The organism is Gordonia sp. C13, assembly GCF_023218005.1.
GTDB classification, from domain to species: Bacteria; Actinomycetota; Actinomycetes; order Mycobacteriales; family Mycobacteriaceae; genus Gordonia; species Gordonia namibiensis.
In genome coordinates, this window is sequence record NZ_JALPSY010000019.1 from 1 (window position 1) to 57671 (window position 57671).

Annotated in this window: 48 protein-coding genes and 2 pseudogenes (1 of these 50 running past the window's edge); 25 read left to right on the plus strand and 25 right to left on the minus strand. The window is 67.4% G+C overall.

All coding sequences use genetic code 11. From position 1 onward, the window contains the following. On the minus strand, positions 1 to 1064 hold a 1064-nt coding region (locus M1L58_RS15080), incomplete at its 3' end, for an alpha/beta hydrolase (protein ID WP_248659492.1). Between the two features lie 224 nt (positions 1065 to 1288). Here M1L58_RS15080 and M1L58_RS15085 point away from each other — a divergent pair. Further along, entirely contained in the window at positions 1289 to 1858 is a 570-nt protein-coding gene (locus tag M1L58_RS15085) for a type 1 glutamine amidotransferase domain-containing protein (protein ID WP_006868644.1), read from the plus strand. A 3-nt stretch (positions 1859 to 1861) separates the two neighbouring features. Here M1L58_RS15085 and M1L58_RS15090 read toward each other — a convergent pair whose 3' ends face one another. Next, positions 1862 to 2479 (minus strand): maleylpyruvate isomerase family mycothiol-dependent enzyme, encoded by a 618-nt coding sequence (locus M1L58_RS15090; protein WP_248659493.1) that lies wholly within the window; start codon positions 2477 to 2479, stop codon positions 1862 to 1864. Positions 2480 to 2613: 134 nt separating this feature from the next. On the opposite strand from M1L58_RS15090, the gene M1L58_RS15095 reads away from it, so the two are divergent. Continuing rightward, entirely contained in the window at positions 2614 to 3936 is a 1323-nt protein-coding gene (locus tag M1L58_RS15095) for an aspartate aminotransferase family protein (protein ID WP_248659494.1), read from the plus strand. Positions 3937 to 3961: 25 nt separating this feature from the next. Here the strand turns inward: M1L58_RS15095 and M1L58_RS15100 are convergent, their stop codons facing one another. After that, the gene (locus tag M1L58_RS15100) at positions 3962 to 5986 is read right to left on the minus strand and encodes an OPT family oligopeptide transporter (protein WP_248659495.1); all 2025 of its coding nucleotides are present in this window, start codon (positions 5984 to 5986) and stop codon (positions 3962 to 3964) included. Between the two features lie 207 nt (positions 5987 to 6193). Here M1L58_RS15100 and M1L58_RS15105 point away from each other — a divergent pair, with 207 nt between their 5' ends. Next, positions 6194 to 6835 carry a TetR/AcrR family transcriptional regulator gene (locus M1L58_RS15105; protein ID WP_248659496.1) on the plus strand — a complete coding sequence of 214 codons (642 nt, stop codon included), beginning with the start codon at positions 6194 to 6196 and terminating at the stop codon, positions 6833 to 6835. Positions 6836 to 7071: 236 nt separating this feature from the next. Here the strand turns inward: M1L58_RS15105 and M1L58_RS15110 are convergent, their stop codons facing one another. Continuing rightward, positions 7072 to 8679 (minus strand): GMC oxidoreductase, encoded by a 1608-nt coding sequence (locus tag M1L58_RS15110; RefSeq protein ID WP_248659497.1) that lies wholly within the window; start codon positions 8677 to 8679, stop codon positions 7072 to 7074. Between the two features lie 835 nt (positions 8680 to 9514). Further along, positions 9515 to 9931, minus strand: coding sequence for a DUF5313 domain-containing protein (locus tag M1L58_RS15115; RefSeq protein WP_154884697.1), 417 nt, complete (start codon positions 9929 to 9931; stop codon positions 9515 to 9517). A 166-nt stretch (positions 9932 to 10097) separates the two neighbouring features. Between M1L58_RS15115 and M1L58_RS15120 the strand changes: the two genes are divergently transcribed. Beyond that, complete coding sequence (locus tag M1L58_RS15120; RefSeq protein ID WP_248659498.1) at positions 10098 to 10610, plus strand: MarR family winged helix-turn-helix transcriptional regulator; 513 nt, start codon at positions 10098 to 10100, stop codon at positions 10608 to 10610. A 260-nt stretch (positions 10611 to 10870) separates the two neighbouring features. Continuing rightward, positions 10871 to 12562, plus strand: coding sequence for an MDR family MFS transporter (locus tag M1L58_RS15125; RefSeq protein ID WP_248659499.1), 1692 nt, complete (start codon positions 10871 to 10873; stop codon positions 12560 to 12562). Here the strand turns inward: M1L58_RS15125 and M1L58_RS15130 are convergent. Together M1L58_RS15130 and M1L58_RS15135 are read right to left on the minus strand one after the other, a co-directional pair. Beyond that, positions 12557 to 13945, minus strand: coding sequence for a DJ-1/PfpI family protein (locus tag M1L58_RS15130; RefSeq protein WP_248659500.1), 1389 nt, complete (start codon positions 13943 to 13945; stop codon positions 12557 to 12559). The two genes, M1L58_RS15125 and M1L58_RS15130, sit on opposite strands and share 6 nt — an antisense overlap. After that, on the minus strand, positions 13942 to 14571 hold the full coding sequence (locus tag M1L58_RS15135; protein ID WP_248659501.1) for a TetR/AcrR family transcriptional regulator: 630 nt from the start codon (positions 14569 to 14571) through the stop codon (positions 13942 to 13944). Before M1L58_RS15135 ends, M1L58_RS15130 begins: the two co-directional genes overlap by 4 nt. A 121-nt stretch (positions 14572 to 14692) precedes the next feature. Between M1L58_RS15135 and M1L58_RS15140 the strand changes: the two genes are divergently transcribed. From M1L58_RS15140 to M1L58_RS15150, 3 genes are all read left to right on the plus strand, one after another. Then, positions 14693 to 15877 (plus strand): CaiB/BaiF CoA transferase family protein, encoded by a 1185-nt coding sequence (locus M1L58_RS15140; protein ID WP_248659502.1) that lies wholly within the window; start codon positions 14693 to 14695, stop codon positions 15875 to 15877. Between the two features lie 101 nt (positions 15878 to 15978). Then, positions 15979 to 17511 carry a catalase gene (locus M1L58_RS15145; RefSeq protein WP_248659503.1) on the plus strand — a complete coding sequence of 511 codons (1533 nt, stop codon included), beginning with the start codon at positions 15979 to 15981 and terminating at the stop codon, positions 17509 to 17511. Positions 17512 to 17919: 408 nt separating this feature from the next. Then, positions 17920 to 19215: a competence/damage-inducible protein A gene (locus M1L58_RS15150; protein WP_248659504.1), complete on the plus strand. Its 1296-nt coding sequence runs from the start codon at positions 17920 to 17922 to the stop codon at positions 19213 to 19215. A 184-nt stretch (positions 19216 to 19399) separates the two neighbouring features. On the opposite strand, the gene M1L58_RS15155 is transcribed toward M1L58_RS15150, so the two are convergent. Then, positions 19400 to 21046 (minus strand): acyl-CoA synthetase, encoded by a 1647-nt coding sequence (locus tag M1L58_RS15155; protein WP_248659505.1) that lies wholly within the window; start codon positions 21044 to 21046, stop codon positions 19400 to 19402. A 238-nt stretch (positions 21047 to 21284) separates the two neighbouring features. On the opposite strand from M1L58_RS15155, the pseudogene M1L58_RS15160 reads away from it, so the two are divergent. Further along, a pseudogene (locus M1L58_RS15160) lies at positions 21285 to 21689 on the plus strand (SHOCT domain-containing protein); the annotation flags it as partial. Between the two features lie 27 nt (positions 21690 to 21716). Here M1L58_RS15160 and M1L58_RS15165 read toward each other — a convergent pair. Beyond that, a complete protein-coding gene (locus M1L58_RS15165) occupies positions 21717 to 23039 on the minus strand; it encodes an aspartate aminotransferase family protein (protein WP_248659506.1) in 1323 nt (440 codons plus the stop codon). Between the two features lie 281 nt (positions 23040 to 23320). Between M1L58_RS15165 and M1L58_RS15170 the strand changes: the two genes are divergently transcribed. Genes M1L58_RS15170 through M1L58_RS15180 form a run of 3 tightly spaced genes read left to right on the plus strand, consistent with a single transcriptional unit; the run spans position 23321 to position 25934 of the window. Then, the gene (locus M1L58_RS15170; protein WP_248659507.1) at positions 23321 to 24340 is read left to right on the plus strand and encodes a phosphotransferase enzyme family protein; all 1020 of its coding nucleotides are present in this window, start codon (positions 23321 to 23323) and stop codon (positions 24338 to 24340) included. Between the two features lie 50 nt (positions 24341 to 24390). Then, positions 24391 to 25167: a 3-oxoacyl-ACP reductase FabG gene (gene fabG, locus M1L58_RS15175; protein WP_248659558.1), complete on the plus strand. Its 777-nt coding sequence runs from the start codon at positions 24391 to 24393 to the stop codon at positions 25165 to 25167. Positions 25168 to 25187: 20 nt separating this feature from the next. Next, positions 25188 to 25934 (plus strand): GntR family transcriptional regulator, encoded by a 747-nt coding sequence (locus M1L58_RS15180; RefSeq protein WP_248659508.1) that lies wholly within the window; start codon positions 25188 to 25190, stop codon positions 25932 to 25934. Between the two features lie 72 nt (positions 25935 to 26006). Here the strand turns inward: M1L58_RS15180 and ribB are convergent. Continuing rightward, positions 26007 to 27217: pseudogene (gene ribB, locus M1L58_RS15185) on the minus strand (3,4-dihydroxy-2-butanone-4-phosphate synthase); the annotation flags it as partial. 302 nt (positions 27218 to 27519) lie between these two features. Between ribB and M1L58_RS15190 the strand changes: the two are divergent. Beyond that, positions 27520 to 28482, plus strand: coding sequence for a DUF808 domain-containing protein (locus M1L58_RS15190; RefSeq protein ID WP_248659509.1), 963 nt, complete (start codon positions 27520 to 27522; stop codon positions 28480 to 28482). A 230-nt stretch (positions 28483 to 28712) separates the two neighbouring features. Continuing rightward, a complete protein-coding gene (locus M1L58_RS15195; RefSeq protein ID WP_248659510.1) occupies positions 28713 to 29495 on the plus strand; it encodes a sulfite exporter TauE/SafE family protein in 783 nt (260 codons plus the stop codon). 107 nt (positions 29496 to 29602) lie between these two features. Here M1L58_RS15195 and M1L58_RS15200 read toward each other — a convergent pair whose 3' ends face one another. The 5 genes from M1L58_RS15200 to M1L58_RS15220 are packed head-to-tail and all read right to left on the minus strand — an operon-like array spanning position 29603 to position 35002. Then, positions 29603 to 30709 carry an ABC transporter ATP-binding protein gene (locus M1L58_RS15200; protein WP_248659511.1) on the minus strand — a complete coding sequence of 369 codons (1107 nt, stop codon included), beginning with the start codon at positions 30707 to 30709 and terminating at the stop codon, positions 29603 to 29605. 54 nt (positions 30710 to 30763) lie between these two features. Continuing rightward, positions 30764 to 31651 carry a carbohydrate ABC transporter permease gene (locus M1L58_RS15205; protein ID WP_248659512.1) on the minus strand — a complete coding sequence of 296 codons (888 nt, stop codon included), beginning with the start codon at positions 31649 to 31651 and terminating at the stop codon, positions 30764 to 30766. Next, positions 31651 to 32610, minus strand: coding sequence for a carbohydrate ABC transporter permease (locus M1L58_RS15210; protein ID WP_248659513.1), 960 nt, complete (start codon positions 32608 to 32610; stop codon positions 31651 to 31653). The genes M1L58_RS15205 and M1L58_RS15210 overlap by 1 nt, the downstream gene beginning before the upstream one ends. Before the next feature lie 2 nt (positions 32611 to 32612). Continuing rightward, positions 32613 to 33962, minus strand: coding sequence for an ABC transporter substrate-binding protein (locus tag M1L58_RS15215; protein ID WP_248659514.1), 1350 nt, complete (start codon positions 33960 to 33962; stop codon positions 32613 to 32615). Continuing rightward, positions 33959 to 35002 (minus strand): sugar-binding transcriptional regulator, encoded by a 1044-nt coding sequence (locus M1L58_RS15220; protein ID WP_248659515.1) that lies wholly within the window; start codon positions 35000 to 35002, stop codon positions 33959 to 33961. The genes M1L58_RS15215 and M1L58_RS15220 overlap by 4 nt, the downstream gene beginning before the upstream one ends. Before the next feature lie 123 nt (positions 35003 to 35125). On the opposite strand from M1L58_RS15220, the gene M1L58_RS15225 reads away from it, so the two are divergent. The 4 genes from M1L58_RS15225 (at position 35126) to M1L58_RS15240 (ending at position 40119) form a co-directional block, all read left to right on the plus strand. Continuing rightward, positions 35126 to 36166 (plus strand): NAD(P)-dependent alcohol dehydrogenase, encoded by a 1041-nt coding sequence (locus M1L58_RS15225; protein ID WP_248659559.1) that lies wholly within the window; start codon positions 35126 to 35128, stop codon positions 36164 to 36166. Continuing rightward, positions 36163 to 37638 carry a mannitol dehydrogenase family protein gene (locus M1L58_RS15230; protein WP_248659516.1) on the plus strand — a complete coding sequence of 492 codons (1476 nt, stop codon included), beginning with the start codon at positions 36163 to 36165 and terminating at the stop codon, positions 37636 to 37638. Before M1L58_RS15225 ends, M1L58_RS15230 begins: the two co-directional genes overlap by 4 nt. Continuing rightward, positions 37635 to 39029: a xylulokinase gene (locus M1L58_RS15235; protein WP_248659517.1), complete on the plus strand. Its 1395-nt coding sequence runs from the start codon at positions 37635 to 37637 to the stop codon at positions 39027 to 39029. The genes M1L58_RS15230 and M1L58_RS15235 overlap by 4 nt, the downstream gene beginning before the upstream one ends. A 307-nt stretch (positions 39030 to 39336) precedes the next feature. Further along, entirely contained in the window at positions 39337 to 40119 is a 783-nt protein-coding gene (locus tag M1L58_RS15240) for a class I SAM-dependent methyltransferase (RefSeq protein ID WP_248659518.1), read from the plus strand. A gap of 55 nt (positions 40120 to 40174) precedes the next feature. On the opposite strand, the gene M1L58_RS15245 is transcribed toward M1L58_RS15240, so the two are convergent. Then, on the minus strand, positions 40175 to 41005 hold the full coding sequence (locus tag M1L58_RS15245; RefSeq protein ID WP_248659519.1) for an aldo/keto reductase: 831 nt from the start codon (positions 41003 to 41005) through the stop codon (positions 40175 to 40177). A 626-nt stretch (positions 41006 to 41631) separates the two neighbouring features. Between M1L58_RS15245 and M1L58_RS15250 the strand changes: the two genes are divergently transcribed. Beyond that, positions 41632 to 41835, plus strand: coding sequence for a cold-shock protein (locus tag M1L58_RS15250; RefSeq protein ID WP_005193773.1), 204 nt, complete (start codon positions 41632 to 41634; stop codon positions 41833 to 41835). 101 nt (positions 41836 to 41936) lie between these two features. On the opposite strand, the gene M1L58_RS15255 is transcribed toward M1L58_RS15250, so the two are convergent. Next, a complete protein-coding gene (locus M1L58_RS15255) occupies positions 41937 to 42578 on the minus strand; it encodes a trypsin-like serine protease (protein WP_248659520.1) in 642 nt (213 codons plus the stop codon). Positions 42579 to 42785: 207 nt separating this feature from the next. Here M1L58_RS15255 and M1L58_RS15260 point away from each other — a divergent pair, with 207 nt between their 5' ends. The 4 genes from M1L58_RS15260 to M1L58_RS15275 all read left to right on the plus strand — a co-directional run bounded on the left by M1L58_RS15260 (position 42786) and on the right by M1L58_RS15275 (position 48337). Further along, on the plus strand, positions 42786 to 45089 hold the full coding sequence (locus tag M1L58_RS15260; RefSeq protein ID WP_248659560.1) for a glycerol-3-phosphate 1-O-acyltransferase: 2304 nt from the start codon (positions 42786 to 42788) through the stop codon (positions 45087 to 45089). Then, complete coding sequence (locus tag M1L58_RS15265; RefSeq protein WP_248659521.1) at positions 45086 to 46573, plus strand: HAD-IB family hydrolase; 1488 nt, start codon at positions 45086 to 45088, stop codon at positions 46571 to 46573. Before M1L58_RS15260 ends, M1L58_RS15265 begins: the two co-directional genes overlap by 4 nt. A gap of 2 nt (positions 46574 to 46575) precedes the next feature. Further along, positions 46576 to 48030, plus strand: coding sequence for a wax ester/triacylglycerol synthase domain-containing protein (locus M1L58_RS15270; protein ID WP_248659522.1), 1455 nt, complete (start codon positions 46576 to 46578; stop codon positions 48028 to 48030). Between the two features lie 106 nt (positions 48031 to 48136). Continuing rightward, positions 48137 to 48337, plus strand: a complete 201-nt coding sequence (locus M1L58_RS15275) for a hypothetical protein (RefSeq protein WP_374112732.1) — start codon at positions 48137 to 48139, stop codon at positions 48335 to 48337. A 9-nt stretch (positions 48338 to 48346) separates the two neighbouring features. On the opposite strand, the gene M1L58_RS15280 is transcribed toward M1L58_RS15275, so the two are convergent. The 4 genes from M1L58_RS15280 to dnaB all read right to left on the minus strand — a co-directional run bounded on the left by M1L58_RS15280 (position 48347) and on the right by dnaB (position 54167). Beyond that, complete coding sequence (locus tag M1L58_RS15280) at positions 48347 to 49675, minus strand: DoxX family protein (protein WP_248659523.1); 1329 nt, start codon at positions 49673 to 49675, stop codon at positions 48347 to 48349. A 131-nt stretch (positions 49676 to 49806) separates the two neighbouring features. After that, positions 49807 to 51117: an MFS transporter gene (locus tag M1L58_RS15285; protein ID WP_248659524.1), complete on the minus strand. Its 1311-nt coding sequence runs from the start codon at positions 51115 to 51117 to the stop codon at positions 49807 to 49809. A 200-nt stretch (positions 51118 to 51317) separates the two neighbouring features. Next, the gene (locus tag M1L58_RS15290; protein WP_248659525.1) at positions 51318 to 51770 is read right to left on the minus strand and encodes a hypothetical protein; all 453 of its coding nucleotides are present in this window, start codon (positions 51768 to 51770) and stop codon (positions 51318 to 51320) included. A gap of 147 nt (positions 51771 to 51917) precedes the next feature. After that, on the minus strand, positions 51918 to 54167 hold the full coding sequence (gene dnaB, locus M1L58_RS15295) for a replicative DNA helicase (RefSeq protein WP_040537047.1): 2250 nt from the start codon (positions 54165 to 54167) through the stop codon (positions 51918 to 51920). A 575-nt stretch (positions 54168 to 54742) separates the two neighbouring features. Here dnaB and M1L58_RS15300 point away from each other — a divergent pair. After that, the gene (locus M1L58_RS15300) at positions 54743 to 55408 is read left to right on the plus strand and encodes a hypothetical protein (RefSeq protein ID WP_154885419.1); all 666 of its coding nucleotides are present in this window, start codon (positions 54743 to 54745) and stop codon (positions 55406 to 55408) included. Positions 55409 to 55554: 146 nt separating this feature from the next. Here the strand turns inward: M1L58_RS15300 and rplI are convergent, their stop codons facing one another. The 4 genes from rplI to rpsF all read right to left on the minus strand — a co-directional run bounded on the left by rplI (position 55555) and on the right by rpsF (position 57304). Next, positions 55555 to 56010, minus strand: a complete 456-nt coding sequence (gene rplI / locus M1L58_RS15305) for a 50S ribosomal protein L9 (RefSeq protein ID WP_006868587.1) — start codon at positions 56008 to 56010, stop codon at positions 55555 to 55557. A 19-nt stretch (positions 56011 to 56029) separates the two neighbouring features. Next, positions 56030 to 56287, minus strand: a complete 258-nt coding sequence (rpsR, locus tag M1L58_RS15310; protein ID WP_005194109.1) for a 30S ribosomal protein S18 — start codon at positions 56285 to 56287, stop codon at positions 56030 to 56032. Positions 56288 to 56384: 97 nt separating this feature from the next. Then, the gene (locus tag M1L58_RS15315; protein ID WP_006868586.1) at positions 56385 to 56906 is read right to left on the minus strand and encodes a single-stranded DNA-binding protein; all 522 of its coding nucleotides are present in this window, start codon (positions 56904 to 56906) and stop codon (positions 56385 to 56387) included. 116 nt (positions 56907 to 57022) lie between these two features. After that, positions 57023 to 57304, minus strand: a complete 282-nt coding sequence (rpsF, locus tag M1L58_RS15320; RefSeq protein WP_004020660.1) for a 30S ribosomal protein S6 — start codon at positions 57302 to 57304, stop codon at positions 57023 to 57025. Between the two features lie 237 nt (positions 57305 to 57541). Between rpsF and M1L58_RS15325 the strand changes: the two genes are divergently transcribed. Further along, positions 57542 to 57671 carry the 5' end (the start) of a hypothetical protein gene (locus M1L58_RS15325; RefSeq protein WP_248659526.1) on the plus strand. It continues 1328 nt past the right edge of the window, so the window shows 130 of its 1458 coding nt (coding positions 1-130); its start codon is at positions 57542 to 57544; its stop codon lies beyond the right edge, outside the window.

Here is a 57671-nt window from a genome sequence, read left to right on the forward strand (position 1 = left end):
TCCAGGCTCGACAGGAACTCGTCGATCCGCGGCCACGTCTGTTCGACGGCGGCCGATCCGGCGATGAGCCCGAGATGGCTGGTCTCCACGGTGGTGAACTCGACCCGCGGTGACCCGGTGAACAGGTCGACGCCGTGGTGGGCGGCCTCCCAGCTGACGATGGCGTCGCGGTGGCTGCCGAACAGCTGCACCGGCACCGCGACCTTCGACAACTCGACCGTGACGTCGTCGAAGGTCAGCACGCCGCGGGCCAGGTCGCCGTGCATGATGAACTTCTCCCACATCTCCTCGGACGCCTTGCCGGGGTAACCGGGCATCGTGTCCTGGAAGCGGTCGATGGCCTTCATCCTCGTCAACGCCTCGGTGTCGTCGGCGTTGCGGATGATGTAGCCGGGTTTCTTGAGCTCGCGCTGCCAGGCGGTACCGCGGTAGGCGGTACGCACGAGAAGGGCCGGGATACCGCCCAGAGCCCGCAGCACGAGGGACACCGGTTTGGGCCCGAGGGGCCGCATCAGCGTCTTCACCAGCGGGTACGGCGGGACGCGGTCATAGTCCAGCGGGGTACCGACCGCGGTGATGGACCGCACCGGCAGAGCCGGGTCGGCGGCGACGGTCAGGAACGAGATGGTGCCGCCGAGACTCCAGCTGAGCAGGTCCACACCGCCGCCGCCCGATGACCCCTCGTCGAAGTCCGCCAGGGTCGCAGCGATCGCGCCGGGGACGATGTCGGCGAAGAAGTCGGCGAACCCGAGGTGCCGGTCGTCGCGGGTCATGTCCCCGAAGTCGAGCACGTAGGGCACCCGGCCCGTGGACCGCAGGTACTCCACCACGCTGAGTCCGGATGCGAGGTCGTAGCAGTCCGTGGACACCGCCAGCGGCGGGACGAGCAGCACCGGCCGCTGCGACGTCCGGCGGGCCGACGTCAGCTGCTCGACGCTGCCGTAGCGCCGCAACTGCCGATGTGGCGCGTCTTCGAGCACGGTGTTCGGGGTTTCGTGGGGTTCGCCGACCTCCCCACCGCGAGCCAGATGCAGCAGCTTCGCGACGCCGTCGAGACCGGCCATGACAGGTTCCCCTTTCACCTCATCCGCCCCCGCGGAGCCGTGATCGCTGGCCATTCAACACGGTGAGCCGACGCGCGTCACGGTTGGGGCCGAGCGTGGGTGGGTATGTCCGATACAGGCGACGCGGCCTACGCCGTGTGCCTGCGACCAAGACGCGGTCGGATCGATCAGCCCGCACGACGGAGCACCCCCGACCCCGCCTGTGCATACGAGGAGGAGACACCATGGCCGAAGAACTCAACAACGTCACCGTCGCATTCCTGGTGGCCACCGAGGGCGCCGAGCAGGTGGAGCTCACCGAACCCTGGAAGTCCATCGAGGCCTGCGGTGGGAAGCCGGTGCTCGTCTCCACCGACGCCGGCACGGTCCAGGCGTTCGATCACCTCGACAAGGCCGACACCTTTCCCGTCGACAGGACTCTCGAGGACGCCCGCATCGCCGACTTCGACGCCCTGGTCCTCCCGGGCGGCGTCGCCAACCCCGACTTCCTGCGCGCCTCCGCGCCGGCCGTGCGTTTCGTGCGCGGCTTCTTCGAGGCAGGCAAGCCCGTCGCCGCGATCTGTCACGCTCCGTGGACCCTCATCGAGGCCGATGTCGTACGCGGCCGCACCCTCACCTCGTTCCCGAGCATCAAGACCGACGTCATCAACGCCGGCGGCAACTGGGTCGACGAGGAGGTCGTCACGTGTCGAGGCGGCGACAGCGTGCTGATCACCAGCCGTAAGCCCGACGACCTGCCGGCGTTCAACGCCGCGATCGTGGCCGAGTTCGCCCACAGCCGCGTCCCCGGCTGAGGGTCACACCACCGAGATCGGCCCCTGTTCGCGTCCGGTGAGGATCAGCAACGCCTGCTCGCCCTGGCCGGTCAGCTCGGCGGCCTCCACCGCCGTGGCCAGGGCCGAGGCGAGCACGTTCCCTGGCAGCGTCGACGACGATCCGCTGGCGCGGGCGATGTCGAGGCCGTGAACGGCCAGTTCGAAGGTTCTCGTCGGTAGATAGTGGGACAACAGGATTGCGCCCCACGGGGTCGCCACCCGCCGATCCCCGATCCCGGTGATCGCCGCGACCGCGCGGTCCCGGCGTTCGGTCGCCGCCCGTAGCGGGTCGTCGCCGAGGTCGACCCCGGCGGCGACGCCGCGCGCGGTCACCTCCGGTGAGGACGCCAGCCCCTGGATACGGGCGTGATAACCTGCCACCGAATCGATGTCGACGACGTCCGGTTCGGGTTCGGCGAGATAGTCGGCGACCGTAGTCAGGGAGCGGCTCGTGTGTCCGACGAGGGAGCGCACCGACCAGTCCCCCAGTCCCGGCTCCTCCCACTGCTGCGGGCCCACCTGCGCGACCAGGGCCAGATAGTGTTCGGCGCCCGCGAGGTAGTCCTCGATCGCCGCACCCAACGGTTGCTCGACTGCCATGGTGTCTCCTGGTTCTTCGGAGGAAACCGACTGCACAGCACACGATATTCGGCGACTCGCCGTCGCGGTGTGCGAGGTCACCATGGCCCGGTCTGGGTGCGCGCGGCGCCGCTGTCGCTCGTACGGTGTCTGTCATGACCACGCAGCCCGCCGGCATCACCGGCACCACCGGCGTCGACACCCGTAATCTCGTCCGCTACGGCGGCCAGTTCGCGCCGGAGCTGATCGTCCGGGCGTCGGGCAGCTGGGTTCACACCGCAGACGGACGACCCCTTCTCGACTTCACCTCAGGACAGATGTCGGCGATCCTCGGGCATTCACACCCCGACATCGTCTCGACCGTCACCCGGCAGATCGGCGAGCTCGATCACCTGTTCAGCGGGATGATCTCGCCTCCGGTGCTGGACCTCTCGTCCCGCCTGTCGGACACGCTGCCCGACGCACTCGACAAGGTGCTCCTGCTGAGCACCGGCGCCGAGTCCAACGAGGCCGCCATCCGCATGGCGAAGCTCGTCACCGGCAAGCACGAGATCGTGTCCTTCGCGCGATCCTGGCACGGCATGACGCATGCCGCGGCGGCTTCGACCTACAGCGCGGGCCGCACCGGCTACGGACCGGTCGCACCCGGCAACTTCGCGTTGCCGACGCCCAATCCCTACCGTCCCGACTTCACCAACGCCGACGGCACCCTCGACTGGCAGCGGCAGCTCGACTTCGGCTTCGAGCTCATCGACGCCCAGTCGACCGGATCCCTCGCGGCGTGCATCGTCGAACCGATCCTGTCCTCGGGCGGTGTGATCGAGCCGCCGGCCGGTTATTTCGCCGCGCTGAAACGCAAGTGCGAGGAACGCGGGATGCTGCTCATCGTCGACGAGGCGCAGACCGGCCTGTGCCGCACCGGTTCCTGGTACGCCTTCGAACGCGACGGCATCGTGCCCGACATCCTCACCCTGTCGAAGACGCTCGGTGCGGGACTCCCGCTCGCCGCGGTCATCACCTCCACCGAGATCGAGCAGGCCGCCCACGAACGCGGCTACCTCTTCTTCACCACCCACGTGTCCGACCCGCTGGTGGCGGCGGTCGGCGTGACCGTGCTCGATGTACTGCAACGCGACGGTCTGGACACCCGCGCAGCGCAGGCCGGTTCGGTCCTGCGCGCCGGACTGCTCGAACTACAGGACCGCCACGACTGCGTGGGCGACGTGCGCGGCCGCGGGCTCATGCAGGGCATCGAGCTCGTCACCGACCGCGCGACGAAGCAGGGCGCCGACCGGCTCGGATCGGCCGTGACCGCACGGTGTTTCGAGCTCGGACTCCACATGAACGTCGTCCAGCTGCCGGGCATGGGCGGGATCTTCCGCATCGCACCCCCGCTGACCGCCTCCGACGAGGAGATTCGCACCGGTCTCGACATCCTCGACACCGCGATCGGCGAATGCGCCTCGGCGGCAGTCTGATCCGCCGAGGCTGACTCCTCGGGCCTCAGCCCTTCGGGTCGGTCTTGGGGGCGTCGTCGGCGCCGGCGACAGCCGTGTCGGGGACGGTGCCGCTGGCGGCGGCGAGCTTGGCGATGCGGTCGTAGAGCAGGGCGATCACGCCGGCGAACACGATGACCCCGAGAATCTGCGCCCAGGTCTCGAAGCCGTCGCCGACGATGGCCAGTACGGAGTCGTCGCCGGTCGCGGCGACGATGCCCGCGAAGACCACACCGAAGAGTGCCTCACCGACGATCAGGCCGGTCGCGAGCAGCACACCCATGCGCTTCTTGTGTTCGACTGCGCCGCCGCTGCGTTCGGCCCAGCGGTTGTAGAAGTGCCCGAGGAAGGCGCCCACCGGGATGATGAGGGTGACCGACATCGGCAGGTACATGCCCATGCCCACCGCGAGCGGCGGCAGCCGGAATTTGCCCGCACGACCCAGCAGTTCGTCGATGAGGATGACGACCGCGCCGATGAGGGCGCCGAGTCCGATGAGGCCCCAGTTGAGATCGGCGCCGAGCACACCCTTGGCGAGGGTGGACAGCAGGCCCGCCTGCGGTGCGGCCAGTGCGTCGGGGCCGGCACCGGGGGCGCCGACGAAGCCGAACACGTCGTACATGAGGCCGAGGATCGGCGGAATGATGGCCGAACCGAAAAGCACACCGATCACCAACGCCACCTGCTGTTTCCACGGGGTCGCGCCGACCAGCTGACCGGTCTTGAGGTCCTGCAGGTTGTCGTTGGAGATCGTCGCGACGCCGAAGACCACCGCGGCCGTGAACAGTGTGTAGGCGATCAGGGCGTCGGTCTGGGAGGAGTCGGCGCCGCCGAAGGTCGCCTTGATGAGGATCGCGGCGATGAGGACCACCAGGATGCCGACGCCGGAGATCGGGGAGTTCGACGAGCCGATGAGGCCGGCCATGTAGCCGCAGACCGCCGCCACTGCGAGACCGATGACGAAGACGAACACGATGCTCACCGCGATGATCCCGGCGGCGCTGCCCTCGAGGACGGTGTCGTGCACGAAGTCCCACAACAGCAGACCGATCGGGATGAGCAGCACCAGAATGCTGCCGCCGACGATGTTGAAGGGGATGTCGCGCTCGGTGATGTCCACGGTCTGGCCCTCGCGCCGTGACCGCGACGAGGCGAGTGAACCCTTGATCCCGCGGACGATCGGGCCCATGACCTTGATCAGGGTCCAGATCGCGGCGATCGCGATGGCGCCCGCACCGATGAGGCGGACGTCGTTGGCGAAGACCCCCGAGACCACGTCGCTGAGCGACTCCCCGGCCTCACCCTGGTTCTGGCTCTGGATCGGCAGCAGCACACCGTAGGAGATGAGCAGGCCGACGAGCATCGCCACACCGACGGTGACGCCGACGAGGTGCCCGATGCCGATGAGCGACATCGACAGTCCGGCGGTGAACAGGGTGCCGCCCGCGCCGATCTTGATGGTTGTGGCGATCGAGTCGCTCAGGACCTTCAGCTTCGTCAGCAGGGCGAATCCCGCCGAGGCGATCGAACCGATGACGATGGTGCGCAACCCGGCCTTGTTCTCCGTGGCACCGCCGGCCGAGTCACCGACCTTCAGGACCTCGGCTGCCGCAACGCCTTCGGGGTAGGGCAGGTCCGATCCCGTGACCAGCGCCCGGCGCAGCGGGATCGAGTACATGACGCCGAGGATGCCGCCGATCGCGCAGACGGCGACCGTGATCCAGTACGGGAATCCCGTCCACCACCCGATCATCACCAGACCGGGGATCACGAAGATGATCGCCGACAATGTGCCGGCCGCGGACGCGATCGTCTGAACGATGTTGTTCTCCACCACCGAGTGGTTGGCGAAGTACCGCAGGATGCTCATCGAGATCACCGCCGCCGGGATGGCGGTGGCGAAGGTGAGACCGACCTTGAGCCCGAGATAGACGTTGGCCGCGGTGAAGACGAGAGTGATGACCCCGCCGAGGATGACTCCTCGGAGCGTCAGTTCTCGCAGACTTGTCGTGGCCGTGGGCGTCGTCGCCATCAGGTCCCCTCACACAGGTCGTGAACGGCCCTCCGCATCAGAACGCGGACCGGATTCATTTGAGTACAGTCGATCCACCTTAGGACCGGGTGGCCTGACCGACGCAAACCCGGTCCCTCCGCGAAGGTCGGCGCGCGCGTCGAATGCGGCGGTGACAGGTCGCGATCCCGGCGCCGGACGACGACCACGGTAGGGCATCATCTACCCATGACCGATGGGAAGACCGAGCAGTCTGCCCGTACCCGCCTGGCGCTGATCGGCGCGGCGGAGGAGTTGATCGCGCTACACGGCGTGTCCGCGGTCTCCAGCAGGCAGATCAGCAAAGCTGCCGGTCAAGGCAACAACTACGCGGTCGGACATCACTTCGGTTCCAAGGACGACCTGATCCGGGCCACCCTCGACAAACACAACGCCACCATCGATCGACTGCGTCAGAAGGCACTCGACGCGATCGCGTCGGACCCGGAGGTCCGCGACTGGATCCGTTGCCTGGTGTGCCCCGAGATCGAGTATCTCGGCGGGCTCGGTTCGCCAACCTACTTCGCCCGGTTTTTCGCGAACGTGTCCAGCGACCCGGCGACCACCATCCTGTTGTACGAGAAGATGGGCGAGTCCGAGCCGCTGCTGGCAATCCTCGAGGGCTTGTACGGCGCACTGCCGGAGTTTCCCGCTCCCGTCCTCGAGATGCGCAACAACATGACGCGCCACATCATCGTGAACACGCTGGCCGACATCGAGCGCGCCGCCGAGTCCCGTGATCACCCGGTCACGCCCTGGCAGCAGCAGTGCGAGATCGTCGTCGACGCCCTCACCGGGATGTGGCTCGCCCCGACCACCGCCGCCCCCTGAGGCCGCAGTGTGAACCGCTGCTGAGAACCACCCCCGAAATACGCCCTGCGCAGCGACGTCGCGGACATGGTGTCATCGGACGGGCGCTGGAGGGCGGACTCCAGGGGCGGATCTCAGGCGCCACCCCGCCGCTCCCTGAGGTGCGAGCGAAGCGAGCCACCCGACGCTCCCTGAGGTGCGAGCGAAGCGAGCCACCCGACGCTCCCTGAGGTGCGAGCGAAGCGAGCCACGAAGGGTCAGACCGTGACCCCCACGTCTTTGGCGACGATGCGGTCGAGCGCGCGTTCGGCGACCGCGGCGATGGTCATCGACGGGTTGCACGCCGCGGTCGTGCCCGGCATGAGCGCACCGTCGAGAACGTAGAGTCCGGGCTGTCCCTTGACCCGCCCCTCGAGGTCGCAGACCGTACCCATGTTGGCGCCGCCGAGTGCATGCCAGGTCGACGGGAAGAAGGCGTTGGTGTCGGTGAGGATCGCGTCGGGTCCGGCGATCTTCCGGACCGCGCCGTCGATGTGTTTGGTCTGGATCTCCGAGTCGCCCTCGTGCGGCCACTTGATGATCGCGTCGCCGGCCGTCGAGTCGTAGGAGATGACGCCGCGTCCCGGGCTGACACCGAAGCCGACCAGCATCGTGGTTCTGGCGGAGACCGGCATCGGGGGGATCGATGCCTGGACGACGGTGAACGCACTCTTCGGGTCGCTCCAGTTGGGACTGCCGTACACGACCGGACCGCCCTGCACCGTGCCGAAGTCGGTGCTCGGGCTCGTCCACGTGTAGATGCGGTCGGCGTTGGTCCCCCAGCCTCGACCGAGGTCGTCGGGCAGGTCGGTGATCGTGCCCGCCTCGCGGGCGCGCACGAGCAATTTGGTGGTGTTCACACTGCCCGCCGCCATGATGAGCGTCTGGGTGATGATCTCCTTGTGTTCCAGCACCTTTCCGGTCTCGTCGGTGCGTTCGACGTCGAGGTACCACTTGCCGTCCTCGCGCCTGCCGACCTGCCGGACGGTGTGCAGTGTCCGCACGGTCACGAGCCCGGTCGCCTCGGCCTGCTTGATGTAGGTGACGTCGACGCTGTGCTTGCCGCCGTTGTTCACACCGATGGCACCGTCACCGTTGGTGTACGACGGCTTCATCTCACCGCGGAGTTCCGCCTCAGCGTATCCCCAGTCGATGGGCATCGGAATCTTCTGCAACGGGAGCCCCACGGCCCGAACCCGTTTCGCGAACTGTCGCGGCGCCAGGTACTGCGGCGACCGCACGACCGAGTCGGGCGCGACCGCGACCTTGAGCATCTTCGCGACCCGCGGATAGTGCACGCGGTTCATCAGCTCCCAGTCGAGAGCGTTGGGGAATTGCTCGTTGAAGACCGCCTCGCTCGGTTGCAGTGTCATTCCCTGATAGACCAGCGATCCGCCGCCGAGCCCCGCGGGACACAGCGCCGTCATGTTCGCTCCCGCAACCGATTCGAACAATCCCACATAAGGTTCGACGCTCAGCGGCTTGCCGAACAGATTCGGGGTGGACTCGTGCCACAGCATGCGCTTGTCGGGGTTCAGCGCCCGCGGGAAGGTCTCCGAGTTCGGCCCGGTCGGCCACCGCTTGCCCCGCTCGAGCATCAGGACCGGCACACCGGCCTGCGCGAGACGGAGGGCGGAGACGCCTCCGCCGAAACCCGAGCCGACGACCACCACCCGATGTTCTTCTCGAGTGCGCCGGACTCGGCGGGCCGGCGCCGCCGACGCCGCAGTTCCGTTCGCGGACACAGCAACCGCGCTCGCAGCGCCGGCCGCGGTGACCGCCGCGGCCTTGAGGAAGGTACGTCTGGTCGGTAACGCCCCGGTCATGGATCTCCTGTCGTCGGTGCACGAGAAGATCCCGCACACGCATGCACTGAGGGAACTCACGGCACTCTCGACCGCGAGAGGGAGAAGTCGACGCCTGCGAATTGCAGCCGCCCGAAGCAGAATTCGGCATGAACACAGCCCTGTCAAGGGCTACAACGGATTTCGGTCCTCGTCCTGACCAGCGGCCTGTGCGGCTTGACAGATCCTCAGTCATATGACTGAATCAATGGCAGGCGGGTCTGCACCACAGACCCACACAAGACGATCGACCGGGGCCGGTCTTTCCGAGCAGGGCCGCGGATCCGGCCCGCTCTTCTGATGCGTCGCCTCGGTCACGGCGTACTGAGGGGTGCACGCCGTGGCCGGGTGACGCGCGTCGATTCTGTTGCCCGTGTTCACAGTTGGGATGACCCGCCCACTGGGCGTCGACGCTGCAGTGCAGATCGAGTGGCGGCCTTCGGCACTCAACCTGCACTCTGCAGAACTGGGTAGATCACCCCGCCGGTGAGCAACCGGGCACCGACTCGAGCTTCCTCGCGTCAGGTCAACACGAGGTGGCGGGGGCCGGCTCGTACACCTGGCCGGAGCGAACACTCCCCGACGGCAACTATCAGCTCTTCTGGGGATGCACCGCCCCGGATTCCACATCTGGACGCAGCACCTGGGGCACCGCACCGTTCCTACCCACCGACGAGTTTCCGAACGAAGCCCCGACGGCGACACCGGCGACTGCGGGCGCGGGACCATCGGCCCCCGAATGCACCGGTAGCCTCTGCCTCCCGGGGATCATCGACTGAGGTCGCCGGTCACCCCACCGGCGGCGTGAGAGCCGGAATCAGCGACGACGATTCTCGCCGCGGTACTTGCGGTGGTACTCGTCGTAGAGGTCGGAGTTCTTCTCGCGCTCGAGCCGGTTGACCAGGTCGGGGTTGAGCCCGTGCTGGGCCAGCCGGTGCCGGCGGTAGACGCGGTTCAGCGCGATCGAGAAGAAGAGATAGGCGATGAGGATCGGCGCGGTCATGGTGAACCGGACGCCCCAGTCCGCCGGGACGAAGAGCATCGGGAGCAGGATGATGATGCACGGGATCGCCCAGCGCACGACCATGCGCGCCGAGGCCCCCGGCCCTGCGAGGTCGTTCTCGACCCACGCGGTCATCGACTTCGGCAGGGGCGCCCAGTAGCAGTACTTGACGTACTCGGCGGCGTTCGGGGTGGTGCGTTCAGTCGTGCTCACTCTTCGATCGTGCACCATCGGGGAGGCCGTCTCCAAAGAGGTTGACGCAGGCCACACTCCACGCGACCGGCCCGTCCGCGGGTAGATCGCGGCAAATCAGACATGGCTGCGTGTGCCCGAGCACGTTGCGGTCGGTAGTCTGACCGCGACTCGGCACAGCGATTCGGCGAAAGGACTCCGCGACATGAGCTCGGATCCGACCCCCGGCGCAACCCCGGCCCCGATCGATCCCGACGCCATCGGGGGCCTCGAAGCCGAGCTGACCGACTTCTGGCGCCGCGGCCGCATCCGGACGCGTCTGCGTGCTCGCGAGATCGACTCCCGCCTCGATCCGTCGTGCTATCCACTCATCTCGGTGCTTGCCCGCCACAACTCGATGCCGATGTCCGACCTGGTCAGCGCCGTCGGCATGGAGAAGTCGACGGTCACGCGGCAGATCGACGCGGTCGTGCGCCTCGGGCTGGCCGAGCGGCACCCCGACCCTCGTGACGCGCGGGCCCGCGTCGTCACGTTGACCGATCACGGGCGCGAACGGGTCGACGCCGTCCTCGCCTCGGCGGTCGCCGAGTGGCGCGCCCGCCTGGCCCAGTGGGACCCCGAGGACATCCGAACCCTCACGCGCCTGCTCCATCGCCTCGGCGAGGCGACCAACGATCCGACCGTCGACCCGGAGTCCTCCGCCGACCCTGAGTCCTGACGTCGACCACGGGTCGGGCAGGCACCAAAGTCCCGGGCACCCGGGGAATAACTCGGTTAGTTGCGCGTTACACCTTTCACGCCCTATAGTTGCAGCATTCAACTAAACGGGCGGCGGCGCATGCCGGACCCCCGTTTCCACCAGCCCTTTCCCGGCACCTGTGTCCACGAGGTCGACGAGCCCTTTTCGTCGACGATCTGTGGTCGCCGCCATCCGGCTCCGTCCACACGGCGCACGCTCGACCCCGGAGGTACCCCCGTATGACAACGTCCCCACCACACGTGGAACCCGTCGACGCACCGATGACCCACAAGCAGCGCATCAACGCGCTGATCGGTCTGCTGCTCGGCATGTTCGTCGCCCTGACGTCGGCCACGATCGTGTCGAACGCGCTGCCGACGATCATCACCCAGCTTCACGGCACCCAGGATCAGTACACCTGGGTCGTCACGGCGACCCTGCTCGCCTCGACAGCCGCCACCCCGATCTGGGGCAAGCTGTCCGACGTCTTCAGCAAGAAGCTCCTCGTCCAGCTGTCGCTGGGCGTGTTCACGATCGGCTCGATGCTCGCCGGTCTGTCGACGTCGGTCTCGATGCTGATCGGCTTCCGCGTGATCCAGGGCCTCGGCCTCGGCGGCATGCAGTCGCTGGTCATGATCGTCATCGCGTCGATGTTCAGCCCGCGTGAGCGCGGCCGCTACCAGGGAGCCATCGCCGGCGTCATGTCGATCGCGACCGTCGCCGGACCGCTGATGGGCGGCGTCATCGTCGACACGAGCTGGCTCGGTTGGCGCTGGACGTTCTACGTGTGCGTCCCGCTGGCCGTCATCGCGATGATCGTCGTGCAGCGCACCCTGAACCTCCCGGTCGTCCGGCGCAAGGTCTACATCGACTACGCCGGCGCCCTGCTGATCTCGGGCGGCGTCAGCGTCATCCTCATCTGGGTCACCCTCGCCGGCAAGAACTTCGACTGGGTCTCGGCCGCGTCGTTCGGTCTGGTCGCCCTCGGGCTCGCACTGCTCGCCGTCGCGATCTGGGCCGAGTCCAGGGCCAAGGACCCGATCATCCCGCTGCACCTGTTCAAGGAACGTACGACCACCCTCGCGACCATCGCCAGCATCGCGGTCGGCGTGGCCCTGTTCGGTGGCGCGGTGTTCTTGGGCCAGTACTTCCAGATCGCTCGCGGTTACTCGCCCACCGCAGCCGGCCTGCTGACCCTCCCGATGGTCTTCGGCTCGGTGGTCTCGGCGACCCTCTCCGGACGCCTCATCGCCAAGTACGGCCGCTGGAAGAACTACCTGCTCGCCGGTTCGATCGTGATGGCGATCGGCTTCGGGCTCCTGGCGACGATCGACGCCCACACCAACATGGCGGTCCTCAGCGGTTACCTGTTCGCCCTGGGACTCGGCATGGGTATGACCATGCAGAACCTGGTGCTCGCGGTGCAGAACACCGTGGAGCCGAAGAACCTCGGCGCGGCCACCTCGACCGTGACCTTCTTCCGCTCACTCGGTGGCGCGGCCGGCGTCTCCGTGCTCGGAGCGGTGCTGTCGAACCACGTCACCGACCTCATCGGTCAGGGCCTGCGTGCGATCGGCATCACCCAGCCCGGCTCCGGCGGTGCGGGCCTGTCGAACCTCAACGAACTGCCCGCACCCATCGCGGCGATCGTTCGCGGCGCGTACGGGGACGGCACGGCCCGGATCTTCCTGGTCTCGATGGCGATGGCGATCGTCGGCACGGTCGCAGTGCTGTTCATCAAGGAGGTCGCCCTCAACACCCTGACCGGTGAAGAGCAGCGACTCGCAGCCGAGGCGACCGCGGCGACGACCGACGAGGAGTTCGCACAGGTCATCGCCGGCGAGACGGTCGTCGACTCCGGTGTCGACGCCGACCTCGACCGGCGGGCGCTCGCCGACCCGGCCGTGGAGCCCGTCGACCGCAGGTCATGACTCCCGCCCGCGACGTCGCACAGCGCCGATCGTGACGCGGGACAACTGAACGAGACCGATCGCGGCCGCCACCAAGGCGGCCGCGATCGCCGTCTGGGCCCAGGGCCACGACGACACCCCATCTCGACCGGACCCCGGATCGTCTACTGGATACTGCAGACTCTTGGCCACCCAGGTCGCCGTCGCGCGGTCGTAGTGGACCGCGATGTCGTCGATGACCGGCTCGAAGGCGAAACGGTCGCCGGAGTGCAGGTACGTCGGGTCGGGCCCGGACGGAGCGGCTTCGGCGATCCGCGTGCGGGCGGCCTCGTCGCCGGGCACGAGCAGCCGGTCCACCTGCCCGGCCTCATCCGCCGCCGCCTCTGGCACGACGGTGACACCGTGTTGCGAGACGACGGGCTGCCCGTCGACGGTCGACGTGGTCATCGTCGCGAGCCAGGACAGCTCGGTGTACGGCCGATAGGTGGAAGCCAACTCGATCTCGCCCACCCCGTCGGTCACCAACACAGTGTTGTGTGGGCGATCCCATCGATAGGCGGCGCTGAGGGCGAACGGGAGATCAGCGGGACCCAGCCCCGTCGTGTCGATCTCCACCGGTGCGCCCGAACCGTATCCCTTCCAGTGGATCTCGTCGGCGATCCGACGTAACTGGTCCCCGGCACCGAGGCGTTCGACCACGCGCATCGCACCGTCGATCCCGGAGAGCACCCCCGCCGTGGTCATGATTCGCCCGTCCTCGACGAACCGCACGCCGTCGACCCAGTCGACTTGCCGATGGTCGCGGCGCACACCGATCAGCTTGAGCCAGTGTGTGGTCGCCCGTCGCCCGTCGAGCATTCCGGCCGCTGCGAGGTATTCCGCCCCCACGCAGACACTCATGACGAGCGATTCCGGTTTCCGTTCGAAGATTTCTGTCACCCAGCGGATCTCGTCGTCGATGTTCCCGTGCAGCTGTGGGACGACGACGACGTCGGGTCCGCCGCCGGTCATCGTGTCGATCTCGGCGAACGTGTGCTTGGGCAGCACGGTCAACCCGCCGCCGAGTGTGATGGGCTCTGACTTCTGGGCGACCAGGAAGACGTTCACCGCACCGGACCGGGCGAAGACCTCATAGGGCGCAAGCGAATCGGCGACGTTGGTTCCCTCCGCGGCCAGCAGGATCGCGACAGTCGGGCGGTCGGGACGGAACTTCGGCGCCCGCTCGGACGCCATCGACACAGTCGCAGGCAGGCCCGAAGCCTCCGGATACACCTGCGATGCAGCATGTTTCGCCGAAGGTAGGCCCACCGCCACCAACACGCCGGTCGCCACCAGGATCGTGACCGCGGTCCAGGCCGCCACACCCACCGAGCGCCGGACCACCCCTCGTGGTCCGGCGCTCACGACACACCACCGACTGCGTGATCGAGTGCCGACGGAACCGGCGTCCCGGGCGGGGTGACGGTCCCGGCCATCGTCGCGAGGATCAGCCGCGGCGCCTCGACGGCGTCGAGCTGGCCGTCGTGTACCGCGGTCGACGCACCGTGGGTCACGTTGTGCAGCAAGGCGACCAGCCACGCGGCGGAGATGTCGTCGCGGAACACGCCCGATCTCTGGCCCCGCTCGAACAGTGTTTCCGCTGCGGCCATCGGTGCGGCGTGGACCGACGTCAGCGCATCCTGCGGCAGCGATCGCTGAGCCGCGACCACGAGCGCGCCGTGACGGTGGGTCACCGACCACGTGGCGACGACGAGCCGGGCCAGCGCATCGAACGGTTCGCCCTCCTCGAGCCGTGCCTCGGTGATCGCCGCGGTGGTCTCGTTCAGCGCACGGTCGACGACGGCCGACAGCAGCGCGACGCGGTTCTGGAAATGCCCGTACAGGGTCACGCGTCCGACGCCGGCCTCCCTGGCGATGACGGCGACCGAGGCATCGGGATCGCGGGCGAGTACGCGGACCGCGGCGTCGAGGATCGCCTCGACGTTCCTGCGGGCGTCCGCACGCTGACTACGTGTCGGGGTCTCGGCCATGACGGCTCCTTCACCGAGTATCTCGTACAGCTGTGTTCAAGTTAACACAACTCGAACACCGATGTTCGGGTTATCTTCGGTCGCGTTGACGAACCCGACGACCGCAAGGGATCCTGGGCCGGTGATATCGGACCAGTCGCCCCCGTCGGACTCGGCCCTGCTGCCGCTGGAGGGGATCACCGTCGTCGCCCTCGAGCAGGCCGTCGCCGCCCCCCTGGCCACCCGGCATCTGGCCGACCTGGGTGCGCGGGTCATCAAGGTCGAGCGCGTGGGCGAAGGGGACTTCGCCCGGCAGTACGACTCGGCCGTACGTGGCGGCGCGGGTACGCATTTCGTCTGGCTGAACCGCGGCAAGGAATCGGTCGAACTCGACCTCAAGAGCGAATCCGGCCGCGACGCGATCAAGACCTTGATTGCGGGGGCCGACGTCTTCCTGCAGAACCTGGCTCCCGGCGCCGCCGCCCGCCTCGGACTCGGCGCCGACGTCCTCCGCGCCGATCATCCGGAGCTGATCGTCGTCGACATGTCCGGATACGGTGACGCCGGCCCGTTCCGGGACCGCAAGGCCTACGACATGCTGGTTCAGGCCGAGACCGGGCTGATCTCGGTGACCGGGACGCCCGAGGACATGACCAAGACCGGCATCCCGTCCTCCGATATCGCCGCCGGGATGTACGCCCTCACCTCCGTGCTGTCGGCACTGTTCCGCCGCGCCACCACCGGGGTCGGCGCACGGGTGGCGGTGTCGATGTTCGACGCCACGGTCGAGTGGATGGGTCACGCGATGTACATGCGGCTCTACGGCGGCAAACAGATCGCCCGCGTCGGCCTCGGCCACGCGGCGATCGTGCCGTACGACAAGTACCCCACCCAGGACGGGACCATCCTCATCGGAGTCCAGAACGACCGTGGGTGGGACACGCTGACCCGCGTCGTGCTCGACCGCCCCGACCTCGCCGAGGACCCCCGGTACGAGACCAACATCGATCGCGTGTCCCGCCGGGCGGAGGTCGACGCCGTCATCGCGGCGGAGACCAAACGGTTCACCACCGCAGAACTCGACCGCCGCCTCGCCGACGCGGGTGTGCCCGCCGCCGAGATCCGCGACCTCGAGGCCGTGGTTGAGCATCCCCAACTCAGCGAACGCGACCGCTGGCGCGACGTCGACACCGAAGTCGGCCCGATCAAAGCCGTGCTGCCACCGATGACCTTCGACGACATCGAACTCGCGATGGGCCCGGTACCCGCACTCGGCGAACACACCGAAGCGGTGCTCCGCGAATTCGGCATCGCCGCGGACGAGTAGCCCTGACGGGTGGCCGGTTCGGCGTAGGATCGGCGGGGCAGACCTGCAGCCCTCGGGTCGCGTTTTTTCATGCACGGATACGACGACCTCTTGGAGGCGATATGTCCGACGATTCGCTCTACACAACCCGGGACTCGGGCGCGCCTGCCGGGAGTGACGAACACTCTCTGACGGTGGGCGCCGGAGGACCGATCGTCCTGCACGATCACTACCTGATCGAGCAGATGGCCCAGTTCAACCGCGAACGTATCCCCGAGCGACAGCCACATGCCAAGGGCAGCGGCGCTTTCGGGACGTTCGAGACCACCGAGGACGTTTCGGCCTACACCAGCGCCGCACTGTTCCAGCCCGGCGTGAAGACGGAGATGGTGGCACGGTTCTCGACGGTGGCCGGCGAACGCGGCAGCCCCGACACCTGGCGTGACCCGCGCGGTTTCGCGCTGAAGTTCTACACGTCCGAGGGCATCTACGACATGGTCGGCAACAACACGCCGATCTTCTTCGTGAAGGACCCGATGAAGTTCCAGCACTTCATCCGCTCCCAGAAACGTCGGCAGGACAACAACCTTCGCGACCATGACATGCAGTGGGACTTCTGGACGCTGTCGCCTGAGTCCGCCCACCAGGTCACCTGGCTGATGGGTGATCGAGGCATCCCGAAGACGTGGCGCCACATGAACGGCTACAGCTCGCACACGTATCTGTGGGTCAACGCCGAAGGCGTGAAGCACTGGGTCAAATACCATTTCAAGTCCGACCAGGGCGTCGAGCACCTGACGCAGCACGAGGCCGACCAGATGGCTGCGGCCGACACCGATTTCCACACCCGGGACCTGTTCGAGAACATCGCCGCCGGCAACCATCCGAGCTGGACCCTCAAGGTGCAGCTCATGCCGTTCGACGACGCGGTGAACTACCGGTTCAACCCGTTCGACCTGACCAAGGTCTGGCCGCACGGCGACTACCCGCTGATCGACGTCGGCAAGATGACGCTGCACACCAACCCGGTAGATCACCACACGCAGATCGAGCAGGTGGCCTTCGAGCCGAACAACGTGGTGCCCGGCATCGGGTTCAGCCCCGACCGGATGTTGTTGGGGCGCGTCTTCTCCTACGCCGACGCCCACCGTCACCGTCTTGGCGGCAACTACAAGCAGATCCCGGTCAACGCACCGAAGAACGAGGTCCACTCGTACTCCAAGGACGGCGCGATGCGCATCCACAACGTCACCGACCCGGTCTACGCACCCAACTCCAAGGGCGGTCCGTCGGCGCTGTATCCCGGTCAGGGCGAACCACAGTGGGCCGCCAACGGTGAGATCCTGCGCAGCGCCTACGTCGACCATCCCGAGGACGACGACTGGGGTCAGGCGGGGACGCTGGTCCGCGAGGTGTTCGACGACAACGCGCGAGAGCGGTTCGTCGACAACGTCGTCGGCCACCTCCTCAACGGTGTGTCCGATCCAGTGCTGCAGCGCGCGTTCGAGTACTGGCACCGCGTCGATCCCGACATCGGTGCCCGCATCAAGTCGGGCGTGACCGAGAAGAAGGACGAGTCGGACCCGAAGGCCGACGACCAGGCCAACCCGGCCCGGTCGTCGATGCAGGAGAAGGCGAAGGCCGAGAAGGCCTGACCTTCACCGCTCCTCCCCGCTCCCTGAGGTGCGAGGAGCAATAGCACACCCCCTCCCTCCCTGAGGTGTGAGGAGCGAAAGCACGCCCCCCGCTCCCTGAGGTGCCAGGAGCGATAGCACGCCCCCCGCTCCCTGAGGTGCCAGGAGCGAAAGCACGCCCCCCGCTCCCTGAGGTGCGAGGAGCGATAGCACGCCCCCCGCTCCCTGAGGAGCGAGAAGCGATAGCACGCCCCCCCGCTCCCTGAGGTGCGAGGAGCGATAGCGACGAGCCACGAAGGGTTGGTGAGACGAACTCGCTGGCCCTTCGTGGCTCGCTTCGCTCGCACGTCAGGGAGCAAGGGGTGGGCTTCGCTCGCACCTCAGGGAGCACCAAGCCGCGGCGCTCAATCCCCGACTAGGCTCTGACCCGTGAGTGTGCGCGCAGGCATCGTGGTGACCGGAACCGAGGTATTGACCGGGCGGATCACCGATCAGAACGGACCGTGGGTGTCCGAGCAGCTGCTCTCGCTCGGCGTCGACGTCGCCCACATCACCATCTGCGGGGATCGCCCCGCCGACCTCACCGCGCAGCTGCGCTTCCTCGCCGACCAGCAGGTCGATCTCATCGTCACCAGCGGCGGTCTCGGTCCCACCGCCGACGACCTGACGGTGGCAACGGTCGCCGAGTTCTGCGGTCGCGACCTGCAACTCGACCCGGCTCTCGAGGAGCACATCGCCGGCATCATCCGACGCTGGCGACCCGACGCCGTCGACCTCGACGACGGCCCGACACGCATCGGCATCCGCAAGCAGGCCCACGTTCCCGCCGGTGCCGTCGCGATACCGCCCACCGGCACGGCGCCGGGCGTCGCCATCCCCGCCTCACCCGGAGAACAACCCCTGCCGGCGATCCTCGTCCTGCCCGGCCCGCCGGGGGAGCTCCAGGCGATGTGGCCGACCGCGATCGCCTCGCCGGCCATCGCCGAGGTGGTGTCCCGGGCCGACGACCTCAAGCAGGAGACCATCCGGGCCTACGGCCTGCACGAAGCCGAGCTCGCCGAGACCCTGCGCCGTGCCGAAGAAGCGATCCCCGACTTCGACGCTCTCGAGATCACCACCTGCCTGCGACGCGGCGAGCTCGACATGGTCACCCGGTTCGCCGCCGACGACACCGCCACCTACGGCCGGCTGTTGGATCTCCTCACCGAACACCATGGGCGGCAGATCTTCTCGACCGACGGTTCGACCATCGAAGACCAGCTCATCGCTACGCTCGACGGCCGACTCATCGCCACGGCAGAGTCCTGCACCGGTGGGCTCGTCGCCGCGCGACTGACCGACCGTCCCGGCTCCTCCGCCTACGTCATGGGTGGCGTCGTCTCGTACTCCAACGACGCGAAGTCCGACCTGATCGACGTCCCCGCCGGATTGATCGCCTCACACGGCGCGGTCAGCGAGGAGGTCGCCGCCGCAATGGCCGAGGGAGCCCTACGCCGTCTCAAGTCCGACGTAGCGGTGTCGACCACCGGGATCGCCGGCCCTGACGGCGGCACCGCGGACAAGCCGGTGGGGACCGTCTGTTTCGGCGTCGCGATCACGGGCCGTCCCACCTACACGGTGACGCGTCGCTTCCCCGGTGACCGGGAACGGGTCCGCTCCCTCACCACCACCGCCGCGCTGCATCTGGTTGTCGCGCAGCTCAAGCGGGACCCCGCCGCCGGCTGACCTCGATACGCGGCGGCCTCGCTGCGCTCGGTCGACGCTACTCGGCCGGCAGCGTGCCGCTGGTTGAGTGGCGAGGAGCCTGCGACGAGCCCATCCCCCCGCTGGTTGAGTGGCGAGAAGCCTGCGACGAGCCCATCCCCCGCTGGTTGAGTGGCGAGGAGCCTGCGACGAGCCGTATCGAAACCTACAGCGGTCCCGTCGGCAACTGCCGGCGCACTAGCTTGCCCGTGGGGTTGCGCGGCAACTCGTCGACGAACACCACGTCGCGCGGCACCTTGTACCGGGCAAGATGTGCCTTCACATGCGCCTTGATGTCCTCGGGCGACGGGTCGGCGTGTGGGGCGGCGACGATGAAGGCGCGCAATCGCTTTCCGAACTCGTCGTCGTCCACCCCGATCACCGCGACGTCGTCGATGTCGGGGTGTTCGGCGAGCAGGTTCTCCACCTCGAGTGGGTAGACGTTCTCTCCGCCGGAGACGATCATGTCGTCGTCGCGGCCATCGATGTGCAGCAGTCCGTGCTCGTCGAAGCGCGCCATGTCACCGGTGGACATGTAGCCGTCGATGATTTCTTTGTTGCGTCCGTCGGTGTACCCCTCGAAGGGTGCCCCGTTGCGGACGAAAAGCCTTCCGCGGACGTTGGTTCCGGTGATCCGGCGGCCCTCGGCGTCGAACAGGGCGAGTCGGCTGGTGACCGGCGGCCGACCCACCGTGCCCGGGGCGAGCCGCAGTTCCTTAGGTTGCGCCACCGACGCGATCGCCACCTCGGTCGACCCGTAGAGGTTGTAGAGGACGTCACCGAAGGTGTCCTGGACGGCCTCCGAAAGTGTCGGTGACAGAGCCGATCCCGCGATCACGATGATACGCAGCGCGGACGTGTCGTACTTGTTGATGACGTCGGGTCCGAGAGCGACCATGCGGTGGAGCATCGTCGGCACCGCGACCAACACCTCCGCCTTGTGCTCGGCCAGCGCGGCCAGCGTCTTCTCCGGGTCGAACCGCCGCATGACGACGGCCTTGTTCCCGAGAGCGGCGCCCACACCCCAGAGCGCGAAGCCGGTGGAGTGGAAGATGGGCGAGACGATCACCATTGCGCCCCGCTGCGGGAACGGAATCCGGTCGAGAAGCAGTGCGCTGGAGAACGGCGACAACTTGGAACGCTGCGCGCCCTTGGGCAGACCGGTGGTGCCGCTCGTCAGGATCACGAGTCCGGCCCACTCATCCGGCTCCGCGGGCGTGGACGTGTCTCCGTCCGCGACGATGTCGTCGAGGGTACGGACCCCCTCGGGAACCGGACGCTCACCATCGACCCAGGTCACGATCCGTAGCGTCTCGGGAGGGAGGGCGTCGGCGAGGTCGGTGAACTCCTCGTCGTAGAGCATCGCGACGATCTTCTCGCGTTCGGCGACCTCGACGAACTGGGTCTTGCCGAACCCGGTGTTCATCATGGCCAGCCGCACACCGGCCTTCCCCGCGGCGCTCATCGTCGTGAGCAGTCCTCGATGGTCGCGTGCGATCACGCCGATCACCGAGCCTCGCTTCACCCCGGATGCGAGCAGATGGTTGGCCAGTGCGTTCGCGTTCGCATTGATCTCGCCGTAGGTCAGTTCGCCGCGCTCGTCGGCGACCGCACCCGCTTCCGGGTACTCGTCCGCTCCGTGCGCCACCACCGAGGCACAGGGCCCGATGATCTTCGCGCGCTTGACCGTGGTGAGCAGCTCTTTGGGTCGCGTGGGGTCCAGCAGACCCGAACGCTTGAGGACCTTGAATGCGCCGACGGCGTCCTGCACCTGTTCGACGGCGGTTCCGACCGCCCCGGTCACCGAGACCATGTCCACCCACCTTTCGCGGCCGGAGCCGCCAGTCCGAGCCCTCGGGGTCGGCTCGACGGTGACGCGGTGTTGGTCACGGGCGTCACCATGGCCGATGCAGGTGCCAGAGTAGGGCGACACCCGGCGGGGCATGTCCGGTTCACCGAAATCGGCACGGCGTCAACCCGTCCCGGGCTGCAGCCGGAAACCCTTCGGCGACGACCGGCATCGGACCTTGAACCAGTTCATTGATTCGTTGCGCTACGCCGTGTTCCCGGCCGCGCGTCGTCTGGCCATCCAGGTCGCCGGCGTCACGCGGATCTTCGACACCGCGGATCACCGAAACGGTGGCGTCCAGCAACAGCAGGGCTCCGGGTACGGGTCGGTGAGCTTCTCCAGCCAGTACGGCACCTTCGACGTGTCGAGCCTGGTCGAACTCGGACCTCAGCAGGTCGCCGAGACCCCGGTCGCCGCACCTGCACCCATACCGGACGCACCGGCGCAGACTCCCGCACCCGCCGATGCCCCGGCGCCTCACACGCCGGCCCAGGATTCCTCCGCCATCATCGCGGCGATAGAGTCGCTGGCCGACCTCCACCAGCGCGGAATCCTGACCGACGAGGAGTTCGCGTCGAAGAAGGCGGAACTGCTCGGCCGACTCTGATCCGCGGTGCGCTTCGGCACCGCCCGATCACCCCACGGTCATGAGCGTCGCGGCCAGCGCGGAATCCAATGCCGTGCAGAACCAGTCGACGTCGGAGTCGGAGAACACCAGCGGCGGCCGGATCTTGAGCACGTTGCCGTGCTCGCCACAGACCGAGATGAGCACGTGGGCGTCCCGCATGGCCTCGACGATCGCCCGAGCACGTTGCCGATCGGGGGCACCGTCGTCGGTCACGATCTCCACCCCGATGTACAGGCCGGTGCCCCGGATGTCATCGACGGCAGCATGATCGGTCGCGATACCGGCGATTCCCTCACGGAGACGGGCGCCGATCCGCAGCGCATGCGCCGGTAGCTCGTCGCTCTCGATGACGTCCAGCACCGCGGCCGCAGCCGCCATCGACACCGGGTTGCCCCCGAAGGTGTTGAAGTAGGGCTGCGTCGTCGCGAATCGCTCGAGGACCGCGGACCGGACGGCCATCGCGGACACCGGCAGACCGTTGCCCATGGGTTTGCCCATCGTGACGATGTCGGGCCGCACTCCGTGCCGGTCGAAGCCCCACATGGCCTCGCCGGTCCGGCCGAATCCCGGCTGCACCTCGTCGGCGATGAAGACCGCGCCCCGCTCCCGAACCGCCGCGACCGCAGGGGCGAGGGTGTCACGTTCGGCGAGTACACCGTCCGAGGAGAAGATCGTGTCGACGACGAGGCAACTGACGCCGAAGCCCGCCGCCTGCAGCTCGTCGGCTGCGCGGCGTACGTGATCGGCGAACACCTCTGCCGTCGAACCGGGCTGACGCGAGTCGGGCGGCGGCACAGTGCGGACGTGGGGTCCGAGCACCGCCGGCCCACCGTTCGACGGCGAGATCGCGGTCACCGCCTGGGTGTTGCCGTGGTACGCCTCGTTCGTCACGATCACCCCGGTCGCCCCGGTGTGCATCGCCGCAACCCGCAGCGCCAGATCGTTGGCCTCGGAACCGGTGCACGCGTACATCACCTGGTCGATGTCCGCCCCGAGGGTGCCGAGCAGCCGGTCGGAGTAGGCGACGATCCCGTCGTGGAGATAGCGGGTGTGGGTGTTGATCGAGGTCATCTGCCGCATCACGGCGTCGACGACGTGCGGGTGACAGTGTCCGACGCTCGCCACGTTGTTGTAGGCATCGAGATACCGGACGCCGTCGGCGTCGAAGAGATGACTTCCCTCGCCGCGCACGAGGTGGACCGGTTTGCGGTAGAACAACCGGTACGCCGGGCCGAGCATCCGTTCGCGGGCTTCGATGAGTCCGTCACCGTGCCGCCCCACCGAGCCACCGGTGTAGCTGTTGGAATCCATGATGTTGGAGAAGCTCACGTGGGGTCTTCCTGGGAGTAGGGTGATCCGGTTCAATCCGGGCGAGCATTTTGGTCTGCTCGGTGGGAAAACTTCTGGGTGCGGTTGCGCACAGTCGGTTGGTCCCGGCCCGCGTCGTCGTCCTCATTCCTACGCTGTATTCCGTTGGTGGGCAACATATACACCGGTGGCCCGCGCCCGATTGTTTCCACCGCGTTTCGGCCGGCCCGTGCTCGCTACGGCCGCGTTAAACATCGCCTTTTGGTCTGCTCCCGGCCGAAGTTTCAGGTGACACTGTTCCGGTGCCCGGACTACCCCCAGACCATCGCGCATTCGCGGAGAAGGCGCTGCCGCTCTACGGCCTCGGTCCGTCTACGACGCTGCGCCTGCTGAGTCTGTCGGAGAACGCAACCTATCTCGCCGAAGACCACGCCCGCCGACTCGTTGTGCGCGTGCACCGTCCCGGTTATCACTCGGTCGAGGCCATCCGCTCCGAACTGCGGTGGATGGCCGCACTGGGAGCCGAGACCCCCGTGTCCACTCCCGCACCGGTCGCCGCAGTCGACGGCGCCGAGGTCGTCGAGGTGACCGTGGACGGCCGCACGCTGCTGGTCGATGCCGTCACGGTAGTATCCGGGCGCACCGCCGAAGAAGCCTCTCACATGGTCGATTTCGCGACGATCGGTGCGATCACCGCACACCTGCACGAGCACAGTTCCAGATGGCCGGCACCTGCCGACTTCGTGAGGTTCACCTGGGACGTCGAGACCATGCTCGGCCCGGAAGCCCGGTGGGGGCAGTGGCGCAAGGCGCCCGGACTGTCCCCCGAGGACTGTGCCGACATCGACCGTGCCGTCCGGGTCATCACCGATCGGCTCACCGAATTCGGCACCGGGCCCGATCGATTCGGCCTCGTCCACGCCGACCTGCGACTGGCCAACCTGATGGTCGATCCGCACGCGGACCTCCCGGCGATCACGGTCATCGACTTCGACGATTGCGGATGGTCCTGGCACCTCGCCGATCTCGGGTCCGCGGTCTCGTGGGTCGAGCACGAACCCGGGACCGAGGACCTGATCGATGCCTGGCTGCGCGGGTACACCGCGGTCCGGCCGCTGCCGGACGACCATCTCGCGATGATCCCGACCTTCGTGCTGCTGCGCCGCATCCACCTGACCGCGTGGGTGGCGTCGCACTCCGACGCCGACGCGGCTCTGGGCATCGCCGACGATTTCGTCTCCGGCACCGCATCTCTCGCGCGTCGCTACCTCGACGACCCGTCGTGGTTGCAACGCGTCACCACGCGGACATCCGCAGCTTGACGCGTGACGTTCACCGCCCCACCCATGCACATCAAAGGAGCACCATGACCATGTTCAGCCTGGCCGACCGATCGGTGGTCGTGACCGGTGGCACCAAGGGGATCGGGCGCGGAATCGCCGGGGTGTTCGCGCGCGCGGGCGCCGACGTCGCGATCGCCGCGCGTTCGGCAGCCGAGATCGATTCGGCGGTCGCCGAACTCGACGCCCTGGGGGACGGCAAGATCATCGGTGTCGTGACCGACGTCAGCGACCAGACATCGTGCAACGAGATGGCCCGGACAGTCCTGGAGACCTTCGGCTCGATCGACGTGGTCTGCGCGAACGCCGGCATCTTCCCCGAGGCGTCGCTGGCGACGATGACCGACGGGCAACTGAGCCAGGTCCTCGACGTGAACGTGAAGGGCACGGTGTTCAGCGTGCAGGCATGCCTGTCCGCACTCGCCGAATCGGGTAGCGGCCGGGTCATCATCACCTCGTCGATCACGGGGCCGATCACCGGCTTCCCCAACTGGTCGCACTACGGCGCGTCGAAGGCCGCCCAGCTGGGCTTCATGCGCACGGCCGCAATCGAGCTCGCCGGCCAGGGGATCACCGTCAACGCGATCATGCCAGGAAACGTCCTGACCGAGGGACTCGTCGAGATGGGTGAGGACTACATCGCGGGAATGACCCGGGCCATCCCGATGAAGTCCCTCGGAACCCCCGAGGACGTCGGCCACCTCGCCGCATTCCTTGCCACCCGGGAGGCCGGTTACATCACCGGGCAGGCGATCGCCGTCGACGGTGGCCAGGTGCTCCCCGAGTCACCGGACGCGATCCCGGCCTGACGGCGTCGCGACACCCGGTCGTGAGTGAAACCACCGGCGGGCCGGTCGCCGAGGACGTCCGGCGACGCATCCTCGCGATGCTCGCCCAGGGCACACTGGCGCCCGGTGCCCGACTCGGCACCGAACGCGACATGGCCGAGATGTTCTCGGTGTCGAGATCAACGCTGCGCAGCGCACTGCTCCCTCTCAGCCGGGCGGGCGTCCTGGAACGTCGAACCGGCCGCGGCGGAGGCACGTTCATCCGAACCGACGTCGTCGAACGGCAAACCGCCGAATCAACCGGTCTCCCCCAGCTGCTGGCGGAGTCCGGGCATGCCAGCTCGACCCAGGTGGTCGGTGCGGAACGTCGCCCGGCGACCCCGATCGAGGCCCGCGCCCTCGAGATGGCCGACGACGCAGAGGTATTCGCCATCCGGCGCATCCGTCTCGCCGACGGTACGCCGCTGTCGGTGGACCTCGCCTGCTTCCCCGTGGACCTGGTACCCGACCTGCCGGCACACCCGCTGGACGGATCGCTCTACGCACTACTGCGTGCGAGCTACGGACTCGTCGCCGTCGAGACCACGGAGACCATCGAGGTCGGAACCGCCAGCGGCCGCGAGGCGGCCTGGCTCGAGATCGGCATTCGACGTCCGCTTCTCGTCATCACCCGGGTGTCCCGCGACGAGGACGGAATCCCGTTCGAGTACTCCTTCGACCTCTTCCGAGCGGACCGCGTGCGTCTGACGTCCACATCGACGGTGGCCCGCGAGGTCAAGGGCGGTTAATTCGCGCGAGCCCACGGAGAAGTCACCGGTCTGGGTGAGGTCGAACCCGCTGCCGGATGTGGTGCCCAGCAGGTGTCCGAGACGCTGGCGCTTGGCATCGAGATAGCGGACGTTGGCCGGCATCACACCGACGATCAGCGGGACGCGCTGGGTGATCTCGATCCCGCAGTCGGTCAGCCCTCGAACCTTGTCCGGGTTGTTGGTCATGACGCGCGCTTGGTCGATCCCGAGGTCGGCGAGAATGGCTGCGGCGGTGCCGTATTCGCGGCCGTCGACCGGCTCGTCGAGTTCGAGGTTCGCCTCGACGATGTCGAGCCCCTGGTCTTGCAGCCGGTAGGCGGCCAGCTTCTTGAGCAGCCCGATTCCACGGCCCTCGTGGCCATGCAGGTAGACCACGACCCCGCCGTCGTAGCTGATGCGTTCGATCGCCGCGTCGAGTTGCGGCCCGCACTCGCACCGCTGCGACGAGAATGCTTCTCCGGTCAGGCATTCGGAGTGGACCCGTACCAGCGGGGCACGCTGATCGAGGCCGTTCCCGGACATCCCGGTGCTGACGAGGGCGATGTGTTCGGCGCCGGTCTCGGTGTCTCGGTAGCCGATCGCGCGGAGTTCACCGGTCGGGGTCGGCAGCACCGTCTCCGCTGCGCGGCGAACTCGGGGTGCCACCGACCAGCGGTCCGCGTCGTGGATGCGGCGGTAGTTGACCAGCTCCTCGATGGTGAGCACCGGGAGGCCCATGCGCGAGCCCATTGCGGCGACCTGCGGGTAGCGCATCATCGAACCGTCGTCTGCGACGAGTTCGGCGATCACCCCGACCGGGGCGACGTCGGCCAGCGTGCACAGATCGACGGCCGCCTCGGTGTGCCCGGGCGCTCGAGAACCCCACCCGGCCGGGCACGGAGGGGTAGAACGTGCCCGGGCCGGGTGAAGTCCCGGGGGCCGGATGCGGCACCGGCCAGCATGCGCAGCGTGAGCGCGCGGTCGGCGGCGGAGATGCCCGTCGTGACCCCCTCGGCCGCATCGACGGTCACCGTGTAGGCGGTCGCCTTGGGGTCCTCGTTGTTGGTGACCATCGACGGCAGTTCGAGCATGTCCGCACGCTCACCGGTCATCGGGGCGCACAGCAGGCCGGAGGTGTTGCGCACGGTCCAGGCGGTCCACTCGGTGCTCACCCGGTCGGCGGCGAGGATGACGTCGCCCTCGTTCTCCCGGTCGGCGGCGTCGGTCACCAGAACCGGGCGGCCCGCGCGCAGGGCATCGATGGCGTTCTCGATCGCGTTCATCAGATCTCCTCGGCGTCGACGAAGAATGGTCGTCGTGGTCTCCCGCGACCTGTACGCCATTCGACACCGCCTCCGTGTCGCGCCGGATACCCGCCGGTGGCTGCTTGATTTCGCCGGTCGGCGAGCCTGTTTGCGCAGGTGAACCAGCACCCAACAGGGAAATCCGCCACATACCGGGGCGCGATTCGGACAATCCGCCGCTCCGGGCCAACGGATGACCGACCCGGTCGGTCGTTTCGGCATACTGTTCGATGACCGACGCTCATCGAGCATGCAACACCTCACCGAACCCGGAGGTACCCGTGGCCAGTGGTCTCGTCGCTCTGCTCGACGACATCGCGACACTCACCCGTGCCGCCGCCGCGTCACTCGACGACATCGGCGCAGCGGCCGGCAAGGCAAGCGTGAAAGCGGCCGGCGTCGTCGTCGACGACACCGCCGTGACACCTCGCTACGTCGACGGGTTCACCCCCGATCGCGAGTTGCCGATCGTCCGCAAGATCGCGATCGGCTCGATCCGCAACAAGCTGCTGATCATCCTGCCCGTCGCGATGATCCTCAGCCAGTTCCTGCCGCAGGCCCTGCCGTATCTGTTGATCGCCGGTGGCCTGTTCCTCTCCTACGAGGGCGCGGAGAAGGTCTACGAGGCGATCACCGGCGGCCATCACGAGGAGGAGTCCGGCTCCCGGAAGGGCGATCCCGAGTTCGAGAAGCACATGGTCAGCGGCGCGATCCGCACCGACCTCATCCTCTCGGCCGAGATCATGGTGATCTCGCTGTCCTCGGTCGAGAACGAGCCGTTCTGGACCCGCCTGACCGTCCTCGTCGTCGTCGCATTCCTCATCACCGCGCTCGTCTACGGTGTGGTCGCGATCATCGTGAAGATGGACGACGTGGGGCTCGCGCTCGCACAACGAGAGTCGACGTTCAGTCAGAAGATCGGTCGCGGGTTGGTCACCTCGATGCCCAAGATCATGTCGACCCTCACCGTGGTCGGCATCGCTGCGATGCTGTGGGTCGGCGGGCACATCCTCATCGTCAACGTGGGTGAGGCAGGCTTCCACTGGCCCGCCGATCAGCTCCACCACGTCGAGCACTGGTTCGGCGAACTGGTGCACGGCGGCTTCGGCAGCGTGCTGTCCTGGACGGCCGGCACCGTCCTGTCCGCGGTCGTCGGCCTGCTCGTCGGCGCGACCCTCGTCGCGATCCTGCACGTCATCCCGAAGCGGAAGAAGAAGGACGACGCCCCTACTGCCGCTGGTTGAGTAGGTGCGGAGCCTGCGACGAGCCGTATCGAAACCACCTGGCCGTCCCCGCTGAAAAGCACCCCCGAAATACGCCCTCAGCAGCGGCGCCGACGACACTGTGTCGGCGGCGGGTCTGTGCCGGGCCTATCTCGGGGGCGGATCGCAGGGGTGGTTTTCAGGGGCCGTTCTCCGGTGGGTCGGCCCCCCGGTGACCGACCCATCCGGCCCACCGGGCACTCTCGGAAGTCGTGAGCACATGGGAACTATTGGCCGTCCTGCTGGCCGGCGTGGGTGCAGGCGCGATCAACACAGTCGTCGGTAGCGGCACCCTGATCACGTTCCCGACGCTGGTCGCGTTCGGCGTCCCGCCGGTGAGCGCCACCATCTCCAACGCCATCGGTCTCGTCGCGGGCGGCGTGTCCGGGACCTGGGGTTACCGTCGCGAACTCGAAGGACAATGGCCGCAGCTGCGGTGGCAGATGCCGGCGTCGTTCCTCGGCGCGATCGTCGGCTGCTGGTTGCTGCTGCATCTGCCCGAGACGGTGTTCGAGGCGGTCGTGCCGGTGCTGCTGGTGGCCGCCCTGATCCTCGTGGTGGCGCAACCGTGGATCCAGAAGTGGGTCGGCCGCCGGTCGACCGCACCGGCCCACCTCGGGACGCCACGCCTCACCCCACCTCGCATCGCCACGATGATCGCCGGCACGTTCGCGGTCGGGATCTACGGTGGCTACTTCACCGCCGCCCAGGGCATCATGCTCATGGCGGTCCTCGGCATCGTGGTCCCCGACCATCTCCAGCGGATGAACGCCGCGAAGAACCTGCTGTCGCTGGTGGTGAACGTGGTCGCCGCCGTGACCTACACGCTCGTCGCCTTCGACCGGATCAACTGGTCGGCCGCCGCGCTCATCGCCGTCGGCTCGCTCCTCGGCGGCATGATCGGCGCCCGTTACGGTCGACGGCTCTCACCCCGCGCACTCCGCGGGGTGATCGTCGTCGTCGGCTTGATCGGGTTGTGGCGGTTGCTGGCCTGATCACCGGTCCTGGTTTCGATACGGCTCGTCGCAAGCTCCTCGCCTACTCAACCAGCTGTACACGCCGGCCGAGCGGAGCGAGGACGCCGCGTATCGAGGTCGCGGCGTCAGACCAGGCGGTCGCCGCTCGACGGATCGAACAGGTGGACCGCCTTGTCGGCCTGACGCAACCGGATGCCCTCACCGCGCTTGGCCGGTGACCGTTCCGCCGAACGTGCGACCATGACCATCGGTTCGCCGTCGAGGTTCTTCACCGACTGGTCGGCGAGGTTGGCGTAGATGTAGGTCTCGCTGCCGAGCTCTTCCAGCAGTGCGACCTCCGCCTCGATGCCGGTGCCGCCGTCGGCGAGGGCCAGGTGCTCGGGGCGGATGCCGACGATCACCGAGTCGAGACCGGAACGACGCAGGGCCGCCTCGGTCTCGGCATCGATGTCCACCGTGCCACCGGAGATCGCGATGGTGCCGTCGATGACGGGTGCGGTGAACAAATTCATCCCGGGCGAGCCGATGAACCCGGCGACGAAGGCGTTGACCGGCTTGTCGTAGAGATCGGTCGGCGTCGAGAACTGCTGCAGCTGACCGTTCTTGAGGACCGCGACCCGGTCACCCATGGTCATGGCCTCGACCTGGTCGTGGGTGACGTAGACCGTGGTGGTGCCCAGACGGCGCTGCAGTGCGGCGATCTGGGTGCGGGTCTGGACGCGCAGCTTGGCGTCGAGGTTCGACAGCGGCTCGTCCATGCAGAAGACCTGCGGTTCACGCACGATCGCGCGTCCCATCGCCACACGCTGGCGCTGACCGCCGGAGAGCTTGGCCGGTTTGCGGTCGAGGAAGTCGGTGAGGTCGAGCAGTTTGGCGGCCTCGGCGACCTTGCGCTTGCGCTCCTCGAGGGGCACGCCGCGCATCTTCAGTGCGAAACCCATGTTCTCCCCGACGGTCTTGTTCGGGTAGAGGGCGTAGTTCTGAAAGACCATGGCGATGTCGCGGTCCTTGGGCGCGACGCCGACCATGTTGTCACCGCCGATGCGGATCTGGCCGGAGTCGATCTCCTCCAGTCCGGCCAGCATGCGCAGGGCGGTGGACTTGCCGGAACCCGACGGTCCGACGAGCACGACGAACTCGCCGTCGTTGATGTCGAGGTCGAGGGAGTCGACGGCCAGCTTGTCCGCGCCCGGGTAGACGCAGCAGGCCTTGTCGTAGGTGATGGAAGCCATGATGTTCTCCGGTTCTCTCTCAGAGGTTTTCGAGTCGGTGGGTGCGGGCGGCGGTCACTTGATGGCACCAAACGAAAGGCCGCGGACCAGCTTGTTCTGCGCGATCCAGCCGCAGATGACGACCGGCAGCGCGGCGAGGACGGATGCGGCGGACAGCTGCGCCCAGTAGAGGCCCTGTCCGGACATGAAACCGGTCAGGAACACCGGCATCGTCTGTGCGTTGACCGCGGTCATGTTGACGGCGAAGAAGAATTCGTTCCACGAGAAGATCACGCAGATCAGGGCGGTGGCGGCGATCCCCGGCGAGATCAGCGGGAGGATGACCTCCCGCACCGACGTCCAGAGGCTCGCGCCGTCGATGCTGGCGGCCTCGAGCAGTTCGCCGGGCACCTCGAGGAAGAAGGACCTCATCATCCACACGGCGATCGGGAGATTCATCGCGGTGTAGAGGATCACCAGCGTCCAGATGTTGTCGAGCATGCCGATCTCGCCGACGATCACGTACAGCGGGATGATCGCCGCGACGATCGGCAGCATCTTGGTGCTGATGAAGAAGAACAGGGCGTCCTTGGTCTTTCGCACCGGCCGCAGCGACAGGGCGAATGCGGCGGGCACGCCGAGCAGCAGCACCAGGATGGTCGAGACGATCGTCGCGAACAGCGAATTGAGCAGCGGTGTCGCGATTCCCGCGTCGAAGACGTCGCGGAACTGTTGCAGCGTCGGCTCGAAGAAGAAGGTCGGCGGGTTGGTGGCCGCGTCGCTCTCCTGCTTGAACGCGGTCAGGACCATCCACAGGACGGGAAAGAAGAATCCGATCGCGATGATCCAGGTGACCGCGGTCAGCAGACCCTGCCGGGGATTGCGGTGTCGCCGGATCTCGGTGCCGGACTGGTGTTCTGCGGGTTCCGCTGCGGTGCGGTCGGGGCGGATGTCGGTGCTCATCAGGCCGGCTCCTCTGTTCCGGAGAATGATTTGAAGATCAGACGCAGCGCCAGTGTGGCGACCACGATCGTGCCGACCACCGTCACGACACCCATCGCGGCGGCCTGACCGATGTCGAAGCCGAGGAAGGCGCGTTGGTAGATGTAGTACGAGAGGTTCGAGCTCGAGACCCCCGGGCCACCCGAGGTCATCATGTACACGGCGTCGAAGGTGTTGACCAGGTAGATCGCGCCGAGGACGGCGCCCAGTTCGATGAACCGCCGCAGGTGCGGCAGGGTCAGCTCACGGAACAACCGGAAGCTGGTCGCACCGTCGACGCGGGCGGCCTCCTGGACGTCGCGGGGCATCGACTGCAGTCCGGCGAGGATCAGCAGCATCATGAACGGCGTCCACTGCCAGACCAATTCGGCCATGACACTCATGAGCGGGAACTCCGAGAGCCAGTCCACCTTGACGCCGAACGGGCTCAGCATCCAGTTGACCAGGCCGTTGGTCGGCGACAGCAGGCTCGTCTTCCACAGCAATGCCGCCGCCACCGGGGTCACCAGGAACGGGGTGATCAGCAGGGTCCGAACCACGCCCCGTCCCAGGAACTTCCGGTCCAGCAACAGAGCGAAGATCAGTCCGAGGATCACCGAGATCAGCACCGTGCCCACGATCAGCAGGATCGTGTTGACGGTGACCCGCCAGAACTGGCTGTCACCGAAGACCGCGACGTAGTTGTCGAGGCCGACGAACGCCCGGGAGTCGGGACGGACGAGGTTCCACGACTGGGTCGAGTAATACAGGGTGAACACGAACGGGACCTGCGTGACCACGATCATGAAGACCAGGGCCGGCAGCAGGGGTCCGCGCCGGCGCCACCCCTCCGCCCGCGAGATGCGGTCGCGGGATGACGTCAGTGGTGTCCGCTCGGGCGAGGATTCCTCGGGCGAGCGCGTCGAGACTGCGGTGGCCATGATCACTGCTCCCTCTGGTAGGACTTGCCGACGACCTCGGCATACTCCTGGGACTGGGCCAACGCGTCCTTGACGCTGATCTGTCCGGCGATGGCCGCCGAGATCTGTTGGCTGACACGGGTACCGAGATCCTGGAATTCAGGGATCGCGAGGAACTGGACTCCGGTGTAGGGCACCGGCTGAAGGGTCGGCTTCAGCTGATCAGCGGCCTGCATCGAGGTCAGGGTCTGCTCGGCGAACGGCTTCGCGAGCTCCTTGTAGGCGGGCAGTTCATAGGTCGACAACCGGCTGCCCGGCGGAACGTGGCTGGGACCGAGCTTGTCCGAAACGTATTCGATGTAGCTCTTGCTCGTCATCCAGCGGATGAACGACCACGCCTCGTCGGGGTGCTTGCTGCTCGACGGGATGCCGAGAGACCAGGTGTAGAGCCACCCGTTGTCCTGCTTGGCCATACTCGGCGCCGGCAGGTAGCCGACGTCGCCGGCGATCGACGAGGTCTCCGGACTCTCGAGAACAGAGACGGCCGACGTGGCGTCGTACCACATGGCAACCTGCCCCTGGGAGAGCAGGTTTCCGCATTCCTGGAAGCCCGACGACGAGGCGCCGGCCTCACCATGGTTGCGGACGGTGTCGACGTAGAACTGAACGGCTGCTTCGACTTCCGGGCTGTCGAGCTGCGCGTTCCACTCCTCGTCGTACCAGCGGCCACCGAAGGCGTTGATGACGGTGTTGAGCGGAGCGAGCACCTCACCCCAGCCGGGCTTGCCGCGCAGGCAGATTCCCGCGGTGCGGTCGTTGTCGAGCTTCTTCGCGACCTCCGCCACCTCGGGCCAGGTCGGGTTCGGCGGGAGCGAGACCCCGGCCTGCTCGAAGAGCTTCTTGTTGTACATCAGGAAGGACGACTCACCGTAGAACGGCGCCGAGTACATCGATCCGTCGTGCGACAGCGCGGTTTTCAGCGTCGGGATGAAGTCGTCGGCGTCATAGTCGGGATCGGCGTCCATGTAGGGGCTGAGGTTGACCAGCCACCCGTATTCACCCCACATCGGGGTCTCGTAGTTGCTGATCATCACGACGTCGAACTCGCCGCCGCCGGTGGCGACCGACGCCGTGATCTTGGCGCGGGCCTCGTTCTCGGAGAGCGTCACGAACTTCACCGAGACACCGGGGTTCTGCTCTTCGAACTGGTCGGACAGCGCGACCGCGTCCTGCATCTGGGAGTTGGAGACCATCGCCACGGTGATCTCGCGTCCACCCCCGCCGGTGAGGGAACCGGCGCCGGAACAACCGGTCACCACCAGCGCGACGGACGCCACGAGAACGCCGAGCATCCGGGGTCGGGAGAACTTCATTGTTCACCTTTCTCTTGCAACACAAGCCATTCCGCCGTCGTGACGTCGGTGACCAAGATGGTGGCGTAACCGCCGCGGAGAGCACCGAGGATGGACTCCTGCCGGTGCTCACCACCGGAGACGAGGATGGAGGTCGGACAGGCCCGGACCGCGTCGAGCGGGACCGAGACAGTGCGGTCGACGAGGCTGGACTCCACCGCGTTTCCCGCCGCGTCGTAGAAGCGGCCGCCGATCTCGCCGACCGCGCCCAACTCGACCAGTTCGTCGAGCACGATCGCGTCGATGAAGGCTCCTTCGAAGAGGGTCGTCGAGGTCGACACCGATCCGACCCCGAAGAGCATGACCTGCGCTCCGCGCGCGGCCGAGAGCGACTGCGACAGAATCGAATCGCGGTTGACCGCGGTGACGGTCTCGGGGTCGACGTAGAGCGGCGCGACCAGTCGCAGGGGCCGGGCGTGCAGGCGTTCGGAAAAGCGCGAGAGGGCGTGGTCGACACCCGTGTGGTACTCCACCGAGGTCATCGAGCCGTCCATCTGCACCACCCGTTGGCACGACGCCGCGGCACCCATGGCGTCGGCGACCGCGACCTGCTCGGGCCCCCAGGTGAAGCCGAAGGTGTCGGATGCCTGGATACGTCGGGTCAGCACCGACGCGCCCGCCCGGCCCAGTGCGGCATTACCGGTCGTCGAGCCGTCGGCGGCCTCGTCGATGACCAGTACCTCGTCGAGCCCAAAGGTCTCCTCGACCGCGCGCTCGAGTTCGGTGTGGATCGACGACGACAGATGCGCGGGCGCCGACACCGAGACGTGGACGAGCCCCTGCGCCCGGGCCCGCGCGACGAGGCGACCGGCAGTGGGACGGGAGACCCCCAGGCGGGCGGCGATCTCGGCCTGCGTCAGGCCTTCGAGGTGGTACATCGTGGCGGCACGGACCAGAAGCCTCAGGTCCTGCCCGGCATCGGTGCCGCGTGGGCCGACTGCACGCCCCGACGAACCCTGCTGGTCGTCGGCGGTGCCGGCCGCCTGCTTGCGAGGTGCCATCGGTGGCCTGCCCCCGTTCTCTTGTGAGCAGATGCTCACTAGCGGTGAATATGCTCATTAAGCTAACATCCTGATGTGACCCACGCAACAACCGATACGACCGTCCCCATCCGGCCACGATCGATGCGGGCCGGCGTTCTCCACCCAGACCTGTCCGTCGGCACCGAGACCCGTCGGGCGCCGCAACCGGCGGCGGGAGACGTGCTGGTCGAGGTGCGTGCGGTCGGCGTCTGCGGCTCCGACACCCACTACCTGCGTCACGGACGCATCGGGGACTACGTCGTCCGCGACCCGCTCGTCCTCGGCCATGAGGCGTCCGGTGTGATCGTGGCGGTCGGCGACGGCGTCGACCCGAATCGCGTCGGCGAACGTGTCTCCATCGAGCCGCAACGACCCGATCCGACGACCGCCGAGACCAAGCGCGGGGACTACCACCTGTGTCCGCACATGGAGTTCTACGCGACGCCGCCGATCGACGGCGCCTTCGCCGAATACGTCACCATCGGAGCCGATTTCGCGCATCCGGTGCCACCGGAGGTGTCCGACGAGGCCGCGGCGCTGTTCGAGCCGTTGTCCGTGGGTATCGCGGCACTCCGCAAGGCGGCCGTCGCCGCGGGTGACTCCGTCCTCATCGCAGGCGCCGGTCCGATCGGGCTGATGATCGCCCAGGTCGCGCGTGCATCCGGGCTGGCGCGCATCGTGGTGAGCGAACCCGACGAGCAGCGTCGTCTGCGCGCCATGGATTTCGGTGCCACCGAGGCGGTCGCACCCGGCGAGGAGGTCAGTGCGGTCGACGCCTTTGTCGACGCGAGCGGCGTCGCTGCCGCCGTCCGGACCGGCATGGCCCAGGTGCGGCCCGGCGGACACGTCGTCCTCGTCGGCATGGGTGCCGACACGATGGAACTGCCGGTCACGCTCATCCAGAACCGCGAACTCGTCCTGACCGGCGTCTTTCGTTACTCCAACACCTGGCCGACCGCCCTGGCACTCGTCCGCACCGGCGCGGTGGACCTCGACGCCATGGTCACCGCGCGGTTCGGTCTCGACGAACTGACCGACGCCCTCAACGCCGACCTCCGGCCCGGGAACATCAAGGCCGTCGTCTATCCCGGCCTCTCGGAATGGCCCGCCGCCGAACAACAGACAGGAGAGGCTCGCCGATGAGCAGCCCGCTGAACGCCGACACACTGCCCCGCATCACGGACGCCGCTGTCCCTGCATACGACCGCACCACCGTCACTCCCGGCATCGTGCACTTCGGCGTCGGTGCGTTTCACCGCGCCCACCAGGCCATGTATCTCGACCGGTTGCTCACGGCGGATCCCGCTGCGACGGAGTGGGGCATCTGCGGTGTCGGGGTCCGGCCCGCCGATGCCGCCATGCGCGACGCCCTCGTCCCGCAGAACGGATTGTTCACGCTCACGCTGAAGCATCCGCACGGCGAGATCGAGACGTCGGTAATCGGCTCGATCGTCGAATACCTCTACGCCCCCGACGATCCCGAAAAGGTCCTCGAGCGCCTCAGTGATCCGGCGACCCAGATCGTCTCGCTGACCGTCACCGAGGGTGGCTACAACTTCTCCCCGTCGACCGGCGAGTTCGACGCCACGAACCCCGACATCGTCGCCGATCTCGACGGCTCCGCACCGCCGCGGACGGTGTTCGGTCTCGTCACCGAGGCGCTGGCCCGGCGTCGCGACCGCGGCGTCCCGTCGTTCACCGTGATGTCCTGCGACAACATCCAGGGCAACGGACACATGGCGCGGTCGACGTTCCTCGCCTACGCACGCCTTCGCGATCAGGACCTCGCCGACTGGATCGAGACGAACACCCGTTTCCCCAACTCGATGGTCGACCGCATCACTCCCGCAACGCCTCCCGAGCTCGCCGCCGAGGTCGCCGCGCGCACCGGGATCGTCGACGCGTGGCCGGTGGTCGCCGAACCCTTCACCCAATGGGTCCTCGAAGACGACTTCTCGATGGGCCGCCCCGCCCTCGAAACGGTAGGCGTGCAGGTCGTCGACGACGTGACGCCGTACGAGCTGATGAAGCTCCGCTTGCTCAACGCCGGTCACCAGGCCCTGTGTTACTTCGGCTACCTGCTCGGTTACCGCTACGTCCACGACGCCGCGGCGGACGACGACATCCGAAAACTGCTGCGCCGCTACATGACCGAAGAGGGCCGGACGACCCTGCAGGAACTGCCCGGCGTCGACGTCGAGTCCTACATCGAGACCCTGCTCGAGCGTTTCGCCAACCCGGCCATCGCCGACACCATCGCACGGTTGTGCCAGGACTCGTCGGACCGAATCCCCAAGTGGCTGCTGCCGGTGATCCGGGAACGGCTCGCATCGGGTCAGCGCAGCGAACTCGCCGCGGCCGTCGTCGCCAGCTGGACCCGGTACGCCGAGGGGACCGACGAGCAGGGCGAACCCATCGAGGTCGTCGATCCCCTTGCCTCGGAGCTGGTTCCGCGAGCACAGCGGTCGCGCACCGATCCGCTGGCGTTCGTCGCCGACAGCGAGTTGTTCGGGACCCTCGCCCAGGAGGAGGGTTTCACCACGCCGTATCTGTCCGCACTTGAGTCACTGCGTACCAAGGGCGCCCGCGCCACGCTCGCCGAGTTGTTGTCATGACCCTGGTCGCCGGGATCGACTCGTCCACCCAGTCGTGCAAGGTCGTCATCTGCGACGCCGAGACCGGCGCCGTGGTCCGGTCGGCGAGCGCACCGCATCCGGTAGGCACCGAGGTCCACCCGGATCGCTGGTGGGATGCCCTGTGCGACGCCGCTTCCGCAGCCGGCGGCTTCGACGACGTCGCCGCGGTGTCGGTCGCGGGACAGCAGCACGGGATGGTGTGCCTCGACGCCTCGGGGCGAGTGGTGCGAGATGCCCTGCTGTGGAACGACGTTCGATCGGCGTCGAGTGCCGTCGACCTCGTCGACGACCTCGGCGGTCCGGGAGCATGGGCGGAAGCCGTGGGCGTGGTCCCGGTCGCCGCGATCACCGCGGCCAAACTCCGCTGGCTCGCCGACAACGAGCCCGAGAGCGCCGACGCCACTGCCGCGGTGTGTCTTCCACACGACTGGCTGACCTGGCGCCTGCGCGGGAGCACCGACCTCACCGAGCTGACCACCGACCGCAGCGACGCGTCGGGCACCGGCTACTTCGGCGCGGCCTCCGGCGAGTATCGCAAGGATCTGTTGGAACTCGCGTTTCGTGGGCGTCGACCCACCCTGCCGACCGTCGTCGGACCTGGTGATCGCGCGGGAACCACCTCCGACGGTGTGGTCGTCGGGGCGGGAGCCGGCGACAATGCGGCGGCCGCCCTCGGACTCCATGCCCGACGCGGCGACGCGGTGGTCTCGCTCGGGACGTCGGGCGTCGTGTGCGCCGTCTCGGACACCGGCCCCAACGATCCCGCCGGCCTGGTCGCCGGTTTCGCCGATGCGACCGGTCGGCACCTGCCGCTGGTCTGCACCCTCAACGGTGCGCCGGTCCTGGCGTCGACCGCGAAGATGCTCGGCGTCGACTTCGACGAGTTCGCGCGGTTGGCGATCTCCGCCGAGCCCGGCGCCGGCGGGCTGACGATGGTGCCATGGTTCGCCGGCGAACGCTCCCCCAACCTCCCGGACGCCACCGGGACCCTCACCGGCATCACCGCAGACAACTTCGGTCCCGCGTCGATCGCGCGCGCCGCGGTCGAGGGACTGATCTCGTCGCTGGTGTTCTGCCGGGAGAAGATCGAGGAACAGGGCGTCCGCGTCGACCGTGTCCTGCTCACCGGTGGTGGCGCGAAATCTGCTGCGGTGCGGGCGATCGCACCAGCACTCTTCGGTGGCGAGGTCGAGGTTCCCGCCGACGGCGAACACGTGGCCCTCGGCGCCGCCCGCCAGGCCGCCTGGGCGCTCACCGGCGAGCTGCCCGAGTGGGACTCGCCGCGCGAAACCCTCACGGCGACAGCCACTCCTGAAGTGTATGCGCGCTACCGCGAGATCGCGGACGCAATCGCCCCTGCTACTCCCTGAGATGCAAGGGCGATAGCCACCCCTCCTCCGCCCACTGATCCGAAAGAACCCGACACCATCCGCTGCCTGAGGTGCGAGGAGCGCAAGCGACGAGCCACGAAGGCCTGGTGAGTCGACGTCGCGAGCCCTTCGTGACGCGTCCTCCGCAAGCCCCGGACGCTCCTCAGGGAGCAGAAGGTCCGCGTCCTCCGCAAGCTCCGGACGCTCCTCAGGGAGCAGACGGGTGACTCGGTTTCGCGCGAACCCGCCCACACCCGACGGCTGCGGGTGGACGATGGAGGCCGATGCTCCGACGGCGGGAGATGCGATGGTCGACTGGGATGGTGAGCGGTACGCGGAGGTGAGCGGGCTCCAGCGCATGGTCGCCGAGGAGTCGATCGCCGGCCTCACTCTCACCGGGAACGAGCGGCTTCTCGACGTGGGTTGCGGGGACGGGTTCATCACGATGCTGCTGGCTGAGCGGTTGCCCGAGGGATCGGTGGTCGGTGTCGACGCCTCGCATCGGATGATCGATCGAGCCCTGGCGCGTGTGCCGTTCGACATGCTGCGCGTCCAGTTCCACGTCGACGACGTGCTCGCGTTGCCGTTCGATCAGGACTTCGACATCGCGGTCTCTTTCAACGCGCTGCACTGGGTCCACGACCAGGGGGAGGCGCTGAAACAGATCGCGCGCTGTCTCGTCGAGGGCGGACGCGCGGTGTTGCAGATGGTCTGCGCGACCGAGCGGCCGAGCATCGAGGACGTGGCGATGCAGGTCGCGGCCGATCCGCGTTGGGCCGGCGAGTTCGAGGGATTCGGGCCGCCGTACGTCCACGTCGAACCCGCGCATTTCGGCGATCTCGCCACGGCCGCCGGCTTCACGGTCGACGATCTGACGGTGAAAGACCTGTCCTGGCAATTCGATTCGGTCGACGACTTCCGCGCATGGTTCACGGTGGGTTCCCCGGACTGGATGGGCCGACTGTCCGACGCGGAGACCGACGAGTTCGTCGCCACCGTGATCGACCGTTATCAGGAGGTCGTGGGCGAACCTGCTCTGTTCCGGTTCAGCCAGTTGCGGGCTTCGCTCACCAGACGCCCCGGCAACTGAACAGAAAACGGGCGGGCCACCTGTGCAGGTGGCCCGCCCGTTCATGCCCGATAGGTCAGGGGATGTAGTTGAACGTATCCGGATCGGGGCCGATGCGGTCATCGGTGTTGAGTGCTTCGATGGCCGCGACCTCGTCGTCGGACAGTTCGAAGTCGAACAGCGCGAAGTTCTCCTCGACGCGGGCGCGTGTCACCGACTTGGGGAAGACGATGTCGCCGCGCTGGATGTGCCACCGGAGCGTGACCTGGGCGGCCGAGCGTCCCTTGGCCTCCGCGATCTTGGTGATGACCGGGTCGTCGACGATCTTGCCCTGCGCGATCGGCGACCATGCCTCGGTAGCGATTCCGTGCTGAGAGTTGAACGCGCGCAACGGGTTCTGCGACAGGTACGGGTGCACCTCGATCTGGTTCACAGCGGGGACCACGTCGGTTTCGGCGAAGAGTCGCTCGAGGTGGGACTGCTGGAAGTTCGAGACACCGATGGCACGGGCCTTGCCGTCGGCGTAGGCCTTCTCCAGGGCCTTCCACGTCTGTACGTAGTCGCCCACCTCGGGGAGCGGCCAGTGGATCAGGAACAGGTCGACCTGGTCGACGCCGAGATCGGCGTTGGTCTTGTCGAGCGCCTTGAGCGCGTCGTCGAAGTCGTGGAATCCGTTGTTGAGCTTGCTGGTGATGAAGACTTCGTCGCGAGCGAGCCCGGAGTCGCGCAGTGCTTCGCCGACGCCCTTCTCGTTGCCGTACATCTCGGCGGTGTCGATATGCCGGTAGCCGACCTCGAAGGCGGTCAGCGTGGCTGCCCTCGTGTCCTCCGGCGGCACCTGGAACACGCCGAATCCCAACTGCGGGATGGTGACTCCGTTGTTGAGCGTGATGTTGGGGACTGTCATATGCGATCCGTCCTTTCGTTGGGCGAGACGAGGGCGTATCTCGTCATCGGGTCTGTGGGACTGCGCACCCGATCCCGGGAGCGCCGCACGACCATGTTCAGGTTCAAGGCCTCCGGCCACCCCGGATATTCCTGTCCACACCCTGCACCGTTGTGACCTGGCGTTCTCGATGAACCGCTGACACGGCCGGGGCCCACCCGGTCTCGCGACCCGGCCAATCCGTACGGTTCTCGTCACCGCCGGGATGACGACGCTGGTCTTCACCATCATCCGGACCGATGTCGTCGGCTGGGTTTCACCGGCCACCGTCGGCACGCTGGTCGCGGCCGCCGTCCTCCTGGCCGGATTCCTGGTCGCCGAGCGGACCACTCACCGTCGGTGGCAATGGGGTGGCTGCAGGTGTTGCCGTGCATCGCCGGACTGGTTGCCGTGCTCGCATCCGGTGACGATAAAGAGGCGTCGATGCAAGCTGCGTGAAATCCGTTTCGCCCTCCGGACCTGGCCATCTGCGCCGAAATCGGTCGAATTCGTCACTCACCGTTTCCCAGGACGCGTTTTCTGTGCCACACTTGGCGGGCGGTCATCAGTTTTGGTGGCTGCTGAACTGAAGAAAGAAGTACAGCAGTATGGCACAGGGAACCGTCAAGTGGTTCAACGGCGAAAAGGGCTTCGGCTTCATCGCACCCGACGATCAGGGCGCCGATGTTTTCGTCCACTACTCTTCGATCACCGGTAGCGGCTTCCGCAACCTCGAAGAGAACCAGCGCGTCGAATTCGACGTGGAGCAGGGCCAGAAGGGCCCCCAGGCAACCAACGTCAGCGCGCTCTAAGCACACCTGACTTCACGAAGCGCCTCATCCGGCTCCGGCCAGATGGGGCGCTTCGTCGTTTCGGGGGTCTGCGCAAATCGGCTGCTGCGCAGCCTGTTTCGCTACCGAAGTGCGCGCGGGAGACGGGACACCGGGACGACGCCCGTACCCTCGAGGGTCGCCGAGGACAGGATTCCGACGACGCGTCCCCGGCTGTCCCGGACACCCGCGCCGCTGTCGCCCGACTCCGAACGCAAGCTCGTCTGAACCGAAAACGAGTCGTGGCTCGTCAGGAACGGCGGTGCGAGCGAGAAGCCGTGCGAGGTGCGCAGCACCTCCGTCGGATCGGTGACCTTGCCGGTTCCGTAGCCCGTGGTGATACCCGACTTCCACACCAGCTGTCCCCGGTGGAACTTCGCATCCCAGTCCACCGTGTCGATCCGGGCCGAGGTACGCGGAGCCAATCCGACGACCGCGATGTCGAGCCGTTGGCCGATGCGATTGGCGGTGATCGTCCCGATCTTCTTTCCCGTGCGGTCGTGGACGGCCCGGCCCACGGCCCCGCAGTGTCCCGCGGTCAGCGCCTTCTTGGCGGAGATGACCGCACCGAGCGTGCAGCTGTTCGAGGTCAGGACCGTGTCGTCGATGCTGATCGCCATTCCCGACCGCACCGTCGGCGTGGCCGCGTCCGCCACCACCGCGGGCGTCGTGACCAGAGCCGCCGAGGCGCCCAGCGCCGTCAACGCACGAAATCGCATCCCCATACTTCCTCCCCAGGCAACCTGCTCAGCCTAACCGGGCCGGGACCTTCCCGCGCCGGGGAGTGCCGCGCTCACCCGAAACCCGCCCCGCCCGCTGTAACCCACGACACAATGGGACCATGGGCGGTCTCCATCGGGGGAGCGGCCATGGGACACCGATGCTCGGAGCACACCGAACGGCGCGGTGTCGACGACGATGACGTGAGGGTGATGCAGATGTCCGATCCCGTTCTGGTCCTGACCAAGGCCCGCACATCGTGTGAGATGCGCGCGGTCAAGGACTGGGCAGCCACCGCCTACCCGGACGCCGAAGTCCGCCAGGGCGCCGACGTCGACTTCGACACGCTGTCGCCCGACACCGTCCTGGTCCCGGTCCGGCCGGTCTGGCTTCCCGCGGTCCGTCAAGGTGAGCGGCGGGTGACGCTCGGCGACGTCCTTGTACTGTCGAATCCACGCCGCCCGCTCGGCATCATGCAGCCCATCATCCGCAAGCGCCGCCCCGACAGCCTGCGCGTTGTGGCCGGGGAACCGGCGACGATCGCCGACCTCCGCGAACGACACGCCCGCGACCAGGCCGAGGGCGAGCCCTTCGACCAGTACGTCCGCATCGCGGCGTCGGTCTCCGCCGAACGTGCGGAGCGCCAGATCGTCGGCGATCGATACAAGGTCCCTCGACTGGTTGCCGAACAGATCAGCAGCTCGGCCAGATTCCAGAGCGGCGCGGCCAAACTCGCGGCCGAGCTGGGCCGGCCCACCGAGGCGGTGGTGTCCGAGGCCACCGACAAACTGTCCGGGTTCGTCGCCACCCAGAGCCGGCTGATGGACGACATCTTCTCCGCCACGTTCAACCGGCTCCACGAACGCGCCTGGAACGTCACGGTCGACGTCGACACCTTGAACTCGCTTCGGACCCTGAACAAGTCGACCGGCCTGGTCTTCCTGCCCTCCCACCGCTCCTACGTCGATCCGCTGGTCTTGGCGTCGGTGTTGCGCGACAACGATTTCCCACCGAACCTCGTGCTGGGCGGCAACAATCTGTCGTTCTGGCCGGTGGGCCCGATCGCCCGGCGCGCCGGGATGATCTTCATACGGCGCAAGTTCGGGTCGGACCCGGTCTACAAGTTCGCGATGCGTTCCTACCTGGCCTACATCATCGAGAAGCGCTTCAACCTCGAGTGGTACATCGAGGGTGGTCGGAGCCGAACGGGCAAGCTGCGCAAACCCATGCTCGGACTCCTCAACTACGTCGTCGACGCCGCGGCACAGCTCGACGACGCCGACGTCACGATCGTGCCCACGTCGATCGTGTACGACCAGCTGCAAGAGGTCGGCGCGATCGCCGCAGAGGACGCGGGCGGCGTCAAGAAGCCCGAGGGCGTCGGCTGGCTATTGCGCTACGCCAAGGCCCAGCGCAGCTATCTCGGCGAGGCGAGAGTTCGTTTCGGTACGCCGATCTCGCTGAAGCAGGCGCTGGACGAGGCCGGCGACGGACCTGCGCGTCTGGAGAAGGTCGCCTTCCGGGTGATGGACGAGATCAATTCGGCCACGCCGATCACCGCGACCTCGCTGGTCGGTTTCGCCGCGCTGGGTGCGCAGGATCGGGCGTACACGCTGCGGGAGATCGAGGCTGTCCTCGCTCCCCTGCTCGACTACATCGACCGCCGTGGCCTCCCCGGACCCGATCCAGCACTGTGCCGCGGCGTCGGGCTCGTCCGGACGCTGCGGGTGCTGGCCGGCAACGGCGTGGTGACCTGTTACGAGGGCGGTTCGGAGCCGGTCTGGTCCGTCGTTCCCGAGAACCGCGCCGTCGCCGCGTATTACCGCAACGGCGCGCTGCATCATTTCGTCGACCGCGCGATCGTCGAGATGGGTCTGCTGGCGCTGGCCGAGGGCGAGGTCAAAGCCGGCAGCACCCCGATCCGGAGCAACCACGTCGGTTCTCCGCCGGCACCGGACGAGGAACTGCTGACCGCAGCGCAGCGCGAGGCCCTACGAATCCGCGATCTCCTGAAGTTCGAGTTCTTCTTCCCGCCCAAAACCGAGTATCTGCACCGGCTCGGCATCGAACTCGATCTCCTCGCCCCCGGCTGGCGTGCGGTCACCCCCACCCAGGAGTGGACCTACGAGGTGCTGCACGGCCACACGGGAGCACTCTTGGCGCGACGCACACTCCAGACCTTTTTCGACGCCCAGCTCGTGGTGGCGACCAAGCTGGTGGAACTGGGCAACACCGCCCAGGAGAAGGATGCCCTGATCGCCGACTGCCTCGGGCTCGGGCGCCAACTCGCGCTGCAAGCCGTTCTGCGCAGCAAGGATTCGGTGTCGAAGGATCTCTACGACGGGGCCTACCGCCTGGCCGACAACCGCGGCCTCATCCACGGCGAGGACATCGTGGATCTCCGGGCCGCCCGCCAGGACTGGCTCGACGAGGTCGAACTCATGCGGGATCGGCTCGCGCGGATCGCCGCGATCGAGGACCTGCAGCCCGTCGTCGCCGGCGAGGAGGAGCAGTGAGCGCCTTCACCGACCGCATGCGGGCCATCCGTTCCGCGCCGACGGGCAAGAAGGTGGCCGCGCTCTTCGACTACGACGGCACGCTGATCGAGGGTTTCTCCGCCGCCGCCATCATGCGGGCGCGTCTGCGCAGCATGGAGTTCGGGTTCGGGGAACTCGCCGACTTTCTGGTGATCGGACTACGCGGCGTCATGTCCGAACAGGACTACGCCGAGGTCCTCGCGGCCACGCGGCCGACCTTCGCGGGCAAGACCTACGCCGAGTTGATCGCTTTCGGCGAGCATCTGTTCAAGTACGAGACCGCGGCCAAGCTGCGTCCCCAGATGTGGCAGATCCTGCGCGCGCATCGGGAGATGGGGCACACCATCGTGATCGCGTCGTCGGCGACCCGCTTCCAGATCGAGCCGATCGCACGGGAGATCGGTGCGGATTTCGCACTCGCGACCGACGTGGAGGTCGTCGACGGGGTGGTCACCGGGAATATCAAGGGACGCCCTCTCTGGGGTCCAGGCAAGGCAGCCGCGGTCCGGGAGCTGGCACGCGCCAACGACATCGACCTCGACGCATCGTTCGCCTACAGCGACGGGAACGAGGACATCCCGTATCTCGAGTCGGTGGGCAACCCGGCGGCGATCTCCCCGCGCCGAATCCTGCGGGCGGAGGCCGAGTCCCGCGGCTGGCCGATCATCGACCTGAAGAACCCCTCCTACAACCGTCTCGGATCGCTGGCCCGGACCGGCGCGTTCTACGGCTCGTTCGTCGCCTCCGCCGCCATCGGTGCGGCCGCGGGCCTGGTCCGCCGCGATCCGCACGCGCTCGTCGAGGCACTTCCCACCGGGAACGACATCGGCTTGTCCCTCGCCGGCGTCCACGTCCAGGTGCTCGACGGCGGCGAATACCTCTTCTCCGATCGACCCTGCGTCTTTCTGTTCAACCATCAGTCGAAGCTGGACCTACCGGTCATGATCAATCTGGTCCGCACCGACGCGACCGGCGTCGCCAAGAAGGAAGTGCAGCGGGTCCCGGTGCTCGGCGAGATCCTGCGACAAGCGGGACTCGTCTTCATCGATCGGGCCGACCGGGGCAAGGCCATCGAACAGCTGACACCGGCGGTCAAAGCGCTTCGCGAGGACGGCTTGTCGCTGGTCGTCTCACCGGAGGGGACCCGGTCCCCGACGCCACGGATCGGTCCGTTCAAGAAGGGTCCGTTCCACATCGCCATGCAGGCCGGCGTCCCGATCGTCCCCGTCGTGTTACGCAACACCGGTGAATTGATGTGGCGCGGTGCCCAACTCATCCGGCCAGGTACGGTCGAGGTGATGGTCCTGCCGCCCATCGACACCAGCGACTGGACAGCCGACGAGATCGGCGCCCGCGCCGAGGAGGTCCGCCAGATGTATGTCACGGCGCTCGCCGACTGGCCGCTGGAGTCGTTCGTCGACGATTCGGTGGAATCGCTGCACACAACGCCCGAGGAGGACTGACGATGGCCAACGAGGGTGATCTCACCGAAGGCGTCGACCGCCCCCTGGACTGGGCAAGCGATCCCCACATGAGCGCGGTGGACACCATCATGTGGCGCGGCGACACGGACCGTCGCATGCGGGGAACGATCTGCATGCTGGAGATCTACGACTGCGATCCCGACTGGGACCGGCTGGTCGCCGCCCACGAGTGGGCGAGCCGGATGGCTCCGCGCTTCCGACAGCGGGTCGTCGATTCCCCCTTCGGGACCGGAACACCCAGCTGGGCAGTCGATCCCGACTTCGATCTGCACTACCATCTGCGCCGGATCAGCCTGGGCGGCGACGGCAGCATGCGTGAACTGCTCACCACGTGCGAGCAGCTGGCGATGACCGCGCTCGACGCCGCACGCCCGCCGTGGGAGGGCTACCTGATCGAAGGGTTGCCCGACGGCCGGGCGGCCTACTTCCTCAAGGCGCATCACGCCCTCACCGACGGACTCGGTGCGATCCTCGGCCTGGCGCAGTTACATTCGCCGACGCGGGAACACAACCCGAGCAAACCGCAACCGCCGAACCCCGACCCGGTCAACATCACGCCGGTCGACCTGATCCAGCGGCAGATCGTCGCGGAGGTCCGCCGGGTACCGCATCGGCTCGACACCACGTTCCGTGGCATCCGTGCGCTGACGAATCCGCGCCAGGCGTTGAGTACCGCTCTACGCTATGGCCGTTCGGTACCGCGGGTCGCTGGACTCGTCAGCCCGCCGGGTTCTCCGTTGCTGGCTCACCGCAGTCTGTCCTGGCGGTTCAGCGCCTTCGAGGTGCCGTTCGCCGACATGAAGGCCGCGGCGACCGCGGCCCGATCCTCGATCAACGACGTCTACCTCGCCGGGCTCATCGGCGGATTCCGGCTCTACCACGAGAAGATGGGCACGCCCATCGAGACGATGCCGGTGGCCATCCCGATCTCGGTGCGCCGTCCCGAGGATCCCGCCGGCGGCAACCGCATCGCGGTGGGCCGCCTGGCCGGTCCGGTCGGTATCGCCGACCCCTTCGAACGCGTGCTCACCATCCGGGAGCAGGTCCGGCAGGCCCGCCACGAGCCTGCTGTCGACATCTTCAACACTCTCGGCTCGGTGATGGCCTGGCTGCCCGGCACGGTCCTGATGCGGTTCAGCGGCACGACGAGCCAGAACGACCTCCAGGCCAGCAACGTCCCCGGGATCCCCTGGGAGACCTACGTCGCCGGCGCCAAGGTCGAGCGCATGTTCCCCTTCGGGCCTCTCCCCGGTTGCGCCATGATGGCCACGATGATCACCCACAACGGAACCGCCTGCCTCGGAATCAATTCCGACGGTGCAGCAGTCACCGACCAGGAGCTGTTCGCCGACTGCCTGGTCGCCGGGTTCGGCGAGGTGCTCGCCCTGGCCGCGGACGACGACGTCACCCCCGGCGAACTGAAGCGGGTGGTGTGAGGCGCCGACCGGTGAACCTCGATTCGACGATGCGACCTCGATCGAGGTCGTGTCGTCGAAGTGGCGTCTGGGTGTCGCACCGGTTCGATATCCCCAGGGCGGGCGCGTGACCACGGTGATGCTGATTCTCGTCCTCACCACCGGGGTGATCGCCGCGGTGTGCGCGATCCTGGCGGCCTTCACCTACCTGCGCCGAGGGAGAGATCCCGTCGCCGCCGACCGTGATGCCCGGCGGTGGCTGCTCGGCGTCGCGATCTTCGGGATCAGCGCGATCGTGCTGCGGTTCGTGTGGTTGTTGCTGCTCTGAGCGCGACTGTCACCGGAAGTACGGCTCGTCCTGCACCCAATTGAATCCCCTGCTCCGCAGGGTCATCGCATCGTGGTCCAGCCGGTGCGCGACGATCGTCGTCGGAGTCCCGTCGAGGTCTCCGGACAACACCAGCGTGTCACTGTCGGGACGGTCGATGGTCAAGGATGCGAGCGGTTGTTGCATCTGCATTGTGCCATCGGCGATCTCGGCCGGTACCGGGACCAGCGCGCCGTTCATCATCTGGAGAGTCGTTGCGCCACCGATGTCGAAAACGATCCGCTGCCAACGATTCTCGTCCGTCATCAGCGGCGGGACGGGCCTGCCATCGACACGGAAGTCCTGGACCGACCAGATTCCGTACAGCTCCGGCTTCGGAGCTCCCGCGCCGTACTCCTGGTAACCGGTCCAACTGGTCTGGGCCGCGCCGATCGCCACCCAGATGCCCAGTACCACCTGAACTCCCGCCGCCCACCGGTTGAGCTTGTCCCGCGTGAACAGGGCAGGCGGGTCGACAGGGTGCGCTGATCGCCCGAATACGAACAGATCCAGAAGGTTTCGCATCTGCGGCGCCAGCAGGATGAGCGAGAAGACGACCAGATGGAACGACAGGATCTTGACCGGGACGTCGAAGGTCATGTTGAGGATGAACACCTGCACCATCGCCACGAAGCTGACGATCGCGCCGAGCGTGGCCGTGCGGGTCCAGAAGAGCAGCAAACCGCCGATCACCTCGACGCTGCCGAGCAGCACCTCGTAGACCGGCGAACTCCCCACCTGGAGCCACAGCACCGATGCCGGGCTGAAGTCGCCGAAGGGTTCGAGCAACGCGGCGAGGGGTGGCGGCCCCATCTGCGACGGGATGACCTTCGCGAACCCGTAGAACAGCATCTGTCCGCCGAGCGCGAGACGAAGGTAGAGCGTCGTCCAGGACCACAGTCGGGCGTAGTCGGGTCGTCGGCGGTCGACGATGGGCCAGAGCAGAGTGCCCACCGCCGCCACGACGGCGATGAGGAAGAGGTAGATCCAGATAGCGGTCTGGTCCCCGCTGCCGGAGTCCACCTGGAGCACCGCGTCGACGCCGAAGACACTGCGGCCGACCCACTCCATCACCGGCGACAGCGCCCGCATCTGCCACAGGATTGCCGAGTCGGGCAACAGGTTTCCCGCCACGCCGACGAACACGAAGGTGATCTGCGCGAAAGTCAAACAGAACAAAGCCGTGTAGGTGAAGGTGAAGCGGAACACCACCTTCTTGGCCGGACTCCATGTGCGGGGCGGCGCCGGGGGTTCACTGGTGGAGACTGCCGGGCTCTCGGCTGTGTCGATCACACTCATGTCCCGACGGTAGGGCGGCGAAGGTGCCCCGCACATCGGTGAGAAGACCGAGCCCGACCCCTACTTTCGAGTGAGGTCGCTTCCGGGTCCACTCGGGGTTGACCGCGACTCCCGGCGTGGCCTGATCGGTCTCACGGCCGTTCGGGAACGGGACGCCCCGATTGACGGGACCACTGCTCCGGGTCATCCCGCAGCAACCGCGCGCGGCCTTTTCGGCGGTATCGCCAGATCTGTATCGCGCCCAGTCCCCAGAGCAGGAATTGCGCAGCCATCGCCCAGGTGAACGCCTCGGCCGGGTAACCGTCGACGCCGTCCGGGGTGCGCCAGTCGAGGATGAGGCCGATCAGTCCCGCCGTGACGAGGGTCGCCAGGAAGCCGGCCTGATTGATGAGCCCGGTGGCGGTGCTGGTGCGGGAGGCGGGGTTGGAGGTGCGGCCGAGGTCGAAGCCGACCATCGACGCGGGACCACCCATCCCGCAGATGATCACCAGGATGACGAGCAGCCAGAACGGCGCCGCGCCGGGCCACGCCAGCACCACCGCCCAGGCAGCCGCGATGCTCGCGATCACCCCGAGGACCAACGTCGACCGGTGCCACGGTGATCGGGTGATCAGCCACGCGAACGCCGGACCGAAGCCCATGATCGCGAGCACCATGATCGTCAACAGGAGACCTGCGGCGCCGGCGCTCAGGCCCTGGCTCTCCACGAAGAACGGGTAACCCCACAGCAGGCCGAGGACATTGGCGCTGAACGGTGTGGAGAAGTGCATCCAGAAACCCAGGCGGGTCCCCGGGTGTTCCCACGATTCACCCAGACTCTGCCGGATACCCGCCCACCCGAGGATCGGACCCGAGACCGAGCGCGCCGCCGGCGAATCGCGCACCACCACCAGCGTCGTCAACAGGAGCGCTGTCCCCATCGCTGCGGTGGCGAGGTAGGCGTGGGTCCAGCCCAGGGTCGACAGCGCCCACGTCATGGGGATCGCCGCCGCCACCGCACCCAACTGGCCGAGCACCCCGGTGAGCTGGGTCATCAACGGGATCCGCCGCGTCGGGAACCAACTGGTGACCAACCGCAGAACGCACACGAACGTCATCGCGTCGCCGATCCCGACGAAGAACCGCGACGACAGCGCCCACGGGTAGCTGTCGGCGAACGCGAAGCTGAACTGCGCGAGGGTGAGGATCAGGGTCCCGGTGAGCATCACCCGCCGCGGACCGAACCGGTCGACCAGGAGTCCGACCGGAACCTGCATCAGGGCATAGACCAGGATCTGCAGCACGACGAAGGTCGACAGCTGCGACGCGGTGATGTCGAAACGCTCGGCCGCCAGCAGGCCTGCCACCGCCAGCGAGGACCGCTGGAGAACCGCGACGAAGTAGACCGTGAGCGCGACCAGCCAGATGACCATGGCCTGGGTCGAGCGCGCGGGTGCGGTCATCGGTCGCCGACGTTCACGGGCGCGAGATTCGTTCGGTCACCTCACCATTGTCGGGGTCGGCGCAACCGAGTAACCCGGGACCCTGCCCGCACCCCGTCCCGACGATGTCTCCACACCTACTGACTGGGCGTCGACCGGCAGACGTCGTCTCGACGATGCGACCTCGATCGAGGTCGCAGGGTCGTACTGAGGTCGTGGGGTCAGCCGGCTCCGTTGTTCCGGGCCTCGATGGCCTCGACCGTATGCCGGAACTGCTTGCCCAGGACGCGGGGACCGACAGCTCCGAGCACACCTGCGAGGAGTCGCCCCTTGAGGTTCTTTCCGTCCCTGACGACGAGAACATCCACGTCGGTACCACCGGTGGGTTGCGGCGTGAGGGTGTAGGTGTGTCCCGAGGGGCCGCCCCACAGATTGGAGTCGGTGGTCGCCAAGACCACCCGATGCGGGTCCGCCCAGTCGTAGTGCAGGGTTTCCCAGATCCCGTTCGAACCCTCCGTGACATCGGCTTCGTGGGGTCCCTCGTGGTGCACCTCGAGGTAACTGTCCGCGCTGTTTCCGAAGAGTTCTTTCCGACCGGGCCCGAAGTCGGTGAGACCCGCCAGGAACTGCTCGGGTGTCACGGTGGTCTTCTCGTGCATGTGGATGGTGGTCATGGTGCTGCCTTGACGAGATGGGGATCCGCCCCCGCCGAGTCGGCAGGTGCGACTGACCTATCCAGGACACCACTCACACGAGCGTCGCGAAAGGGCACGCAGCCCGACCTGATCGAAGCGTTATCCCGCGCGGACTCTGCCCGGCGACTAACCCCTCGCCATGTCGACGAACCGGCTGAGGTGCAGCTGGTGAGCGACGGTGATGGTGGCGGTCGGGCCGTTACGGTGCTTGCCGACGATGATGTCGGCCTCGCCCGCGCGGGGGTCGTCACGCTCGATCGAGTCGGGGCGGTGCAGCAGGATGACCATGTCGGCGTCCTGCTCCAGCGAGCCGGACTCACGAAGGTCGGACACCTGCGGTTTCTTGTCGGTACGTTGCTCGGGACCGCGGTTCAGCTGGCTGATCGCGATCACCGGGACCTCGAGCTCCTTCGCCAGCAGCTTCAATTGACGCGAGAACTCCGAGACCTCTTGCTGTCGGGACTCGACCTTCTTGCCCGACGTCATCAGCTGCATGTAGTCCACCGCAACGACTTTCAGGTCGTGGCGCTGTTTGAGACGACGCGCCTTCGCGCGGATCTCCATCATGGTGAGGTTCGGCGAGTCGTCGATGAAGAAGGGCGCATCGGAGATCTCACCCATACGACGGGCCAGGCGCGTCCAGTCGTCGTCGCTCATGGTGCCGGCACGCATGTCGGCGAGCTTGACCTTGGCCTCGGCCGAGAGCAGTCGCATGACGATCTCGGTCTTGCTCATCTCCAGCGAGAACATCGCCGCGGTGAGGCCGTGTCCGATCGCCGCCGAGCGTAGGAAGTCCATGGCCAGCGTCGAATTGTGCGTGGGGACCATCGCCTCGCCGGCGAGGTAGAGGTGCTCGTCGTTGTCGACCTCGACGCAGCGGACCGGAACCGAGTCCACCGGCCGCACCGCAACGACGCGGCGGACGCCGGCCTTGCGTCGGAGTTCCTTGTGCCGAATTGCCTTGTGGTGGACGGTGAACACGTCCTCGTCGGCGTCGACGCGCAGCCAACCGGTCGCCGAGCGCTTGTAGTTGAATCCCAGGCCGGCGACCAGGTCGGCGACGACCGCGGTCATGTGCCGGGTCGCGGCGGGCACGGTGATCCAGCCATCGTCGTCGACGGTGGCGCGGGCGTCGAGGAGACCGGCCAGCAGCGCCCGACGCTGAGCGATCGAGCCGCGCAGATACTCGTAGGGGATCCGGCCGCCGAGGTCGGCCATCAGCGTCATCACGTCGACGGGCCCTTCGGCGTCGATGCGCATGCTGATCTCGGGATCGTCGAACGCCATCCCCGCCAGCGCCGCGACGGTGTACGGGCCGTAGGCGAAACGCTTGCGCGGCAACTCGAGTGGCGCGGTGTTGCGGATGACCGCACAGCCCACGTGTGCGCGCAGGCCCGCCGTGGTGACGACCTGCCGCTCGCCGTCGATCTCGGCCGCCCACTGGTGCTGCTCGTCGGCGACCAGCACGGCGCCGTCGTTGAACTCGACCTCGTAGCAAGGACGTTCGGTCATCACCTCGGTCGCGGCGACCACCTTGGTGGGTCGGCCGTGCGCGTCGAGCAGCTCGTCGCCCACCCCGACCTTGCCCATCGTCGTCCAGCCGGAGGGCGTGGGCAGCGGGGTGTCGAGGGCGAGCGCCTTGCCGACACCGGGTCGCGCGGCCACGATGATCATCTGGCCCGGGTGGAGACCGTTGGTCAGCTTGTCGAAGTCGGCGAAGCCGGTCGGCACACCCAGCGAGATGCCGCCGCGCGAGGCGATGGAGTCGATCTCGTCCATCGTCGGCTGCAGCAGCTCTTCGAGCGGGAGGTAGTCCTCTGCCTGACGGCGTTCGGTGACCTCGTAGACCTCGGCCTGCGCGCGGTCGACGACCTCGGCCACATCCTGGCCGTCGTTGCCCGCGTAGCCGTACTGCACGATGCGGGTGCCGGCGGTGACCAGACGGCGCAGGATGGCCTTCTCGGCCACGATCTCGGCGTAGTAGCCGGCGTTGGCGGCCGTGGGCACCGTCGAGATCAGGGTGTGCAGATACGGTGCGCCACCGATCCGCTTCAGTTCGCCCGACCGCTCGAGTTCGGCGGCGACGGTGACCGCGTCCGCGGGTTCGCCCTTGCTGTAGAGGCTCAGGATCGCCTCGAACACCGCCTGGTGCGCGGGCCGATAGAAGTCGGCCGTACGGATCTTCTCGACGACGTCCGCGACCGCGTCCTTGGACAGGAGCATGCCGCCGAGCACGGATTGCTCGGCCGCGAGGTCCTGCGGGGGTTGCCTACCGAAGTCCTCGGTGGGTGGGGCGTCGTCCCCGCCTCGACCTCGACCCCGTTCTTCCCGATCGCCGGCGGCAGGACCGTGCCCGCGGTCATCCACAACAGCCACGTGTGTCTAACCTCTCGCATACGCTCGCACCGCTCGCCCTGACGAGTGGATACGACCTCTGTGGTGTCGGCCCCGGCAGGCCACCTCGAGAGTCTCCGGTGTCGACGTACTGCTCTGTCTCTTGCTCTGTCCGTCTCTTTCCTATCGGGACGCTCCGACAACGACTGCCGGCGGGCGCGCGAAAACAGGACTGAGACCTGAGCCGAGACACTAAGACCTCCGCCACGACGACTCAAACCGGGCTGTTGATGGATCTGGGGAGGACTTGTGGACGACGTGTGAATGAGCGGGGGAGCGATTGTGCACCCGTTGTGGACAACCTGAGGAATTAGGGTGTGAACAACTCTGTTCGTGCAGGTCAGCGCCCCCAATAATTTCCACAATCAAGAAACTGAAAATCCTTCGCCACTCCTCGGCGCGTCGTCACTTGGGCGTGTTGCGACGACCGTTCAAGTGCGCGTGGCCAACAATTCGGTGAATTCCCCGAGTGATCTACGTAACAACCAGGCACGACAGCGCTCAGCTACGTGCCATCTCGCCGGATAGCCGACCGCGACCCGAATCCATGTGATGCAATGTCGATCGTGTCGAGGTTGGGGTTGGGAACCGGGGTCATCCGCCGAACGGTCGCTGCGGTGGCCGCGCTGGCGGTCGCGGCCGGGATCGCGCTGGGAGCGCCTCCGGCAGACGCCGCGCCCGGTCCCACGATGCCCGTCGAATTCGACCTGTCGCGGTACCAGCCGGTCGATCCGACGACCTTCCGCTCGATCGCCTACGGCGACAACGGGCGCTCGTTCTTCACCACCGGCCGCTGGATGTGCCAGATCGGGCAGGCCTACCGCTACGTGGGCTGCCAGGGCCGTCCGGCGACCGCCCCGCCCACCGCGACCGGCGCCGCCATCACAGCGGACCAGCAGGGTCCGTGGTGGGTCAACCGAGACCAGACGTACCGCTTCGGTTCGAAGACCGGGTTCCGTCCGCCAACCCTGGCCGTCGGCAAACGCGTCACCATCGCCGGGGTCACCTGCACCGTGCCGCGGCGCGACGTCGTCGCCTGCCGCACCGGTGAACGGGCGTTGATCTTCACCCCGGCGTGGCACAAGTTCTTCTTCCCGTCCTGGGACACCCTCGGCCCGGGTAACAACGCCGTCGCGCACAGCGCCAATCCGGCGCCCCGGTACCTGCCGCCGCGGCTGCAGTACTGGAATCAGTTGCCCGCCAACCCACCTGCCCCGAAGTAGGAGACCTCGATACGCAGCGTCCTCGCTGCGCTCGGTCGTCGCTACTCGGCCGGCGGAGGGTGGTCGGCGTTTCTCGGCCGCAGGTCAGACACGACAAAGGCCGGGTGGAATCTCTTCCACCCGGCCTTTGTGTGTCGACGCTGGGGTCAGCTGGCGGCGACGACGGCGAGCTGCACGGTTGCCGAGACCTGCGGGTGCAGGGTGACGGTGACCGGGTAGCTGCCGGTGGCCTTGATGTGACCCTTGGGCAGCACGACGTTGCGCTTGTCCACGACGGGTCCGCCGGCGGTCTTGATGGCACCGGCGACGTCTGCCGCGGTGACCGAACCGAACAGCTTGCCCGAGTCGTGGGTCTTGACGTCCAGCGAGACTGCGTCGAGACCCTCGAGGGCCTGCTTCAGCTCGTTGGCGTGCTCGAGACCACGGACCTCGCGGGCCTCCTGCGCACGGCGGATGCCCTCGACCTGCTTCTCGGCGCCGCGGGTGGCCTTGATGGCCAGGCCGCGGGGCAGCAGGTAGTTGCGGCCGTAGCCGTCCTTGACCACGACGATGTCGCCGGCTTCGCCGAGGTTCTCCACGGCGGCGGTGAGGATGAGCTTCATGCCAACTGATCCTTTCCGCTTATCGGCTGGTCGAGGTGAAGGGCAGCAGGGCCACCTCACGCGAGTTCTTGACGGCCACAGCGACGTCACGCTGGTGCTGCACGCAGTTACCGGTCACGCGACGCGAGCGGATCTTGCCGCGGTCGGACAGGAAACGACGCAGAAGCGCGGTGTCCTTGTAGTCGATGACGGCCTTCTTGTCCTTGCAGAAGCTGCACGCCTTGGTCTTGGTGACCTTTTCGACGCGAGGCTTCCGGCTGGCCTTTGCCTTTGCCATGTGTGTATTGCTCCAGTCAATGCTTCTTCGGGATCGGTCACTGCCGTGCCCGAGGCTGTCCGAAACCGGTCACCCGAGGTGCCGGCTCCGGGAGATATCAGAAAGGTGGTTCGTCGTCCCCGCCACCGAACGATCCGCCGCTGCTGGCAGGCGCGCTGCCCCAGGGATCGTCGGCGACCTGCTGGTTCGATCCGCCGCCGCGGCTACCGCCGCCGCCACCGGATCCGAATCCGCCGCCGCCACCACCGCCGCCGCGCGAGGCGCGGTTGACCTTGGCGGTGGCGTACCGCAGCGAGGGGCCGATCTCGTCGACCTCGAGTTCCACGACCGTGCGTCGTTCGCCTTCTTTGGTTTCGTAGGACCGCTGCTTGAGCCGTCCCTGCACGATCACCCGGGAACCCTTGGTCAGGCTTTCGGTCACGTTCTCCGCGGCGTCGCGCCAGATGTTGCAGCGGAGGAACAGCGCTTCGCCGTCCTTCCACTCATTGGTCTGGCGGTCGAACGTGCGCGGGGTGGAAGCCACCGTGAAGTTGGCAACCGCTGCGCCGGACGGCGTGAACCGCAATTCCGGGTCGGCGGTGAGATTGCCGATGACGGTGATGACCGTGTCGCCTGCCATGTGTGTTTCCCCTTGGGTCGTAGGTGGGCACTCGCTGATCGACATGCACCGGGATTTCCTGGGTCAACCCTAGAACCCGGTACCGACGTCTTCAGACGTTCAAGAAACCCTGTGGATTACTTCCGCAGGACCTTGGTGCGCAGAACCGACTCGTTCAGCTTCAGCTGACGGTCGAGCTCGGTAACCGTGGCGGGCTCGGCATTGAGATCGATGACGGCGTAGATGCCCTCATTGTGCTTGAGGATCTCGTAAGCAAGACGGCGCTTGCCCCAGATGTCGACACCATCCACCGAACCGCCATCCTTGCGGACAACATTGAGGAAAGTATCGAGTGAGGGTGCGACGGTGCGCTCGTCCAGATTCGGATCGAGGATGACCATCAATTCGTAGTGACGCATAAGACCACATCACCTCCTATGGGCTAGGTCGGCCACGGACTGTCCGTGGCAGGAGGGTCGCCTGCGTCGGCAACCGGTTCAAGATACATGACCAGGACGTTTTCGCGGAAATCCGAGGTCGTGAGCACCGGTTCAGCGGCTGGTGACGACCTCGTTCTTCGTGGCTCGTCGCTCGCGCTGCTCGCACGTCGCACCTCGCGGAGCAGGGATCGGACACGACGACCTACTCTGTTGGCCATGTCGGAGCCGCGGACCAGTACGCCTCGGCGGATCCCGTGGCTGTCCGGCCGCGGTGAGACCGCGGTCATCGTGCTGGTGTCACTGCTGGCCACCGCGGCGACGATGTTCTGGAGTTTCCAAGCCAAGG

Bases quoted from the DNA above. Each gene is read 5' to 3' on its own strand.
- M1L58_RS15085 (WP_006868644.1), top strand. From the start codon at position 1,289: ATGGCCGAAGAACTCAACAACGTCACCGTCGCATTCCTGGTGGCCACC.
- M1L58_RS15090 (WP_248659493.1), bottom strand. From the start codon at position 2,479: ATGGCAGTCGAGCAACCGTTGGGTGCGGCGATCGAGGACTACCTCGCG.
- M1L58_RS15095 (WP_248659494.1), top strand. From the start codon at position 2,614: ATGACCACGCAGCCCGCCGGCATCACCGGCACCACCGGCGTCGACACC.
- M1L58_RS15100 (WP_248659495.1), bottom strand. From the start codon at position 5,986: ATGGCGACGACGCCCACGGCCACGACAAGTCTGCGAGAACTGACGCTC.
- M1L58_RS15105 (WP_248659496.1), top strand. From the start codon at position 6,194: ATGACCGATGGGAAGACCGAGCAGTCTGCCCGTACCCGCCTGGCGCTG.
- M1L58_RS15110 (WP_248659497.1), bottom strand. From the start codon at position 8,679: ATGACCGGGGCGTTACCGACCAGACGTACCTTCCTCAAGGCCGCGGCG.
- M1L58_RS15115 (WP_154884697.1), bottom strand. From the start codon at position 9,931: ATGGTGCACGATCGAAGAGTGAGCACGACTGAACGCACCACCCCGAAC.
- M1L58_RS15120 (WP_248659498.1), top strand. From the start codon at position 10,098: ATGAGCTCGGATCCGACCCCCGGCGCAACCCCGGCCCCGATCGATCCC.
- M1L58_RS15125 (WP_248659499.1), top strand. From the start codon at position 10,871: ATGACAACGTCCCCACCACACGTGGAACCCGTCGACGCACCGATGACC.
- M1L58_RS15135 (WP_248659501.1), bottom strand. From the start codon at position 14,571: ATGGCCGAGACCCCGACACGTAGTCAGCGTGCGGACGCCCGCAGGAAC.
- M1L58_RS15145 (WP_248659503.1), top strand. From the start codon at position 15,979: ATGTCCGACGATTCGCTCTACACAACCCGGGACTCGGGCGCGCCTGCC.
- M1L58_RS15155 (WP_248659505.1), bottom strand. From the start codon at position 21,046: ATGGTCTCGGTGACCGGGGCGGTCGGAACCGCCGTCGAACAGGTGCAG.
- fabG (WP_248659558.1), top strand. From the start codon at position 24,391: ATGTTCAGCCTGGCCGACCGATCGGTGGTCGTGACCGGTGGCACCAAG.
- M1L58_RS15200 (WP_248659511.1), bottom strand. From the start codon at position 30,709: ATGGCTTCCATCACCTACGACAAGGCCTGCTGCGTCTACCCGGGCGCG.
- M1L58_RS15205 (WP_248659512.1), bottom strand. From the start codon at position 31,651: ATGAGCACCGACATCCGCCCCGACCGCACCGCAGCGGAACCCGCAGAA.
- M1L58_RS15210 (WP_248659513.1), bottom strand. From the start codon at position 32,610: ATGGCCACCGCAGTCTCGACGCGCTCGCCCGAGGAATCCTCGCCCGAG.
- M1L58_RS15215 (WP_248659514.1), bottom strand. From the start codon at position 33,962: ATGAAGTTCTCCCGACCCCGGATGCTCGGCGTTCTCGTGGCGTCCGTC.
- M1L58_RS15220 (WP_248659515.1), bottom strand. From the start codon at position 35,002: ATGGCACCTCGCAAGCAGGCGGCCGGCACCGCCGACGACCAGCAGGGT.
- M1L58_RS15225 (WP_248659559.1), top strand. From the start codon at position 35,126: ATGCGGGCCGGCGTTCTCCACCCAGACCTGTCCGTCGGCACCGAGACC.
- M1L58_RS15230 (WP_248659516.1), top strand. From the start codon at position 36,163: ATGAGCAGCCCGCTGAACGCCGACACACTGCCCCGCATCACGGACGCC.
- M1L58_RS15235 (WP_248659517.1), top strand. From the start codon at position 37,635: ATGACCCTGGTCGCCGGGATCGACTCGTCCACCCAGTCGTGCAAGGTC.
- M1L58_RS15240 (WP_248659518.1), top strand. From the start codon at position 39,337: ATGGTCGACTGGGATGGTGAGCGGTACGCGGAGGTGAGCGGGCTCCAG.
- M1L58_RS15245 (WP_248659519.1), bottom strand. From the start codon at position 41,005: ATGACAGTCCCCAACATCACGCTCAACAACGGAGTCACCATCCCGCAG.
- M1L58_RS15250 (WP_005193773.1), top strand. From the start codon at position 41,632: ATGGCACAGGGAACCGTCAAGTGGTTCAACGGCGAAAAGGGCTTCGGC.
- M1L58_RS15255 (WP_248659520.1), bottom strand. From the start codon at position 42,578: ATGGGGATGCGATTTCGTGCGTTGACGGCGCTGGGCGCCTCGGCGGCT.
- M1L58_RS15260 (WP_248659560.1), top strand. From the start codon at position 42,786: ATGCAGATGTCCGATCCCGTTCTGGTCCTGACCAAGGCCCGCACATCG.
- M1L58_RS15270 (WP_248659522.1), top strand. From the start codon at position 46,576: ATGGCCAACGAGGGTGATCTCACCGAAGGCGTCGACCGCCCCCTGGAC.
- M1L58_RS15280 (WP_248659523.1), bottom strand. From the start codon at position 49,675: ATGAGTGTGATCGACACAGCCGAGAGCCCGGCAGTCTCCACCAGTGAA.
- M1L58_RS15285 (WP_248659524.1), bottom strand. From the start codon at position 51,117: ATGACCGCACCCGCGCGCTCGACCCAGGCCATGGTCATCTGGCTGGTC.
- M1L58_RS15290 (WP_248659525.1), bottom strand. From the start codon at position 51,770: ATGACCACCATCCACATGCACGAGAAGACCACCGTGACACCCGAGCAG.
- M1L58_RS15300 (WP_154885419.1), top strand. From the start codon at position 54,743: ATGTCGATCGTGTCGAGGTTGGGGTTGGGAACCGGGGTCATCCGCCGA.
- rplI (WP_006868587.1), bottom strand. From the start codon at position 56,010: ATGAAGCTCATCCTCACCGCCGCCGTGGAGAACCTCGGCGAAGCCGGC.
- rpsR (WP_005194109.1), bottom strand. From the start codon at position 56,287: ATGGCAAAGGCAAAGGCCAGCCGGAAGCCTCGCGTCGAAAAGGTCACC.
- M1L58_RS15315 (WP_006868586.1), bottom strand. From the start codon at position 56,906: ATGGCAGGCGACACGGTCATCACCGTCATCGGCAATCTCACCGCCGAC.
- rpsF (WP_004020660.1), bottom strand. From the start codon at position 57,304: ATGCGTCACTACGAATTGATGGTCATCCTCGATCCGAATCTGGACGAG.